Annotated in this window: 37 protein-coding genes and 2 pseudogenes; 4 read left to right on the top strand and 35 right to left on the bottom strand. The window is 72.7% G+C overall.

The window, feature by feature from the left end; genetic code table 11:
* Positions 1–232: pseudogene (locus ACIQTO_RS09695) on the top strand (ATP-binding protein); the annotation flags it as partial.
* A 67-nt stretch (positions 233–299) separates the two neighbouring features.
* Here the strand turns inward: ACIQTO_RS09695 and cimA are convergent.
* From cimA to ACIQTO_RS09675, 4 genes are all read right to left on the bottom strand, one after another.
* Positions 300–1,925 carry a citramalate synthase gene (cimA, locus tag ACIQTO_RS09690; RefSeq protein ID WP_402385206.1) on the bottom strand — a complete coding sequence of 542 codons (1,626 nt, stop codon included), beginning with the start codon at positions 1,923–1,925 and terminating at the stop codon, positions 300–302.
* A gap of 367 nt (positions 1,926–2,292) precedes the next feature.
* Entirely contained in the window at positions 2,293–3,405 is a 1,113-nt protein-coding gene (locus tag ACIQTO_RS09685) for a branched-chain amino acid aminotransferase (RefSeq protein WP_402385203.1), read from the bottom strand.
* A 247-nt stretch (positions 3,406–3,652) separates the two neighbouring features.
* Positions 3,653–4,690 carry a 3-isopropylmalate dehydrogenase gene (locus ACIQTO_RS09680; RefSeq protein ID WP_402385202.1) on the bottom strand — a complete coding sequence of 346 codons (1,038 nt, stop codon included), beginning with the start codon at positions 4,688–4,690 and terminating at the stop codon, positions 3,653–3,655.
* Between the two features lie 62 nt (positions 4,691–4,752).
* On the bottom strand, positions 4,753–5,331 hold the full coding sequence (locus ACIQTO_RS09675; protein ID WP_402385199.1) for a Uma2 family endonuclease: 579 nt from the start codon (positions 5,329–5,331) through the stop codon (positions 4,753–4,755).
* Between the two features lie 154 nt (positions 5,332–5,485).
* On the opposite strand from ACIQTO_RS09675, the gene ACIQTO_RS09670 reads away from it, so the two are divergent.
* A complete protein-coding gene (locus ACIQTO_RS09670) occupies positions 5,486–7,990 on the top strand; it encodes a YfhO family protein (RefSeq protein WP_402385197.1) in 2,505 nt (834 codons plus the stop codon).
* A 92-nt stretch (positions 7,991–8,082) separates the two neighbouring features.
* Here ACIQTO_RS09670 and ACIQTO_RS09665 read toward each other — a convergent pair whose 3' ends face one another.
* The 23 genes and pseudogenes from ACIQTO_RS09665 to ACIQTO_RS09555 form a co-directional block, all read right to left on the bottom strand.
* Entirely contained in the window at positions 8,083–11,466 is a 3,384-nt protein-coding gene (locus ACIQTO_RS09665) for a S8 family serine peptidase (RefSeq protein WP_402385195.1), read from the bottom strand.
* Between the two features lie 319 nt (positions 11,467–11,785).
* Positions 11,786–11,947: a hypothetical protein gene (locus tag ACIQTO_RS09660; RefSeq protein ID WP_402385192.1), complete on the bottom strand. Its 162-nt coding sequence runs from the start codon at positions 11,945–11,947 to the stop codon at positions 11,786–11,788.
* A gap of 351 nt (positions 11,948–12,298) precedes the next feature.
* Positions 12,299–13,885, bottom strand: a complete 1,587-nt coding sequence (gene serA, locus ACIQTO_RS09655) for a phosphoglycerate dehydrogenase (RefSeq protein ID WP_402385267.1) — start codon at positions 13,883–13,885, stop codon at positions 12,299–12,301.
* A 249-nt stretch (positions 13,886–14,134) separates the two neighbouring features.
* The gene (ilvC, locus tag ACIQTO_RS09650) at positions 14,135–15,133 is read right to left on the bottom strand and encodes a ketol-acid reductoisomerase (RefSeq protein ID WP_402385189.1); all 999 of its coding nucleotides are present in this window, start codon (positions 15,131–15,133) and stop codon (positions 14,135–14,137) included.
* Between the two features lie 102 nt (positions 15,134–15,235).
* Positions 15,236–15,760 (bottom strand): acetolactate synthase small subunit, encoded by a 525-nt coding sequence (gene ilvN, locus ACIQTO_RS09645; RefSeq protein WP_402385186.1) that lies wholly within the window; start codon positions 15,758–15,760, stop codon positions 15,236–15,238.
* A gap of 36 nt (positions 15,761–15,796) precedes the next feature.
* Complete coding sequence (locus ACIQTO_RS09640) at positions 15,797–17,650, bottom strand: acetolactate synthase large subunit (protein WP_402385183.1); 1,854 nt, start codon at positions 17,648–17,650, stop codon at positions 15,797–15,799.
* Between the two features lie 332 nt (positions 17,651–17,982).
* Positions 17,983–20,913 carry a putative bifunctional diguanylate cyclase/phosphodiesterase gene (locus ACIQTO_RS09635; RefSeq protein ID WP_402385264.1) on the bottom strand — a complete coding sequence of 977 codons (2,931 nt, stop codon included), beginning with the start codon at positions 20,911–20,913 and terminating at the stop codon, positions 17,983–17,985.
* 471 nt (positions 20,914–21,384) lie between these two features.
* The gene (locus tag ACIQTO_RS09630) at positions 21,385–24,423 is read right to left on the bottom strand and encodes an ATP-binding protein (protein ID WP_402385180.1); all 3,039 of its coding nucleotides are present in this window, start codon (positions 24,421–24,423) and stop codon (positions 21,385–21,387) included.
* A gap of 131 nt (positions 24,424–24,554) precedes the next feature.
* A complete protein-coding gene (locus ACIQTO_RS09625; protein ID WP_402385177.1) occupies positions 24,555–24,713 on the bottom strand; it encodes a hypothetical protein in 159 nt (52 codons plus the stop codon).
* A 256-nt stretch (positions 24,714–24,969) separates the two neighbouring features.
* On the bottom strand, positions 24,970–26,481 hold the full coding sequence (gene gatB, locus ACIQTO_RS09620; RefSeq protein ID WP_402385174.1) for an Asp-tRNA(Asn)/Glu-tRNA(Gln) amidotransferase subunit GatB: 1,512 nt from the start codon (positions 26,479–26,481) through the stop codon (positions 24,970–24,972).
* A gap of 79 nt (positions 26,482–26,560) precedes the next feature.
* Positions 26,561–26,818, bottom strand: coding sequence for a hypothetical protein (locus tag ACIQTO_RS09615; RefSeq protein WP_402385172.1), 258 nt, complete (start codon positions 26,816–26,818; stop codon positions 26,561–26,563).
* Positions 26,815–28,308, bottom strand: coding sequence for an Asp-tRNA(Asn)/Glu-tRNA(Gln) amidotransferase subunit GatA (gene gatA, locus ACIQTO_RS09610; RefSeq protein WP_402385169.1), 1,494 nt, complete (start codon positions 28,306–28,308; stop codon positions 26,815–26,817). Before gatA ends, ACIQTO_RS09615 begins: the two co-directional genes overlap by 4 nt.
* Positions 28,309–28,314: 6 nt before the next feature.
* Positions 28,315–28,611 carry an Asp-tRNA(Asn)/Glu-tRNA(Gln) amidotransferase subunit GatC gene (gene gatC / locus ACIQTO_RS09605; RefSeq protein WP_035797834.1) on the bottom strand — a complete coding sequence of 99 codons (297 nt, stop codon included), beginning with the start codon at positions 28,609–28,611 and terminating at the stop codon, positions 28,315–28,317.
* A gap of 116 nt (positions 28,612–28,727) precedes the next feature.
* Positions 28,728–30,516: pseudogene (locus ACIQTO_RS09600) on the bottom strand (putative bifunctional diguanylate cyclase/phosphodiesterase); the annotation flags it as partial.
* Between the two features lie 372 nt (positions 30,517–30,888).
* Positions 30,889–33,174: an NAD-dependent DNA ligase LigA gene (gene ligA, locus ACIQTO_RS09595; protein WP_402385261.1), complete on the bottom strand. Its 2,286-nt coding sequence runs from the start codon at positions 33,172–33,174 to the stop codon at positions 30,889–30,891.
* Positions 33,175–33,196: 22 nt separating this feature from the next.
* Complete coding sequence (locus tag ACIQTO_RS09590) at positions 33,197–34,225, bottom strand: methionine synthase (RefSeq protein ID WP_402385165.1); 1,029 nt, start codon at positions 34,223–34,225, stop codon at positions 33,197–33,199.
* Between the two features lie 61 nt (positions 34,226–34,286).
* Entirely contained in the window at positions 34,287–34,976 is a 690-nt protein-coding gene (locus ACIQTO_RS09585; RefSeq protein ID WP_402385162.1) for an SDR family oxidoreductase, read from the bottom strand.
* Between the two features lie 13 nt (positions 34,977–34,989).
* Complete coding sequence (locus tag ACIQTO_RS09580; RefSeq protein ID WP_402385159.1) at positions 34,990–35,514, bottom strand: TIGR00730 family Rossman fold protein; 525 nt, start codon at positions 35,512–35,514, stop codon at positions 34,990–34,992.
* Between the two features lie 70 nt (positions 35,515–35,584).
* Positions 35,585–36,172 (bottom strand): Uma2 family endonuclease, encoded by a 588-nt coding sequence (locus ACIQTO_RS09575; RefSeq protein WP_402385157.1) that lies wholly within the window; start codon positions 36,170–36,172, stop codon positions 35,585–35,587.
* A 54-nt stretch (positions 36,173–36,226) separates the two neighbouring features.
* Complete coding sequence (locus ACIQTO_RS09570; protein ID WP_402385258.1) at positions 36,227–36,727, bottom strand: NUDIX hydrolase; 501 nt, start codon at positions 36,725–36,727, stop codon at positions 36,227–36,229.
* Positions 36,642–37,667, bottom strand: coding sequence for a hypothetical protein (locus ACIQTO_RS09565; protein WP_402385269.1), 1,026 nt, complete (start codon positions 37,665–37,667; stop codon positions 36,642–36,644). The genes ACIQTO_RS09570 and ACIQTO_RS09565 overlap by 86 nt, the downstream gene beginning before the upstream one ends.
* A 245-nt stretch (positions 37,668–37,912) precedes the next feature.
* Positions 37,913–38,461: an NUDIX hydrolase gene (locus ACIQTO_RS09560; RefSeq protein ID WP_402385154.1), complete on the bottom strand. Its 549-nt coding sequence runs from the start codon at positions 38,459–38,461 to the stop codon at positions 37,913–37,915.
* A gap of 12 nt (positions 38,462–38,473) precedes the next feature.
* The gene (locus tag ACIQTO_RS09555) at positions 38,474–39,535 is read right to left on the bottom strand and encodes a hypothetical protein (protein ID WP_402385151.1); all 1,062 of its coding nucleotides are present in this window, start codon (positions 39,533–39,535) and stop codon (positions 38,474–38,476) included.
* On the opposite strand from ACIQTO_RS09555, the gene ACIQTO_RS09550 reads away from it, so the two are divergent.
* Positions 39,488–40,216: a hypothetical protein gene (locus ACIQTO_RS09550; protein ID WP_402385148.1), complete on the top strand. Its 729-nt coding sequence runs from the start codon at positions 39,488–39,490 to the stop codon at positions 40,214–40,216. The genes ACIQTO_RS09555 and ACIQTO_RS09550 overlap by 48 nt on opposite strands.
* A gap of 55 nt (positions 40,217–40,271) precedes the next feature.
* Here the strand turns inward: ACIQTO_RS09550 and mnmA are convergent, their stop codons facing one another.
* Both mnmA and ACIQTO_RS09540 read right to left on the bottom strand, forming a co-directional pair.
* Positions 40,272–41,408 (bottom strand): tRNA 2-thiouridine(34) synthase MnmA, encoded by a 1,137-nt coding sequence (gene mnmA, locus ACIQTO_RS09545; RefSeq protein WP_402385145.1) that lies wholly within the window; start codon positions 41,406–41,408, stop codon positions 40,272–40,274.
* 47 nt (positions 41,409–41,455) lie between these two features.
* The gene (locus ACIQTO_RS09540) at positions 41,456–42,640 is read right to left on the bottom strand and encodes a cysteine desulfurase family protein (RefSeq protein ID WP_402385142.1); all 1,185 of its coding nucleotides are present in this window, start codon (positions 42,638–42,640) and stop codon (positions 41,456–41,458) included.
* 273 nt (positions 42,641–42,913) lie between these two features.
* Between ACIQTO_RS09540 and ACIQTO_RS09535 the strand changes: the two genes are divergently transcribed.
* On the top strand, positions 42,914–43,669 hold the full coding sequence (locus ACIQTO_RS09535) for an IclR family transcriptional regulator (protein ID WP_402385139.1): 756 nt from the start codon (positions 42,914–42,916) through the stop codon (positions 43,667–43,669).
* On the opposite strand, the gene ACIQTO_RS09530 is transcribed toward ACIQTO_RS09535, so the two are convergent.
* The 6 genes from ACIQTO_RS09530 to ACIQTO_RS09505 all read right to left on the bottom strand — a co-directional run bounded on the left by ACIQTO_RS09530 (position 43,605) and on the right by ACIQTO_RS09505 (position 50,575).
* A complete protein-coding gene (locus ACIQTO_RS09530) occupies positions 43,605–44,264 on the bottom strand; it encodes a trimeric intracellular cation channel family protein (protein ID WP_402385136.1) in 660 nt (219 codons plus the stop codon). The two genes, ACIQTO_RS09535 and ACIQTO_RS09530, sit on opposite strands and share 65 nt — an antisense overlap.
* 215 nt (positions 44,265–44,479) lie before the next feature.
* Entirely contained in the window at positions 44,480–45,556 is a 1,077-nt protein-coding gene (locus ACIQTO_RS09525) for an ABC transporter ATP-binding protein (RefSeq protein ID WP_402385134.1), read from the bottom strand.
* A 34-nt stretch (positions 45,557–45,590) separates the two neighbouring features.
* The gene (locus tag ACIQTO_RS09520; RefSeq protein ID WP_402385131.1) at positions 45,591–46,658 is read right to left on the bottom strand and encodes an ABC transporter ATP-binding protein; all 1,068 of its coding nucleotides are present in this window, start codon (positions 46,656–46,658) and stop codon (positions 45,591–45,593) included.
* Positions 46,655–47,665 (bottom strand): ABC transporter permease, encoded by a 1,011-nt coding sequence (locus tag ACIQTO_RS09515; protein ID WP_380577286.1) that lies wholly within the window; start codon positions 47,663–47,665, stop codon positions 46,655–46,657. Before ACIQTO_RS09515 ends, ACIQTO_RS09520 begins: the two co-directional genes overlap by 4 nt.
* 98 nt (positions 47,666–47,763) lie before the next feature.
* On the bottom strand, positions 47,764–49,530 hold the full coding sequence (locus tag ACIQTO_RS09510; RefSeq protein WP_402385128.1) for an ABC transporter substrate-binding protein: 1,767 nt from the start codon (positions 49,528–49,530) through the stop codon (positions 47,764–47,766).
* 55 nt (positions 49,531–49,585) lie between these two features.
* Positions 49,586–50,575 (bottom strand): ABC transporter permease, encoded by a 990-nt coding sequence (locus ACIQTO_RS09505; protein WP_380577289.1) that lies wholly within the window; start codon positions 50,573–50,575, stop codon positions 49,586–49,588.
* Positions 50,576–50,830: the final 255 nt, after the last annotated feature.

Here is a 50,830-nt window from a genome sequence, read left to right as displayed (position 1 = left end):
CCTCGCCGACTGCTTCCCCGCCCTCGACTACTTCGAGAACAGCGGCCTGCCCTTCGTCGTCGCCCTCAACGGCTTCGACGGCCACCAGCCCCACACCGGCGACGAAGTCCGCGAAGCCCTCCAACTCGGCCCCGACACCCCCGTCATCACCCTCGACGCCCGACGACGCGACAGCGCCAAGAGCGCCCTCATCACCCTCGTCGAACACGCCCTCCTCGCCCGCCTGCGGTGAACGAGGCGGCCGCCGGAACGACGCGGCCCACGGACCCGGGGGTCCGTGGGCCGCGTCGTCGCGGGGCTCACCCGGCGGACGGCTCCAGGCCGGCCCGCAGCAGACCGTAGGTGTAGGCGTCGTCCAGGGCCACCCAGGACGCGGCGATCACGTTGTCGGCCACGCCGACCGTGAACCAGTTGGTGGTGCCGTCGGTGGACTCGATCAGCACCCGGGTCTTGGAGCCGGTGCCGTGCTGGCCCTCCAGGATGCGGACCTTGTAGTCGACCAGTTCCAGCTTGGCCAGCTGCGGGTAGCTCCGCTCCAGCGCGGTGCGCAGCGCCTTGTCCAGCGCGTCGACCGGACCGTTGCCCTCGCCGGTGGCGATCCGGCGCTCGCCCTCGGCCCAGAGCTTGACGGTCGCCTCGTTGCCGGCGAAGCCGTTGGGCCCCTGCTCGCTGATGGTCCGCCAGGACTCCAGCGTGAAGAAGCGCTCGCGGCTGCCGCGCACCTCGTCGCGGAGCAGCAGCTCGAAGGAGGCGTCGGCGGACTCGTAGGTGTAGCCGAGGTTCTCCTGCTCCTTGACCTTGGCGACCACCCGGCCGGCGAGGTCCCGGTCGCTGGAGAGGTCGTAGCCGAGTTCCTTGCCCTTGAGCTCGACCGAGGCGCGGCCGGCCATGTCGGAGACCAGCATCCGCATCGTGTTGCCGACCGTCTCCGGGTCGATGTGCTGGTACAGGTCCGGGTCGACCTTGATCGCGGAGGCGTGCAGGCCGGCCTTGTGGGCGAAGGCGGAGTGGCCGACGTACGGCTGGTGCGTGGAGGGGGTCAGGTTGACCACCTCGGCGACGGCGTGCGAGATCCGGGTCATCTCGGCCAGGCTGCCGGGCGGCAGCACCCGCCGGTCGTACTTGATCTCCAGCGCGCCGACCACCGGGAACAGGTTGGCGTTGCCGACCCGCTCGCCGTAGCCGTTGGCGGTGCACTGCACGTGGGTGGCGCCGGCGTCCACCGCGGCCAGCGTGTTGGCGACGGCGCAGCCGGTGTCGTCCTGGGCGTGGATGCCGATCCGGGCCTGCGGCTTGTAGGTCCGGCAGTCGGCCAGGACGTCGGCGACGATGTCGCGGACGCCGGCCGGCAGCATCCCGCCGTTGGTGTCGCAGAGCACCACCACGTCGGCGCCGGCCTCGTGCGCGGCGCGGACCACCGCCAGGGCGTAGGGCCGGTTGGCCCGGTAGCCGTCGAAGAAGTGCTCGCAGTCGATGAACACCCGGCGGTCCTGGGCGCGCAGGTACGCCACGCTGTCCCGGATCATCTCCAGGTTCTCGTCCAGCGTGGTGCGCAGCGCCAGTTCGACGTGCCGGTCGTGGGCCTTGGCGACCAGGGTGACCACCGGGGCGCCGGAGGTCACCAGGGCGGCCAGCTGCGGGTCCTCGGCGGCCTTCCCGCCGGCCCGCCGGGTGGCGCCGAACGCGACCAGCTGGGCGTGCCGGAGGTCCAGCTCGGCGGCCGCCCGGGCGAAGAACTCGGTGTCCCGCGGGTTGGCGCCGGGCCAACCGCCCTCGATGAAGCCGACCCCGAACTCGTCCAGGTACCGGGCAATGGTCAGCTTGTCGGCCACCGTGAGGTTGATGCCCTCGCGCTGCGCGCCGTCGCGCAGGGTGGTGTCGAAGACGTGGAAGCTGTCGTCGGTGCGGTTGCTGGCCTGGGTCATGGCCCTGGGTCTCCGTTCCGGGAGGTTGGTACTGCTCTGCCGGGTCTGATCCGGCTCCACTGTCCAGCATCCCGCGCGCGCCCGGTGTCCCTCGGCCCCTTGTGGGGGCTCCGGCCGGTCCGGGGGTGTGCCGTTCGGGCTGGGCCCGAAAAGCAAAAGACCTCTCGCGGGTGCGAGAGGTCTGCGCGCGGGTCTGGACGCTGGTGGTCACTCCGCTTCGGGTACTGCGGAGCGGTCACTGCGGACCGGCGCGCCTGCTGCTAATAATCAGCGAAAGCGAGGACACGCTCGCAGTGTGGCACACCCGCCGGGCTCCGGCCCGGCCGTCTCGCGATCCGAAACGGCGCAGGCCGGAGGCGGTGCCGAATCAGACGATCTTGTGCAGCCAGCCGTGGGTGTCGGGGCGCTGGCCGCCCTGGATGGCCAGCAGCGCCCGGCGCAGCTCCATGGTGGTCGGGCCCGGCTCGCCGGCGCCGACGGTCCAGTCCCCGCCGCGGGACTTGACCGAGCCGACCGGGGTGATGACGGCGGCGGTGCCGCACGCGAAGACCTCGGTGAGGGTGCCGTCCGCGTTGCCCCGCTTCCACTCGTCGGTGGAGATCTTCCGCTCCTCGACGGCGTAGCCGAGGTCGGTGGCGAGCTGGAGCAGCGAGTCGCGGGTGATGCCGGGCAGCAGCGCGCCGGAGAGCTCGGGGGTGACGATCTTCGCGTCCTCGCCCTCGCCGAAGACGAAGTACAGGTTCATCCCGCCCATCTCCTCGATCCACCGGTGCTCGGCGGCGTCGAGCCAGACCACCTGGTCGCAGCCCTTGGCCGCGGCCTCGGCCTGGGCGACCAGCGAGGCCGCGTAGTTGCCCGCGCACTTGGCGGCGCCGGTGCCGCCCGGCGCCGCGCGGACGTAGTCCTCGGACAGCCAGACCGAGACCGGCTTGACGCCGCCGGAGAAGTAGGCGCCGGCCGGCGAGGCGATGATCATGAAGAGGTAGGAGTTGGCCGGGCGCACGCCCAGGCCGACCTCGGTGGCGAACATGAAGGGCCGCAGGTAGAGGCTCTGCTCCGGCTGGTTCGGGACCCAGCCCTGCTCCTGCTGCACCAGGTGCTCGACGGCCTCGACGAAGGTCTCGACCGGCAGCTCCGGCATCGCCAGGCGGCGGGCGGAGGCCTGGAAGCGGGCGGCGTTGGCCTCCGGGCGGAAGGTCGCGATCGAGCCGTCGGCCTGGCGGTAGGCCTTGAGGCCCTCGAAGATCGACTGACCGTAGTGCAGCGTCATGTTCGCCGGGTCGATCTCCAGCGGCGCGTACGGCGCCAGCTGGGCGTCGTGCCAGCCCAGGCCCTCGGTCCAGCGGATGGTGACCATGTGGTCGGTGAAGATCCGCCCGAAGCCGGGGTTGGCCAGCCGGGCCTCTCGCTCCGCGTCGGACAGCGGGTGCGCGGAGGGCTTGAGGTCGAACGTGATGGGCGCCTGGGTGGGCGTGCTCATGGCTGTGTGTCCTTCACCGTGGGGTTGGTCCGGGCCGCCTCCGTCGGGTGAACGTTTCGGCGAACGAACGCACGACGGCACGGCCCACTGTCGATACTCGCATCCAGAGGGCCGTGCCGAACAGCCGCCGACCCATCGAGGAGTCGGCCACCGCGGTTGTGCGCTTGTGCGCCCCGGCCCCTTCGGCCGGAACACCGCTCGTCGGATCCGGCCTCCCGGCCGGATCCCGTGTGTCGGATCCGGCCCGTTACCCCGCTACTCGGGCGACGAGCGCGTCGCCGACCTGGGAGGTGGTCCGGGTGCCGGTGCGCTCGGTCAGGTCCGCGGCGACCGCGGCCTCGACCGCGGCGGCCTCGGCGGCGAAGCCGAGGTGGTCCAGCAGCATGGCGACCGACAGCACCGTGGCGGTCGGGTCGGCCTTGCCCTGGCCCGCGATGTCCGGGGCGGAGCCGTGCACGGGCTCGAACATCGACGGGAAGTCGCCGCTCGGGTTGATGTTGCCGCTGGCGGCCAGGCCGATCCCGCCGGTGACGGCGGCGGCCAGGTCGGTCAGGATGTCGCCGAAGAGGTTGTCGGTGACGATCACGTCGAAGCGCTCGGGCTGGGTGACGAAGAAGATGGTCGCCGCGTCGACGTGCAGGTAGTCGGTGGTGACCTCGGGGAACTCCCGGCCGACCTGCTCGAAGATCCGCGTCCACAGGTGGCCGGCGTGCACCAGCACGTTGTTCTTGTGGACGAGGGTGAGCTTCTTGCGCGGCCGCGCCTGGGCCCGGCGGTAGGCGTCCCGGACGACCCGCTCGATGCCGAAGGCGGTGTTCAGGCTGACCTCGGTGGCCACCTCGTGCGCGGTCCCGGTGCGCAGCGTGCCGCCGTTGCCGACGTACGGGCCCTCGGTGCCCTCGCGGACGACCACGAAGTCGATCTCGGGGTCACCGGCCAGCGGCGACTTCACACCGGGGAAGAGCCGGCCCGGCCGCAGGTTGATGTGGTGGTCGAAGGCGAACCGCAGCTTCAGCAGCAGCCCGCGCTCCAGCACGCCCGACGGGACGCTCGGGTCGCCGATGGCGCCGAGCAGGATCGCGTCGTGGGACTTCAGCTCCTCCAGCACGCCGTCCGGCAGCGTCTCGCCGGTGCGGTGGTAGCGCCGGGCGCCGAGGTCGTACTCGGTGGTCTCCAGCTTCACGTCGGCGGGCAGCGCCGCGCCAAGGACCTTGAGGCCTTCGGCCACCACTTCCTGGCCGATGCCGTCACCGGGAACTACTGCGAGACGAATGGTGCGAGACATGGTCGGACCCTACTCCGCCGTCCCAGGGGGTGACACCTCGCGTCCACTATCCGGACGCACGGTCAGGTGAGGTCGAGGTCGAGCGGGAACGGCCGTTCGAGCTTCAGCTGCTTGTGGTGGATCCCGGTCAACCCGTAGGACAGGGTGGCCGGATCGAGCTCGTAGGTGTGCACGACCGGACGGCCCTCACCGTCGTCCTCCACGCGCCAGAAGTGCGGGATGCCGGCGGCCGCGTACTTGCGCGGCTTGACCTGCCGGTCGCGCTCCCGGGACTCCTCGGAGACCACCTCGACGACGAGCAGGACGTCGCCGGCCTCGCAGGACGTGCGCCTGGAGTCGGTGTTGGCGCGTTCGTCCACCACGAGCAGGTCTGGCTCGGGCCGGTTCCGCGGGTTCAGCCTCACCGTCACCTCCCTCCACGCGAGCCACCCCGCCGGCACGGCGTCGTCGAGTGCCCGTTCCAACCGCTTGAGCGTCGCCATGTGGAACAGCGTCTGCGGACTCACGAAGATCAGGCTCCCGTCGAGCAGCTCGGTGTGCGGCGGGAGATCCGGCAGTCGGTCGAGGTCCTCGGCGGTGTACCCCTCCGCCGGAGGACGGAGCCAGTCCGGGTACGACTCGATGGTCATGATTCCTCCCATGCGGGCATCCTGACGGGCCTTCTCAGGCTACTCGGCCGGGTCCGCCCGCAGGTCCCTCCCACGAGGGAGCGCGTGAGACACCGCTCGCGCCGGGGGCGCGCCTATGCTCACGGGCATCCGATCGGACATTGATCGCAGAACGGGGCAGATCGCCATGGGTACGCGGTGGCCGGAGGTACGGGTCTGCGGGGTGGCCGGGGGCGCGACCGCGGCCGGGTACGCGCTCGCCGCCGGGCTGCGCGGCACCTGGCCGCCCGGATCGGAGCAGACGGCGGTCCCGTTCCACGCCCAGCTCTGGGACCTGGCGCACGGACAGGCCTCCGGGGACCTTCTGTTCAACTGGAACAGCGGGTACGGGGCGCCGTTCCTGGCGGACTTCTTCGCCTACCTGATGAACCCGTTCTCCTGGCCGACCGTCCTGCTGCCCCGCGACCGGGGACAGCTCGCGGTCTTCCTGGTCGCCCTGCTCAGCATCGGCCTGGGCACCGCCCTGATGGCCCACGTGCTGGGCCGGCTGCACACCGGGCCGCGGTGGCTGCGGGCGGTCGCCGCCGTCGGCTACGGGCTCTGTGCCTGGGTGCCGACCGTCGGCGGGGCGGCCCCGATGTGGCTCTGGGGGCTGGTCTCGCTGCCGCTGCTCGTGCTGGCCGGCGACTGGTGCCTGCACGAGCGGCGCTGGGTGGCCGGCACCCTGTGCGTCACCCTCGCCTGGGCGGGCAACCTCTACACCGCCGCGATGGCCACCATCACGGCCGGCCTGGTGCTGGCGGTACGGCTGGCGGCCGTCCGGCGGCCGTTCAAGACCGTGGTCCGGGTGACCGGGCGGGCGGTCACCGCGGCCGGCGCCGGGGTCCTGCTCGCCGCGCCGGTGCTGTTCGTCGCCGTCCGGGCCGCCCAGGACGCCCAGCCGGAGTCCCCCGTCCAGCCGCTCGGCCCGTCCGGGCTGGGCGGGCACCTCGCCCAGCTGCTGCCGGGCGCCCCGACCGGACACCCGCTGCCGGACGTCTCGATCGGCCTGCTGGGCCTGCTGCTGGTGGCCGGGCTGCCGTTCAACCGGCGGGTGCGGGCCCGGGAGCGGATCGTCTGGTGCGGGCTGCTGGCGCTGGTGGTGCTGAGCTTCGTCTGGACGCCCACCGTGCTGGTCTGGCACGGCCTGGCCATCCCGGCCGGCGGCCCGTACCGGGTGGCCTTCGTGCTCAGCGGGCTGCTGGTGCTGACCGGCTGGGTCTCGCTGGCGCACCGGCCGGACGGGCTCACGCTGCTCGGCGGCGGCGCGCTGGTCCTCCTGGTGGCCGGACTCGCGGCCGGGCAGCACTCGGTCCGGGTGTCCACCTGGCTGCTGCTCGCGCTGGGCGGCACGGTCCTGCTCGCCGCGCTGTGGACGCTGGAGCGCCGGCACACCGACCGGCGGGCGGGCGCCGCCGCCACCGCCGTCCTGGGCGGCGCGGTGCTCGGCGGGGCGGTCTGGTCGGCCTACGCCGCGCTGGGCGTCCCGGCCGCCGGGGCGCCCTCCGCCGCCGCCGTCCGGGCCGGTCACGCGGCGCTGCAGCGGGCCGCCGACTGGCCGCGGGCCCGGAGCGACCCGGGGCCGCACGCCTTCACCCCGAACGACCCGCTGCTGCTCGACGGCCAGGGCGGCGGCTACTCCAGCGGCTATCTGCCCACCGTCACCGCCCTGCTGCTGCACGACCTGGGCGCCGGCTGGTCGGCCGGCGGCCGGCTGACGCAGAGCGTCACCGACCCGGTCGGGAGGGCGCTGTTCGCCGTCCGGACCCACCTGGCCGACGGGCCGCCGCCGGACGGCTTCACGGTGGTCCGCTCCGCCGCTCCCCCGCTGGTCACCGTGCTCCCGGCGGGCGCCGCCCCGGACACCTCCTCGGTCTGGTCCCGACAGGAGTCGCTGCTCGGCGGCCCGGTCTACGACATCCCCGGGCCCGTCCCGGCCGGCGGCCCGGCACCGGCGGAGCACGGCAGCAGCGGCTGGTCGGTCCCCGCCACCCCGGACGGCACGGACGGCACCGCGTTCACCGCGGCCTGCACCCCGGGCGGCACCGCGTTCTTCCACGGGGTCTGGTTCAACGGCACCGTGAGCGGCCTCGGCACGACGTACCGCGCCGACGGCGAGCAGCCGACCACCGCCGTGCCGATCCACGAGCTCGGACCGGTGCCCGCCGACGGCGTGGTGCGGGTGGTGCTGCACGCGGACGCCGTCAGTCAGGTCCCGGCCCGGCCGATCGGCTGCCTGCGCCCCGGCGCGCTGGCCGCCGCCCTCGCCCGGCTCACCGCGACCGGCGCCGGCCCGGTCACGGCCGGCGGGCACACCCTGACGGCCGCCCTCCCGCCCGGCGGCACGGGGACGGCGCTGCTCTCCGTCCCGGCCGCCACCGGCTGGACCTGCGCGGCCGGCGCGGGCGGGTTCGCACCGCCGCGCGCCGTCCTGGGCATGATCGGCGTCCCGCTCGGCGCCGGCGCGGACCGGATCACCTGCTCGTTCCGCCCGCCGGGCCTGCGCGAGGGCCTCATTCTCGCGCTGGCCTCGGCCGCCGTCATCGCCCTGACCGCCGTCTTCGGCCGGCTGCGCCACCGGCCCACCCGCACACCGCGCCGCGTCCGCCGCGCCGCTGCCGGGGACGGGGGCGGGGACGGCGGGGACGGGTAGCGACGGCCCCGGAACACCGAAGGACCGCCGCACGGGCGGCGGTCCTTCGGTGTTCGACGGTCAGGCGGTCAGGCGGCCAGGCGGCCAGGCGGTCAGGGGAGGGTGAGGATCTGACCCCGCTGACCGTCCCGGTTGAAGTGATGGAGCAGGAGCAGCCGGGAGGTGTCCCCGTCGGCGCGGCGGACGTCGAGGACGGTGCCCGGCGGGAGCGCGGCGGCCACCGCGGTGGGCCCGCCGGGGCCGGTGCGGACGTCCACGGCGGGGTGCAGCACATCGACGGTGAGGGTGGGCCGGGTGCCGCGCAGACCGATCGCGGAGAGGGCCTCGGCCGGGTCGGGCTTCCCGGAGGTGGCGATGCCGGTCCAGACCCCGTAGCGGACCGTGCTGTGCCCGGGCCGCACTCCGGGCAGCGCGCTCAGCCGCACCGGCAGGACCACCACGTCGCTGTCCAGCAGCGCGGTGTCGGTGTCGCCCCAGCGGGCGTTCAGCGGCTGGACGTCCAGTTCGGCGCCGCTGCGGGCATCCACCGTCCGGGCGACCAGGACGTCGCTGCCGCGCTGCCGGTCGGCCTTGACGATGACGTCGGTGGCGCCGTCCCCGTCGGTGTCCAGCGAGGCCCGGACGGCGAGCAGGCCGACCGGGGTGGCGGCCGGGGCCCAGAGCTGCGCGCCGAGGTAGAGCACGCCCTGCCCGTCGGCGACGGCGGGCGCGTCGGAGGCCGCGCCGACCGCGCGCAGATTGGCCGCCCGGTCGCCGGGGCGCTCGACGCAGACGTCCTGCGGGGCCTGCGGTTCGGTGCTCTCCTCCGGGACGATGCCGGCCCCCGGTCCGACCGCCGCGCCGCTGTCGGGCGGGCAGTCGGGCCAGCGGGTGCCCTCGCCGCCCAGCGCGAAGGCGCTGAGCAGTCCGGGCTGCTCGGCCGGTGCCCGGGTGCCGCCGAGGACGACCAGGGCGCCGGCCCTCGTGGTCCGCACCGGCGCCGCCGCGCTCAGGTCCGAGGCCTGCCGGGGGGCGGCGAACAGCGGGACCCTCAGTTCGGGCAGCGCCGCGTCGGAGACGGGCGTGAGCAGCAGCCGGCCGGAGAGCTCGCCCCGGTAGCTGCGGGCCCGGCCGCCCTGGCTGGTGTCGACGGTCGGATCGGGCGCGCGCCCGAGCTGCCCCGGCACGGCGAGGGTGACCCGGACCCGGGCGGTGCCGCCGGCCGGCACCTCGACCCGGTCGGGCGCGATCTCGAAGCGGGCGCCGGGCAGTTCGGTGGCGGCCGCGTAGCCGGTGCGGTAGACCGCCGCGGTGCCGGAGAGGTTGCGGATCTCGACCTCGCGGACGGCGGTGAGCGGACCGGTGACGGCCACCGGGCCGAAGGAGACCCCGACGCTGCCCTCCACCGCGCCCTCGCCCGCCGCGTAGGCGACGGCGGGGGTCCGGACGGCGCGGTCGACCCGAACCCGCCCGGCGCCGGTGCGCTCGGGACCGTAGACCGGGCCGGTACCGCCGTCGCCGAGCCAGGTGTCCCCGGCGGTGTTCATCAGCGCGGCCTTGAGCTGCTCGACCGTCCAGTCCGGGTGGGCGGCGCGGACCAGTGCGGCCAGGCCCGCGACGTGCGGCGTGGCCATCGAGGTGCCGTCCTCGCGCTGGCCCCCGCCACCGCTGCCGGCCTTGGCGGACCAGATGGTCTCCCCCGGGGCAGCCAGGTCGGGCTTGACCACGCCGGGGACACCGATCCCGCGTGAGGTGAAGTCGGTGAGGGTGTCGGTGCGCTGCGGCTGGTCCTGGGCGACCACGCCGTGCAGCGGGTTGCCGGGAGTGGCCAGCCGGACCGCGACCGGGCCGGCCGCCGCGCCCGCGCGCAGCCGCTCCCCGTCGGCCCGGGCCAGCAGCACGAGCGGGACGCGGTCGTTGCCGGAGATCTCGGCGAGATGGTCGTCGTCGGCGGCGAGCAGGGCGCCGATCGCGCCCGCGTCGGCGGCGTGGTCGGCGCGCGGGCCTGAGCCGCAGGCCCGCTCGGACTCCCGGGTGCGCCAGGCCAGGACGGCGATCTTTCCGGCGAGCCGCTGCCGGTCGGCCTCGCCGAACGCCGTGCAGCCGTCCGACTGGTCGACGGGCAGGGCGAGTTCACCGCTCACCTCGGTGCTGGACCAGCCCCGGTAGCGGGCGCTCCAGTGGCCCGGGACGACCCCGGCGAGCGGTTCGGGCGCGAGCACGGTGAGGCCGTCGGCGTCACTGTGCGGGTCGACCGAGGCGGCGACGGCGACGGCCCGGGCGGCGGTGCCGGGGCTGCCGCCGATGCCGTAGACGTCGCCCTCGTTCCCGGCCGCCGCGACCACCGTGGTGCCCAGCTCGGAGAGGCGGTCGACCGCGATCGCGTCGGCGTCGTCGATGGAGCCGAAGCGGCTGCCGAGGGAGAGGTTGACGACGTCGAGCCGGTCGCCGAGGTCGCCGTCGCCGTCGGGGTCGGCGGCCACGTCGAGGGCCTGGGCGAGCTGGTCGGTGGAGCCGTCGCAGCCGAACACCCGGATCGCGTACAGCTGCGCGCCGGGCGCGGCGCCGGGGCCGACCGCGAAGCCGGCCGGGTCGAGTCCGGACCGGTAGGGGCCGGTGTAGGTGTGGCCGTCGGTGGTGACGCCGAAGCCGGCGGCGGTGCCGGCGACATGCGTGCCGTGGCCGTTGAGCGCGCAGTCGATCGGATTGTCGTCCGGGTGCGGGTCGGGCTGGTAGTTCGGGGAGGACGGGTCCGGGTTGTAGTCGTCGCCGACCAGGTCGCGGCCGCCGACCACCTTGGCGTTGGGGAAGAGTCCGGCAGGCGCCGGCTTGGCGCCGTCCACCGCCTTGAACGCCTCCTCGGTGCCGGGGCCGCCGAAGTCCGCGTGGGTGTAGTCGACCCCGCTGTCGACGATGCCGATCCGCACGCCCCGGCCGGTGTTGCCGGCTCCGGCGTCGCCGGCCGGGTCGGCCCAGACCTGCGGCGCACCGGTCAACGGCACGGAGTACGCGTTGTCCCGCCGCTTGCGCACGATCGGGTGGACGGCCCGGACACCCGGCAGCGCGCGCAGGGCGGGCAGCCGGTCGGCGGGCACGGTGACGGCGAGGCCGGCGAGCAGGGTGCGGGTGCGGTAGAGCTCCCGGGCGGTGGGGGCCGCGCCGCGGACGGCCCCGGCCAGCCGGTCGATCGCGCCGGACGCGCGGGCCCGCTGGCCGGCTCCGGCCCGCGCGGCCTCCTGGCGGACGGCCTCCGGGGAGCGCCTGGACCGCCGGGCGTCGGCGGCCGCCTGCCGCCAGGCGTGGCCGGCGGCCTCGGTGCCGAGCTCCAGCAGGACGGAGACCGGGCGGCCGGTGTCGGGCGGCGCGGCCGTCGGTGGACTGCCGACCGTCGGTGGGCTGCCGGCCGCCGGGGCGGCGGTGAGCAGGAACGGCCCGGCCAGCAGGGCCAGGGTGAGGCCGATCCGGGCGATCGGACGACGGACGGGTGACTGACGCACTGGGCCCTCTCCCCCCGGCAGGGGGACAGATCCGCACACCGTGCCGCTGACGCCCGCCCGCGCGGACGCCGATCACCCTTCCGGGGCCCCCAAATTAGGATGATCGCGCCGGACAGTGCGAGCAGCTTCCCTCCAACGGGCGCCAGGTGCACTCGGCGGAGTGACCCGGCGTCAGGCCGGCTGGCTCATTCGGCGGATGAACGCCACCACCCGTCTCAGGCCGGTCGGCCCAGCGACGCGAGGCCCGGCGGCGGAAGGCCCGCCGACGCGAGGCTCAGCGACGCGAGGCTCAGCGACGCGAGGCTCAGCGGCGGAAGGCTCAGAGGTGGCCGGTCACGCCGCCGTTGTCACGACGGTCCAGCGCGCGCTGCAGGGCGGCGGCGGCGAACGGAGGCCGCTCGGCCGCGCGACGACGGCGCGGCGCACGGGCGGTGGTGGCGGCGGGGGCGGGAGTGGCCTGGCGGTCGGCGATGGGGGGCATACCGGGCTCCTGGAAGCGAGTGCGCCGGGGAGGGGCGCAGAGGGTGGGAGAGGGGGGTGCCGCGCGAAGCGCGTCGCCAGAAGGGTCACGGCGGAGCGGGGAGCACACCGGGCGGGGATCGCCTGCCCACGGCGTACGGGCGCACACGGGCCGCACACCCTGGCTACAGGGGCGGCGCACCGTATGGCTCTTCCACGGTACGACCAGGGCCCGGCCCTGTCTGCACGAATACTTGGATTTCCTAGTATCTGAGACGGGCGTCACCCGGAGCGCCGCACCGGGCCCGGACACGACAGGGCCCGGACCACCGCCGCGCGGTGGTCCGGGCCCTGTCGGAACGGCTGCCGCGGCTCAGGCGCCCAGGTCGACCGAGCGGGCGAAGCGGGCGCCGATCTCGGCCGCGATCGCCGACAGCACCTCCTGCGGGATCTGGGTGTCCACGGTGAGGGAGGCGAGCGCGCCACTGCCGTCACGGGCCACCTGCATGCCGGCGATGTTGATGCCGGCGTCACCGAGGTGGCGGCCGAGGACGCCGACCACGCCCGGGCGGTCCTCGTACTTGAAGAACGCCATGTGGTCGGTGAGCGCCACGTCCACGTCGAAGGCGTCCACGCCGACGATCTTCTGGGTCTGCTTGGGACCGGCCAGGGTGCCGGAGATGGCGATCTCGCCGCCGTCCGCCAGGGTGCCGCGGACGGTGATCACGTTGCGGTGCTCGGCGCTCTCGCTGGAGGTGGTCAGGCGTACCTCGACACCGCGCTCCTGGGCGAACAGCGGGGCGTTGACGTAGGACACCGTCTCCGCCACCACGTCCTCGAACACGCCCTTCAGGGCGGACAGTTCGAGCACCTTCACGTCGTGCTGGGTGATCTCGCCGCGGACCTCGACATCGAGCCGGACGGCCACCTCGCCGGCCAGCGCGGTGAAGATCCGGCCGAGCCGCTCGGCCAGCGGCAGGCCCGGACGGACGTCCTCGGCGATCACGCCGCCCTGGACGTTGACGGCGTCCGGGACGAGCTCGCCGGCCAGCGCCAGCCGGACCGACTTGGCGACGGCGATGCCGGCCTTCTCCTGCGCCTCGTCGGTGGAGGCGCCCAGGTGCGGGGTGGCGACCACGTTGTCGAAGCCGAACAGCGGGGAGTCGGTGCACGGCTCCTTGGCGTAGACGTCCAGACCGGCGCCGGCCACCCGGCCGTCGCGCAGGGCGCTCGCCAGCGCGGCCTCGTCCACGATGCCACCGCGGGCGGCGTTGACGATGCGCACGGTCGGCTTGACCTTGTGCAGGGCCTCGTCGCCGATCAGGCCGATGGTCTCCGGGGTCTTCGGGAGGTGGACGGTGATGAAGTCGGAGATCTCCAGCAGCTCTTCCAGCGAGACGAGCTTGACGCCCATCTGCGCGGCGCGGGCGGCCTGGATGTAGGGGTCGTACGCGACGATCTGCATGCCGAACGCGGACATCCGCTGGGCGACCAGCACACCGATCCGGCCGAGGCCGACGACGCCGAGGACCTTCTCGCTCAGCTCGACACCGGTGTACTTGTTGCGCTTCCACTCGCCCTGCTTCAGGGCGGCGTTGGCCGGCGCGATGTTGCGGGCGACCGAGATCAGCAGGCCGCAGGCCAGCTCGGCGGCGGTGACGATGTTGGAGGTCGGCGCGTTGACGACCATCACGCCGGCCTTGGTGGCCGCGGACACGTCCACGTTGTCCAGGCCGACGCCGGCCCGGGCGACCACCTTCAGCTTGCGGGCGGCGGCCAGCGCCTCGGCGTCCACCTTGGTGGCGGAGCGGATCAGGATGGCGTCCACGTCGGCGATCGCGGTCAGCAGTTCGGTGCGGTCCGCGCCGTTGCAGTGGCGGATCTCGAAGTCGGGCCCGAGGGCGTCGACGGTCGCGGGGGACAGCTCTTCGGCGATCAGTACAACGGCGCTCTTGGTCACAGTGCTCACGACAGTGGTCCTTAACTGTCCGGTTCTCCCCGGCACGTAGGTGGCGTGGAAGGCGGGGGGAAGGTGGCATGCCGCGTAGGTAGACGCACGACGCTGTGGGCCTGACGCGCACTCGGAGTGTATCGACGGGCTGGGTACCAGGCTGCTCCCGTCCGGCGAAATCACCCGGACGGGAGCAGCCTAGTTGTACAAGGGCCCTTCAGAATTGGACAGCGCCAGAACGGGGCCCGGCCTGGAGGATCAGGCCTCTTCCTTGACCCAGCTCATCAGCTTGCGGAGCTTCTTGCCGGTGGACTCCAGCAGGTGGTCCTCGTCGGCCTTCTTGTACTCGTTGTACTTCGGCAGACCGGCCTTGTACTCGGCGATCCAGGTGTTGGCGAAGGTGCCGTCCTGGATCTCGGCGAGGACCTTCTTCATCTCGGCCTTGGTGGCGTCGGTGATGATGCGGGGGCCGGTGACGTAGTCGCCCCACTCGGCGGTCTCGGAGACCGACCAGCGCATCTTCTCCAGGCCGCCCTCGTACATCAGGTCGACGATGAGCTTCAGCTCGTGCAGGCACTCGAAGTAGGCGATCTCCGGCTGGTAGCCGGCCTCGACCAGGGTCTCGAACCCGGCCTTCACCAGGGCGGCGGTGCCACCGCAGAGGACGGCCTGCTCACCGAACAGGTCGGTCTCGGTCTCCTCGGTGAAGGTGGTCTTGATGACGCCGGCCTTGGTGGCGCCGATGCCCTTGGCGTAGGACAGCGCCAGGTCCAGCGCCTTGCCGGAGGCGTCCTGCTCGACGGCGACGATCGCGGGGACACCGCGACCCTCCTCGTACTGGCGGCGGACCAGGTGGCCCGGGCCCTTCGGGGCGACCATGCAGACGTCGACGTCGGCCGGCGGCTTGATGAAGCCGTAACGGATGTTCAGGCCGTGGCCGAAGAACAGGGCGTCGCCCGCCTTCAGGTGCGGCTCGATGGACTCGGCGTAGACGTCGGACTGGATGGGGTCCGGCACCAGGATCATGATGACGTCGGCCTCGGCCGCCGCCTCGGCCGGGGTGACGACGCGCAGGCCGGCCTCCTCCGCCTTGGCACGGGACTTCGAGTCCGCCTTCAGGCCGACCCGGACGTCGGCACCCGAGTCGCGCAGGGACAGCGCGTGGGCGTGGCCCTGGCTGCCGTAGCCGATGACCGCGACCTTGCGGCCCTGGATGATGGACAGGTCGGCGTCGTCTTCGTAGAACAGCTCGGCCACGGGGGCACATCTCCTTGCGTGATGGTCTTGCCGGGTACTTTCCTACGGTACGTGCACCCGGCAGGGGTGTGGGGCAGTGCTTCAGGGGGTGAGACGACCGCGCTACGCGCTGCGGTCGAGGGCGCGCAGCGAGCGGTCGGTGATGGAACGCGCGCCGCGCCCGATGGCGACCAGGCCGGACTGGACCAGTTCCTTGATGCCGTACGGCTCCAGCATCCGGAGCATGGCCTCCAGCTTGTCCGAGCTGCCGGTGGCCTCGACGGTCACCGCGTCGGGGGACACGTCGACCGTCTTGGCGCGGAACAACTGGACGATCTCGACGATCTGCGACCGTGTGTCGTTGTCGGCGCGGACCTTCACCAGGACCAGTTCCCGCTGGATCGCAGCGGTCTGGTCGAGCTCGACGATCTTTATCACGTTCACGAGCTTGTTGAGCTGCTTGGTGACCTGTTCCAGCGGGAGGTCCTCGACGTTGACCACGATGGTCATCCGGGAGATGTCCGGGTGTTCCGTCGGGCCGACGGCGAGGGAGTCGATGTTGAAGCCCCGACGGGAGAACAGCGAGGCGATGCGGGCGAGCACGCCGGGCTTGTTCTCGACCAGGACGGAGAGGGTGTGCTTGGACATGGGGTCTCTGTTCCCTTGGTCGTTCTGGAGGGGGCGTCAGTCGAGGTCGTCGCCGAAGTCGGGCCGGACGCCCTTGGCGAACTGGATCTCGTCGTTGCTGGTGCCGGCCGCGACCATCGGCCAGACCATCGCGTCCTGGTGGACGATGAAGTCGATGACGACCGGGCGGTCGTTGATCTCCATCGCCTGCTTGATCACCGCGTCCAGGTCCTCCGGGCGCTCGCAGCGCAGGCCGACGCAGCCCATCGCCTCGGAGAGCAGCACGAAGTCGGGGATCCGGGTGCCCTGGGCCGGCGGCTCGATGCCGTCGTGGCCCGGGCCGGAGTGCAGCACGGTGTTGGAGTAGCGCTGGTTGTAGAAGAGGGTCTGCCACTGGCGGACCATGCCCAGCGAACCGTTGTTGATGACCGCGACCTTGATCGGGATGTCGTTCAGCGCGCAGGTGACCAGTTCCTGATTGGTCATCTGGAAGCAGCCGTCACCGTCGATCGCCCAGACCGAGGCCTCCGGGCGGCCCGCCTTGGCCCCCATCGCGGCCGGCACGGCGTAGCCCATGGTCCCCGCGCCGCCCGAGTTGAGCCAGGTGGCCGGCTTCTCGAACTGGATGAACTGCGAGCTCCACATCTGGTGCTGGCCGACGCCCGCGGCGTAGATCGCCTCCGGGCCGACCAGCCGGCCGATCCGCTCGATGACCTGCTGCGGGGAGAGCTGCCCGGCCGGGGCCGGCTCATAGCCCAGCGGGTAGGTCTTCTTCCACTCGTTGAGCTTGACCCACCAGTCCGCGTAGTCGCTGCGGTGGCCGGCGTCGAACTCGGCCTGGACGGCGACGATCAGGTCGGCCAGCACCTCGCGGGCGTCGCCGACGATCGGCACGTCGGCCGGGCGGTTCTTGCCGATCTCGGCCGGGTCGATGTCGGCGTGGACGACCTTGGCGTAGGGGGCGAAGCTGTCCAGCTTGCCGGTGACGCGGTCGTCGAAGCGGGCGCCCAGGGTGAACAGCAGGTCCGACTTCTGCAGCGCGGTGACCGCCGGGACGGTGCCGTGCATGCCGGGCATGCCCAGGTGCTGCGGGTGGCTGTCGGGGAAGGCGCCGAGCGCCATCAGCGTGGTGACCACGGGGGCGCCGGTCAGCTCGGCGAGGATCCGCAGTTCGGCCGTGGCGTGCGCCTTGAGCACCCCGCCGCCGACGTACAGCACCGGGCGCTTGGCGCTCACCAGCAGCTTGGCGGCCTCGCGGATCTGCTTGGCGTGCGGCTTGGTGACCGGACGGTAGCCGGGCAGCGAGGTCTCGGCCGGCCAGCGGAAGGTGGTGGTGGCCTGCAGCGCGTCCTTGGCGATGTCGACCAGGACCGGGCCGGGGCGGCCGGTGGCGGCGATGTGGAACGCCTCGGAGATCACCCGGGGGATCTCGGACGGGTCGGTGACCAGGAAGTTGTGCTTGGTGATCGGCATCGTGATGCCGCAGATGTCCGCCTCCTGGAAGGCGTCGGTGCCGATCGCCTTGGAGGCGACCTGCCCGGTGATCGCCACCATCGGGACCGAGTCCATGTAGGCGTCGGCGATCGGGGTCACCAGGTTGGTCGCGCCCGGCCCCGAGGTGGCCATGCAGACCCCGACCTTGCCGGTGGCCTGGGCGTAACCGGTGGCGGCGTGGCCGGCGCCCTGCTCGTGACGGACCAGGATGTGGCGCACCTTGGTCGAGTCCATCAGCGGGTCGTACGCGGGAAGGATGGCCCCGCCCGGGATACCGAAGACGGTGTCCGCGCCCACGGCCTCCAGCGAGCGGATGAGCGACTGGGCGCCGGTCATGGTCTCGACGACGTGCTGGGGAGCGGGAGCGTGGGCGGCCGGGGTGTCCCCGCGGCGGGGGGATGCGGCGTGCTCGGTCATCTGCCTGTCTCTTCTCGGGTTTTGCCGACCCGGGTGGTTGCGGGCCCGGTGCCAGAGGGTGGTGGGGTCCCGCGTGTCGGGCCGATCGCCGGCTCTGCCCCAATCGTCCCTCTTCTCCCTCCGGAATCGGGGGGAATCGGGCGGCCGGGGCCAGTGGTCTTGCGGAGTGGAACAGCGTCAGTGCAACAAAAAACCCCTCGTGCCAAGGGCATGCGAGGGGTGGCGCGTCGGTCTGTCACAAGCGGGGCATGGCCCGCTCAGCCGACGCGCCCGCCAAGTACGAGAATTCGGGTGCGCATGGCAACGACCTTCCTCCCGTGCGGGGTCGACTGTCAAGCAGGTGGGATGACAGTCTCGCCATGCGGACCGTGTCCCGGACCGGCCACGGCCCGGTGTTCGGGCAGGTCGGAGGGGCTGTGGTGAGGTGCGACACGCCCTCCCCCGGACTCTCCGCGGCCACCCGTCCGGGTGTCGGCGGCCAGATACGCGCGCCGCGCGGAGAGCGAGCCGAGCGGCCTCGGCAGCGGGTACGCCCGGCGGGCCAGCGCCCGCCGCAGCCGGGTCTCGTCCAGCGGCGGGGCGAAGGCCGACCCCTGGCCCTGCCGGCAGCCCAACTCCTGCAGGACGGCGACCTGGCGCGGCAGGTCCACCCCCTCGGCGGCGGTGGCCAGACCGAGGTCCCGGCCGAGCCGCAGCGCGTGCCCGGCCAGCGTCCGGCCCAGCGCCGACTCACCGAGGTCCTGGACCAGCGTGCGGTCCAGTTTGAGGCTGTCGAACGGCAACCGGGCCAGCGCGCCCAGCGAGCCGTTGCCGGCGCCGTAGCCGGCCAGCGCGGTCGAGACACCGAGCCGGCGCAGCGCGGCGAGCCGCCGGCCCAGCTCGTCGGCCAGCGTGTCCGGGCCCATCCGGGCCACCTCGACCACCAGGTGGCCGGCCGGCAGCCCGGTGTCGCGCAGTGCCGCGACCACCGCCTCGTACATCCCGGGCGAACAGAGGCGCTGGACCGAGAGCCGCACCGACACCGGCACCGGGGCCGGCGCCGAGCGGGTCCTGGCCGGCGGCAGCCCGCGCCGCCGGGCGGCGGCCGTCACCGCCTCGTGGATCAGCCAGCGGGTGAAGCGGGTGGCCGCGTCGCCGTGCTCGGCCGAGCGCAGGAACTCGGCGGGGGTGAGCAGCAGCCCCTGTGCCGAACGCCAGCGGGCCTGGGCCTCGACGCCGGTGACGGCGCCGGTGGCGAGGTCCACCACCGGCTGGTGCAGCAGCGTGAAGCCGCCCTCGCGGACGGCCACCCGCAGCCGCTCCTCCAGTTCGGTCCGGCGCTCCAGATCGGCCCGCATGGCCGGGGTGTAGAGCACCACCCGGCCCTTGCCCTCGGACTTGGCCCGGTACATCGCGAGGTCGGCGTTGCGCATCAACTCGTCGGTGGCGGCCCGGGGGTCGGCGGCCGGTCCGCGTTCGGGGGTGCCGAAGGCGATGCCGATACTGGCCGCGACGCTGAGTTCGGCGCCGCCGATCCAGTACGGTTCGGAGAGGGCGATCCGCAGCCGCTCGGCGAGCTCCTGGACCTGCAGCCGGCCGAGCGGGCCGCAGACCAGCGCCGCGAACTCGTCCCCGCCGAACCGGGCGACGGTGTCCCCGCAGCGCACCGCGCCCTGCAGCCGGCGGGCGGCCTGCACCAGCAACTCGTCGCCGACCTGGTGGCCGGCGCTGTCGTTGACGGCCTTGAAGCCGTCCAGGTCGAGGAAGAGCACGGCGACCCCGGCGCCCGCCCCGCCCTGCTGGCCGCGGGCGGCGAGGGCGGTTCTCAGCCGCTGCGCGAACAGCGCCCGGTTGGGCAGGTCGGTGAGTGGGTCGTGGAACGCGTTGTGCTGCAACTGCGCCTGCAGTATCACGCGTTCGGTGACGTCGCGGCTGTTCAGGATCAGCCCGTCGCGGTACCGGTTGACGGTCGACTCGACGTGCAGCCACTCGCCGGCGCCGGAGCTGATCCGGCACTCCACCCGGGCCGCGGACGGCTCGGCCGCGGCGGGCGAGCGGTGCGCGGCGAGCCGGCCCCGGGCGAGGAAGCGGCGAACCTCCGCCAGCACCCGGTCCACGTCCTCGGGGTGGACGAGGTCCAGCAGGTTGCCGCCGACCAGTTCCTCCGGATCCCGCCCGTAGACGCCGAGCGCGGCCGGGGAGACGTAGGAGAGCACGCCGTTGGCACCGGCGATCATGATGACGTCGCTGGAACCCTGCACCAGGGAGCGGAAGTGCGCCTCCTTGTGGGCCAGCTCCTGCGCCAGCGAGAGGTTGTCCAGCAGCATCACCCCCTGCCGCAGGATCAGCGCCAGGCCGACGGTACAGGCCGCCGACGCCACCACCCGGTCCAGCGCCCGCCCGCCGAGGGCGTTGTAGAGGATCCCGGCGGTACAGACCGCGGCCGCCGCGTACGGGGTGAGCGCGCTGAAGGTGGTGGCCACCCGGCGGCGCGGCAGGCCGCCGACCGAGGGGTGCTCGCGCAGCGGCCGGCGCCAGCGCGGCGACCACGGCGCCCAGGCCAGCAGCAGGCTGCCGGCGAACCAGCCGGCGTCCAGCAGCTCCCCCGAGTGGTAGCTGCTGCGCAGGTCCGGGGAGGTGAAGAGGGCGTCGCAGAGCACCGTGACGGCGAGGCCGATCATCGCGGTGTGCACCGCGGCCCGGTTGCCGTCGCGGCCGCCGAAGCGCAGTCCGACCACCAGGCTGACCAGCAGGATGTCCAGCACCGGGTAGGCCAGGTTGAGGGCCAGCCGCAGCGGGGAGCCGTCCTCGCCGGCGGCGATCCGGCCGAGCGCCAGGCTCCAGCTGAGGGTGAACAGCGAACCGGCCACCAGCCAGCCGTCCAGCAGCAGGCAGAGCCAGCCGGCGGCGCTGCGCGGGCGCTGGGCGAGCACCAGCACACCGGTGATGGCCAGCGGGGCGAACAGCAGGAAGGCGTACTCGGCGAGCGTGTCCTGCGGCAGCGGGGTGCGCTCGACCAGCTCGTACCAGCCCCAGGTGCCGTTGCCGAACGAGACCATGAACGAGGAGAGGCCGAACAGCAGCCAGGCCGGGCGGGCGTGACCGCCGACCGTACAGCCGTACGCGAGGCAGGACAGCGCGGCGGCGAGGGCGGCCGCCGCCAGACCGAAGTCCCCCATGAAGACAGCGAGTTGGCGCGAACCCCAGCCGAGAGAGGCACCCAGCGCGTAGGCCAGGCAGAGGGCGCCGAGGACGGTGCCGGGCAGGCTTCGGCTGTACAGCAGGCGGCGGACCGGGCCGCGCCGGGCGGCCGCGGACAGGTCGGCGTCCGGCACGCCCGTCCGTCCGGCTCCGGGCAGCACCGCATCGGTGGAGCTCACTCGGCCTCTCCCCCTCCGGCCCGGGGCCTGGCGCCCCGGCCACGGGCCACCGGCCGCGCACCTGGTGGCCGTACGCGGTGACCTGGCGCCCCGTCAGGGCGCCGGCCCAGGGGGTGGGCGGCCTGCCGGCCGACGCACCGCACCGATGTTCCCACTCGGGACCCTACACCACTTCGGTCACTCAATGACACGCACACTCAACTTAGAGTAATGGTGCGGGGGTAGGGAAATGCACCCGATTCCGCCGGATCAGGCCGGTTGGCGGGGGCGCGCACAGGGGGGCTCACGCAGCGCGCACAGGAGCACGCGGTGGCGTCCGGCGACCACCGGCCGGTCCGGGCCGGTCCGGGCGGTGGTCGCGGGCGGCGGCGCGGGTCAGCGGCCGGTCGGCACCAGCTCGTCCGGGAAGAGCCGCAGGCGGTGCGCCAGCGCACCGGCCTCGCCCCGGCCGGTCACCGCCAGCTTGCCGAGGATGTTGGAGACGTGCACGCTCGCGGTCTTCGGCGAGATGTACAGCTCCTCCGCGATCTGCCGGTTGGTCCGGCCCCGGGCGAGCAACCGGAGCACGTCCCGCTCACGGGGGGTGAGCCCGAAGGAGTCGCCGACCGGGGCCCGGCCGGCGGGCGCGGCCGCGCGGGCGGTCAGCACCAGGCCGGCCCGCTCGGCCAGGCCGGTGACCTCGGCCAGCAGCGCGGTGTCCGCCCGCGCCCGGGCCAGCACCCGGGCCTCGCGGAGCAGGGCGGCCCCCGCCTCGCGGTCACCGGCCAGCACCTCGGCCTCGCCGGCCCGCAGCAGCGCCGCCGCCAGCGGGCCGGGCAGCCCGGTCGGCCGCAGCGCCTCGACGGCGGCGGCCCACCGCGCCGGGGTGTCCAGGCCCTCGGCCCGGGCCAGTTCGGCCTCCAGCAGACGGGCCCAGCCGTGGTGCAGCGGCGCCTTGGGGGTCAGCAGGGCGGCCACCTCGGCGATCCGGGCCAACACCTCGGCCCGGCCTGCGGCGGCTTCCGGCAGGCCCCGGCTGTCGGCCTCGGCGGCGGCCCCGTCCACCAGCAGCGGGTAGAGCGCGGCCTCGTTCCCCGCGGGGAGCGGGCCCTCGATCACGGCGAGCAGTTCGGCCCGGGCGTCCAGCGGGCGGCCGCCGCGGGCGGCGATCATCACCGCGAGCCGGGAGATCGGCACCGAGTGCTGGAACTGGCAGACCCGGTCCGAGGCCCGCGCCTGGGCCAGCATGCCGGCCGCCGAGGCGAGGTCCCCGCGCAGCAGGGCCAGCTCGCCCCGCAGCCGGTCGAGGAACTCGGCGTGGCTGCCCGGGTGCTGGGTGCGCTCGGCGCCGGCCAGCAGCTCGGCCGCCTCCTCGGTCCGGCCGAGGTCGAGCAGGGCCTCGGCGAGGTTGCCGAGCAGCAGGGTGCCGATGTTGCGCAGCAGGCCGGTGCCGTCCGCCGCCTCCAGCCCCTCGCGGGCGAGCGCCACCGCCTCCTCCGCCCGGCCGAGCGACTGCAGCAGGCTGGCCAGGTTGTTGAGGCCGCGGAGCATGAGGTCCGGGACGCCGAGTTCACGGGTGGCGGCGAGCGCCGCGGTCAGCTCGGTGATGGCGGCCTCGGGGTCGTTCCCCAGGTCGTTGCGCAGGGTGCCGAGCGTCATCCGGGCGTGCTGCTCGACGGCGTGCGCCCCGACCTCACGGGCGATCGCCGCGGCCCGCTCGGCGAGTTCGACGCTCTCGCCGGTGGGGCTGTTCAGCATGGCGATGCCGGCGCTCAGCGCGAACACCTCGGCCTGGACCGCGGATGGCGGCAGGTGCTCGACCAGCCGCCTGGCGTAGGCCGCCTCGTCCTGGTCCTTGGAGCGGTTGAGGTGGCCGAACATCCGGGCCCGGTTCATCCGGAACCAGGCGGCGCGGGCCGGGTCCCTGGCCTCGTCGACCAGCTTCAGCGCCCGCCGGGAGAGGCTCAGCCCGCGCTCGCGGTCCCCGCTGCGCCGGGCCGCGACCACCGCCTCGGCGAGGACGTCGACCAGTTGCAGCCGCTCGCAGTCGGTGTCGTGCGTCGCCACGTCGCAGGAGCAGGGCGGGTAGGTCTCGGCCCAGTCGTAGGGGCGCAGGGTGTGCGCCAGGACGTCCTCGGAGACCTCGTCCCACAGCTCCAGGGCGCGCTCCAGCATCCGCAGCTGCTCGGCGAAGGCGTTGCGACGGCGGGCGGCCCGGGCGGCCTCCAGCGCGCTCGGCAGGGCCCGCGCCGGATCGTGCGCGTGGTACCAGTAGTTGGCCAGCCGGGCCGGCCGGACGTCGCAGCCGACCAGGTGCGGCTGCTGCTCCAGGGCGGTGGCGAAGCGCCGGTTGATCCGGTGGCGCTCGCCGGGCAGCAGGTCGTCCGAGACCGCCTCCCGGACCAGGGCGTGCCGGAACCGGTAGCCGTCCCCGTCGGTGTCCGGGCGCAGGATGTTGGCGCCGACGGCCGCCCGCAGCGACTCGATCAGCTCCTCCTCGTCGTCCAGCACCGCGGCCAGCAGCGCGTGTTCGACGTAGGAGCCGCCCTCGGCCGCGATCCGCAGCACCCGCTGGGTCTCCTCGTCCAGCGCCTCGACCCGGACCAGCAGGATGTCCCGCAGCGAGTCGGTGAGCCCGGCCGAGCAGCCGGACTGGAAGGCGGTGGCGAGTTCCTCGACGAAGAACGGGTTGCCCTCGGAGCGGCGGTGGATCCGGTCGACCAACTGCCGGTCGGGGTCGGCGGTGCCGAGGATGCCGGCCAGCTGCGCGGCCACCTCGCCCGGACCGAACCGCTCCAGCTCCATCCGCTGGACGGTGCGCAGCCGCTCCAGCTCGGCGAGGAAGGGCCGCAACGGGTGCCGGCGGTGCAGGTCGTCGGTGCGGTAGGTGGCGACCAGCAGGACCCGGGCCCGGTGCAGGGTGCGGACCAGGTAGGTGAAGAGCTCCCGGGTGGAGCGGTCGGACCAGTGCAGGTCCTCGACGGCGAGCACGAGGGTACGCTCCGTGCCGAGTCGCTCGAACAGCCTCGCGGTGTGCTCGAACAGCCGGGCCCGGCCGTACTCGTCGTTGGGTTCGCCGTCGGCCTCGCCGAAGTCGGGCAGCAGTCGGGCGAGGTGGCCCTCGCTGCCGGCGGCGGCGGCCTCCAGCTCGGCACCCAGGCTCCGGTGCAGCCGGCGCAGCGCGGTGGCCAGCGGCGCGTACGGCAGCCCTTCGGCGCCGACCTCCAGACAGCCGCCGACGGTGGTGACCACGCCCGCGTCCGCGCAGGACCGGCCGAGGAACTCCTCCAGCAGCCTGGTCTTGCCGACGCCCGCCTCGCCGCCGACCAGGACGGCCTGCGGCTTCCCCTCCCCGGCCCGGCGCAGCGCCGCCGTCAGTTCGGTGATCTCGTTGCCGCGGCCGACGAAGACGGGACTCACCGATATCTGCTGCATGGAGGCGAGCATGCCATAACCGGCCGGGCCGGGCCGATCGGTTATCCCAGCCCCTGGACGCCCGGAAGGGGAGGTGCTGGATCGCACCTCCCCTTCCATCTCCGCCCCGGCCCCGGCCGGGTGTCGGACCGTCAGCACTCGTTCAGGCGCGCGGCGCGGCGCTCGAAGCGGAGGACGGGCAGCCGGCGCTGGCCGCGGCGGCCGGCCTTGGCCTCACGGACCAGGCGCTGGTGGTCGGCCTGGGCGTGGAGTTCCCGCACCTGCTGCTGGATGAGCTCGTACTCGAACACGGTGTTTCCCCTCGTGGTGGTCTCTCGTTCTGAGGTAAAGACTCCTCTCCCAGGGGGGTCCGCCACATCGGCACCTTGCCCCATGTTCCGGGCGGCCGGAGCCTTAGGGACGGGTGCCGGACACGGCAAAGGCCCGGATCCACCCCACTTAGGGGGTGAATCCGGGCCTTGACCGCACTAAGGCACCTTAGAGAGCCTTAGATGCCTTGGAAACCCTGGCCGAATCAAGCCGGCCCCGAGCTTCTCCAGGCAGTGCCTACTGCCCTTCCACGCCGAGCTTCGCCAGGATGAGGTCCTTCACCCGGGCCGCGTCGGCCTGGCCGCGGGTGGCCTTCATGACCGCGCCGACCAGCGCGCCCACCGCGGCGACCTTGCCGTCGCGGATCTTGGCGGCGATCGCCTCGTTGCCGGCGATGGCCTCGTCGACGGCGGCACCGAGCGCGGAGTCGTCCGAGACGACGGCCAGGCCGCGCTTCTCGACGACCTCGTCCGGCTCGCCCTCGCCGGCCAGCACGGCCTCGATGACCTGACGGGCCAGCTTGTCGTTCAGCTTGCCCTCGGCGACCAGCGCGGTGACCCGGGCGACCTGCGCCGGGGTGATCGGCTGCTCGCTCAGCTCGGTGCCGGTCTCGTTGGCCCGGCGGGCCAGCTCGCCCATCCACCACTTGCGCGCCTGGTCGGCCGGGGCGCCGGCGGCGATGGTCTCCAGGATCGGCTCGACCGCGCCGGCGTTCAGCACCGACTGCATGTCCTTGTCGGTCAGGCCCCACTCGGCCTGCAGCCGGGCCCGGCGCACCCGCGGCAGCTCGGGCAGCCCGGCGCGCAGCTCCTCCACCCAGGCGCGGGCCGGCGCGATCGGCACCAGGTCCGGCTCGGGGAAGTAGCGGTAGTCCTCGGCGTTGTCCTTGATCCGGCCGGCGGTGGTGCTGCCGTCCTCCTCGTGGAAGTGCCGGGTCTCCTGGACGATCGTGCCGCCGTCGCCCAGCACCGTGGCGTGCCGCTGGACCTCGAACCGGGCGGCCCGCTCGACGCTGCGCAGCGAGTTGACGTTCTTGGTCTCGGAGCGGGTGCCGAAGGTCTTGGTGCCGTTGGGGCGCAGCGACAGGTTGACGTCGCAGCGCATCTGGCCCTTGTCCATCCGGGCCTCGGAGACGCCCAGCGCCTTGATCAGCTCGCGCAGCTCGGCGACGTACGCCTTGGCGACCTCGGGGGCGCGCTCACCGGCGCCCTCGATCGGCTTGGTGACGATCTCGATCAGCGGGATGCCGGCCCGGTTGTAGTCGAGCAGCGAGTGCGTGGCACCGTGGATCCGGCCGGTCGCGCCGCCGACGTGGCTGGACTTGCCGGTGTCCTCCTCCATGTGGGCGCGCTCGATCTCCACCCGGAAGGTCGAGCCGTCCTCCAGCTGCACGTCGAGGTAGCCGTTGAAGGCGATCGGCTCGTCGTACTGCGAGGTCTGGAAGTTCTTCGGCATGTCCGGGTAGAAGTAGTTCTTCCGGGCGAACCGGCACCACTCGGCGATCTCGCAGTTCAGCGCCAGGCCGATCTTGATCGCCGACTCCACGCCGATGGCGTTGACCACCGGCAGCGAGCCCGGCAGGCCGAGACAGGTCGGGCAGACCTGGCTGTTCGGCTCGGCGCCCAGCTCGGTCGAGCAACCGCAGAACATCTTGGTCTTGGTGCCGAGCTCGACGTGGACCTCAAGGCCCATCACCGGGTCGTACGACGCGAGAGCGTCCTCGTAGGAGACCAGGTTCATGACGCTCACAGCGTCCCCTTCGCTAAAAGTCTGTGGAGGTACGGGCCCGGCCGCGCACGGCGGGTGCGCGGCCGGGCCGGGGGCTTTCTCAGCCCAGCAGCACGTCGTCGTCGCCCAGCCGGCGCAGCTCGCGCACCAGCAGGGCGGTGCCGGTGACCAGGGCCGCGGCACCGACCAGGGCGTTGATGAGCTTGAGCGTGTCGTTGTCGCCGCGGGCCTTCTTCACGTCCTTGACGATCGAGACCGCGCCGAACGCGCTGGTGCCGATGGACAGCCACAGGCCGGGCTTGCTGTGCTTCCAGCCCTTGACGGACGTCGGGGCCTTGGCCTTCTCGATCTTGCTCACAGTGCCGGTGCCTCCTCCAGCAGGGGGTGCCCCCACTTGTCGTTGAGTGCGGCCTCGACGGCGCCGCCCACGCGGTACAGGCGGTCGTCCGCCATCGCGGGTGCGATGATCTGCAGGCCGACCGGGAGATTGTCCTCCGGCGCCAGCCCGCAGGGCAGCGACATGGCCGCGTTGCCCGCGAGGTTCGACGGAATCGTGCAGAGGTCGGCCAGGTACATCGCCATCGGGTCGTCGGCGCGCTCGCCGATCGGGAAGGCGGTGGTCGGGGTGGTCGGGGAGACCAGCACGTCCACACCGGCGAAGGCGGCGTCGAAGTCCCGCGAGATGAGCGTGCGGACCTTCTGGGCCGAGCCGTAGTAGGCGTCGTAGTAGCCCGAGGAGAGGGCGTAGGTGCCGAGGATGATCCGGCGCTTCACCTCGGGGCCGAAGCCGGCCTCGCGGGTGAGGGCGGTGACGTCCTCGGCCGAGCGGGTGCCGTCGTCGCCGACCCGCAGGCCGTAGCGCATCGCGTCGAAGCGGGCCAGGTTGGACGAGGCCTCGCTGGGCGCGATCAGGTAGTACGCGGGCAGCGCCAGGGTGAACGACGGGCAGGAGACCTCGACGACCTCCGCGCCCAGCTCGCGCAGCAGCTCGACGGACTCGTTGAACCGCTGCATCACGCCGGCCTGGTAGCCCTCGCCGGCGAACTCCTTGACCACGCCGATCCGCATGCCGCGCACGTCGCGCCGCTTGGCGGCCTCGACCACGGCCGGGACGGGCGCGTCGATCGAGGTGGAGTCCAGCGGGTCGTGGCCGGCGATCGCCTCGTGCAGCAGCGCCGCGTCGAGCACGGTGCGGGCGCACGGGCCGCCCTGGTCGAGCGAGGAGGAGAACGCGACCAGGCCGTAGCGGGAGACCGACCCGTAGGTGGGCTTCACGCCGACGGTGCCGGTGACGGCGCCGGGCTGGCGGATCGAGCCGCCGGTGTCGGTGCCGATCGCCAGCGGGGCCTCGAAGGCGGCCAGCGCGGCGGCCGAGCCGCCGCCGGAGCCGCCGGGGATGCGGCTGAGGTCCCACGGGTTGCCGGTGGCGCCGTAGGCGGAGTTCTCGGTGGAGGAGCCCATCGCGAACTCGTCCATGTTGGTCTTGCCGAGGATCACCACGCCGGCGTCCTTGAGACGCGTGGTCAGGGTGGCGTCGTACGGCGGGATCCAGCCTTCGAGGATCTTGGACCCGCAGGTGGTCGGCACGCCCTTGGTGGTGAAGACGTCCTTCAGCGCGAGCGGGACGCCGGCCAGCGGGCCCAGCTCCTCGCCCTTGGCGCGCTTGTCGTCCACGGCCCTGGCGGCGCTCAGCGCGCCCTCGGTGTCGACGTGCAGGAAGGCGTTGACCTTCTTGTCGACGGCACCGATGCGGTCCAGGTGCGCCTGGGCGACCTCGACGGCGGAGACCTCGCCCTTGGCGATGGCGCTCGCGGTCTCGGCCGCGGTGTACTTGATCAGCTCGGTCATCTTCGGTCAGTCCTCCCCGAGGATCTGCGGCACACGGAAACGCTGCTCCTCGGCGGCGGGGGCGCCCGACAGCGCCTGCTCCGGGGTGAGCGACGGTCGCACCTCGTCCGCCCGCATGACGTTGGTCAGCGGGAGCGGGTGGGAGGTCGGCGGGACGTCCTGTCCGGCGACCTCGGAAACGCGGGCGACCGCGCCGATGATCACGTCGAGCTGCTCGGCGAAGTGGTCCAGCTCTTCGGCCTGCAACTCAAGACGCGACAGCCGAGCGAGGTGGGCGACCTCCTCGCGCGTGATGCCAGGCATGCAGCGATCCTCAAGGGTGAGTTCTGGTGAGACCCGGCGCCGCGGTCAGGCGGTGCCGGGCCCGGGCAGGAGCAGCCGGCTCGGCGCTCCCGTCCTCTTGGTCTGTGGGCCCCATCCTATGGGGCCCGGCCCGGCCACCGGCCAACGAGTGACCCCGGGGGCCGGTCACGACGGCCCGCTCCCGCGACCGGACGGGGCCCGGCACGGCCCCGGCGCCCTACCCGCGTCTCGTCACTGCGGCCGGGTCGGGACCCACCTCGGCGTGCTCGGCGCCTGGATCTCCAGCTGGGCGGCCTGCGCCGCCTGGACCACCGGGGGCAGCACCGGCGGGATGACGGGCGGCAGCGCCGGCTGGATCACCGGCGGCAGTTGCGCGGCCGCGGTGAGCCGCTCGACCGGCGGGGCGCCGGTGCGGTGCACCCGGAGCCAGGCGGTGGCCTGCTCGGCCGGCAGGGCCGCCGACACCAGCCAGCCCTGGACGGCGTCCACGCCCATCCGGTGCAGCCGCTCCCAGGTCTCGTCGTCCTCCACGCCCTCGGCCACCACCGTCAGGCCGAGCGAGTGGGCCAGCTCCACCGAGCAGCGGACCACGGCCGCGTCGTGGTCGTCGGCGACCATCCGGGAGACGAAGGAACGGTCGATCTTCAGCTCGCCGACCGGCAGGCTGCGCAGCCGCACCAGCGAGGAGTGGCCGGTCCCGAAGTCGTCCAGGGACATGCCGACGCCGTACCCGCGCAGCTCGGCCAGGGTGTCGGCGGCCCGCCGGGAGTCGTCCAGCAGCAGCCGCTCGGTGATCTCCAGCTGGAGTGCGTGGGCCGGCACCTGGTGGCGGACCAGGTGCCCGGCGACCCGCTGCGCGAAGCCGGGGTTCAGCACGTCGCGCGGCGAGACGTTCACCGCGACCTGCACCTGGAGGCCCTGTTCGCGCCAGGAGGCGAGCTGGCCGACGGCCGCCTCCAGCACGTAGTCGGTGAGCCGGGGCATCAGACCGCTGGACTCGGCGAGCCCGACGAACTCGTCCGGCGAGACCTTGCCCTGGCCGGGCCGCTCCCAGCGCAGCAGCGCCTCCAGCCCGACCACCCGGCCGTCGAAGGCCACCTTGGGCTGGTAGTGCAGCTGCACCTCGCCGGTCTCCAGCGCCCGCCGCAGATCGCCGAGCAGCCCGATCCGGTACGGCGTGTCGGCGTCCTGCGCCTCGTCGTACTGCTCGACGGAGGTGCAGCCGCGCTGGGCGTGGCCCATCGCCACGTCGGCGCGGCGCAGCAGCGACTCGGCGTCCTGGGCGTGCTGCGGGTAGACGCAGACGCCGGCGCTGGCCTCCAGGACGAGCAGCAGCCCGTCGAGGCGGATCGGCGCGGCCAGCTCGGCGATCAGCGCCTTGGCGATCCGCTCCAGGGTGTTGGGGCACCCGACGCCGGGCAGCAGGACGGCGAACTCGTCGCCGCCCATCCGGGCCACCATCGGGCGGCCGCGCCGGTAGTCCCGGGGCATCCCGGCGAAGACGTCGTCGATCGTCTCCCGGCCGGCGCCGCCGGACGCGCCGGAACGCAGGGCCCGGTGCAGCCGGCGGGCGATGTGCACCAGCAGCCGGTCACCGGCGGTGTGGCCGAGCGTGTCGTTGAGCGACCGGAACCGGTCGAGGTCGAGCAGGATGAGGCCGACGCTGTACCCCTGCTCGTGCTCCGCGATGGCCTCCTGGGCGGCCAGTAACAGGGCCTGACGGTTGGGCAGGTCCGTCAGCGGGTCGGTGAGCTGGTCGCGGGCCCGGTCCCGGGCGATCCGCCAGGCCGCGACCAGGACGGCCAACGGCACCGCGAACAGCGGCAGCAGCTCGGGCTCGTAGCGGTAGACCAGGACGGCCAGCGGGATGAGCGGTGCGGCGCCGGCCAGCAGGACACCGAGCAGCAGGACCGCACCCGCCACCCCCTGCGGCGGGCGTGTGGGCGCACCGCCGGTCGTACGATCCATAAGCCCTGTCCTCCGTCGGGCCCGCCCCGTCAGGCCGCCTTACGGTGAGGCACCGTACTGGTGCCGGCAGCTGCCGGGCATGAGCGACCCCGCGGAGACCGGCTCAGCCGGTGCCCCCACCCCTGCTGACATTCTGTTGCGCTCCAGGGTATTCCGGGGCCCGCCCGGCGGGCAGACTTTCGGACAACCGGGAGCGCGCCAGCGCCTTCGGGTGCCGCACAGTGACACAATGCCCGCTTTCACCGCGCGGCACCCGGTGACGTTGCATCAGGACGATAACAAGACGGACTCAATGGCTCCGCGTTCGGGTCACCCCTCGGTCGGCGCCTGCTCGACGGCCTCCGCGGCGGCCTCCGGTTCGGGCAGGCCCAGGTGCCTGCGCGCCGCCTCCGGCCCCTGCTCCAGCAGCACCGTGAACCCCGCGTCGTCCAGGACCGGCAACCCGAGCTGAACGGCCTTGTCGTATTTGGAGCCAGGATTGTCACCGGCGACCACGAAATCGGTCTTCTTCGACACCGATCCGGTCACCTTCGCTCCGCGCGAGGTCAGCGCCTCCTTGGCGCCGTCCCGGGTGTGCCCGGCCAACGTGCCGGTGACCACGACCGTCAGCCCCTCCAGCGGACGCTCGCCGTCCTCCTCGGCGGCCTCCTCGGTGAAGCGGACGCCGGCCGCGCGCCACTTCTCCAGGATCTCCCGGTGCCAGTCCACCTGGAACCACTCGATGATCGAACGCGCCGTGCCCTGCCCGACCCCCTCGGTGGCGGCCAGCCGCTCCTCGCTCGCCGCGAAGATCGCGTCCAGGTCGCGGAACTCCCGGGCCAGGTCCTGGGCGGCCACCGGGCCGACGTGCCGGATCGAGAGGCCGTTGAGGAACCGCCAGAGCGGGCGGTCCTTGGCCTTCTCGATGTTCTCCAGCATCAATCCGGTGTTCTTCTTCGGCGCGCCGGTGGTGGTCGCGAAGAAGGACACCTCCTTCTCCTCGCCGGTCTCGTCGTCGAGCTTCGGCATCCCCGTCTTCTGGTCGCGCACCAGCACCCTGATCGGGAGCAGGGCGTCCACCGTCAGGCCGAAGATGTCGCCCTCGTTGCGCACCGGCGCCTCGGCCGGCTCCAGCGGCTGGGTCAGCGCGGTGGCCGCGACGTAGCCGAGGCCCTCGATGTCCAGCGAGGAGCGGCCGCCGAGGAAGGCGATCCGCTCGCGGATCTGGGCCGGGCAGAACTGCGCGTTCGGACAGCGCAGGTCGATGTCCCCCTCCGCCATCGGACGCAGCTCGGCTCCGCACTCGTGGCAGTGCGACGGCATCACGAACTCCCGCTCGGTGCCGTCCCGCAGGTCGTAGACCGGGCCGAGGATCTCCGGGATGACGTCACCGGCCTTGCGCAGCACGATGGTGTCGCCGAGCAGCACGTCCTTGGCCTTGACCACCTGCTGGTTGTGCAGCGTCGCGTACTGGACCATCGACCCGGCCACCTTCACCGGCTCCGCCAGCACCGCGTACGGGGTGGCCCGGCCGGTGCGGCCGATGCCGACCTTGATCGCGGCCAGCTTGCCGGTGACCTCCTCCGGCGGGTACTTCCAGGCGATCGCCCAGCGCGGGGACTTCGAGGTCGCGCCGAGCCGCCCCTGGAGGGCGATCTCGTCCACCTTGACCACCACGCCGTCGATCTCGTGCTCGACCGAGTGCCGCTGCTCGCCGAAGTGCTCGATGAAGGCGCGGACCTCCGCCAGCGTGCCGACCACCTTGTTGTGCCGGGCGGTCGGCAGGCCCCAGTCGTGCAGCAGCTGGTAGGCGTGCGACTGGTTGTCGATGTCGAAGCCGACCCGGGCGCCGATGCCGTGCACCACCATGTGCAGCGGGCGGGAGGCGGTGACCAGCGCGTCCTTCTGGCGCAGCGAGCCGGCGGCGGCGTTGCGCGGGTTCATGAACAGCCGGATCATCGCGCGGGGCCGCTTGCCCTCCTTGGCGCGCTCCTCGTTCTCCTGCCGGCGGCGCTCGTTCTCCTCGGCGAACGAGGCGTTCAGCGCCTCGAAGGCGTCGGTCGGGAAGTACACTTCGCCGCGGATCTCCACCAGCGCGGGGACGTCCTCGCCCTTGAGCCGGTGCGGGATCTCCTTGATGGTGCGGACGTTGGCGGTGATGTCCTCGCCGACCCGGCCGTCCCCGCGGGTCGCGGCCTGCACCAACTGGCCGTTCTCGTAGGTGAGGTTGACGGCCAGGCCGTCCACCTTGAGCTCGCAGAGGTAGTGGTAGTCGATGCCCTGCAGCTCGGTGGCGACCCGCTCGGCCCAGGCGGCCAGCTCGTCGTCGTCCATCGCGTTGTCGAGGCTGAGCAGCCGCTCCCGGTGCTCGACCGGGGCGAACAGCCCGGTGGGGGCGCCGCCGACGTTCTGGCTGGGCGAGTCGGCGGTGCGCAGGGCGGGGTGCTCGGCCTCCAGCGCCTCCAAGGTCCGCATCAGCGCGTCGAACTCGGCGTCGCTGACGACCGGCGCGTCCTGCTCGTAGTACCGGGCGCGGTGGTCCTCGATCTCGGCCGCCAGCTCGGCGTGCCGCCCGCGCACCTCCGCCGGGACGTCCTCCCAGCCCTCGACAGCCACCACCGCAAGCCCTCCTACGTTCTCATTCCGGGTTGTCCACCAGGCTCTGGGCCGCCCTCACGCTGAGTGACAGCGCCTTGCGCGCGTGGTCCGGGGAGGCCCCGGCCAGCCCGCAGGTGGGCGTCACCAGCACACGGCGGCCCAGCAGCTCCGGGGCGAACCCGAGCCTGCGCCACAACGTCCTGACACCCTGGACACTACCGGCCGGGTCGGACAGTGCCGTTGATTGAGCGGAGGACCGGTCGGTGGACGGGACGACACCGGCGAGGATCACGGTGCCCGCCTCGATCGCCTCCCCGAGCTCCTCGTCCTCACGCTCCGTCAACAGCGAGAAGTCCAGGGAGACTCCGGTCACCCCGGCCCGGCGCAGCAGCGGGAGCGGCACGTCCGGCGCGCAGCAGTGCACCACCACCGGCACGTCCACGCCGCGGATCACCTCGCGCAATGTCTCCTCGGCGACCTGGCGGTCGACCGAGCGCAACCGCTGGAAGCCGCTGGCGGTCTTCACCCCGCCGGTCAGCACGGCGGGCAGCGAGGGTTCGTCGAGCTGGAGCACGACCTCCGCGCCGGGAATCCGGCGGCGGACCTCGTCGAGGTGGCGGCGCAGCCCCTCGGTGAGCGAGCCGGCGATGTCGCGGCAGGCGCCGCGGTCGGCGAGCGCCTTCTCGCCGTACTTCAGCTCGATCGTGGCGGCCAGCGTCCACGGCCCGACGGCCTGCACCTTGAGCGCGCCCCGGTAGCCCTGGGTGAACTCCTCCAGGGCGTCCAGGTCCTCGCCGAGCCAGGCGCGGGCCCGCCGGGTGTCGCGGCCGGGGCGGTCGGTGAAGCGCCAGCCGCTGGGTTCGGTCTGCGCGAACAGCTCGACCAGCAGGCCGGCGCTGCGCCCGATCATGTCGGCGCCCGGCCCGCGGGCGGGGAGTTCGGGCAGGAACGGCAGCTGCTCCAACGCCCCGGTGGAGGTCCTGGCGGCCTCCCGCGCGTCGGTGCCGGGCAGCGATCCGACACCGGTGGCAGCGCCACGCAGGTCGGGGAAAGAGTGTCCGTTGCTCACCCGCCCGAGCCTAGTGCGCGCGGCACGGGAAGTCGGACCGGCCGACTTCCCGTGCCCGGCCTCACACCCCCGGGCGGACGGTGATGTCGGTGATCTCCGCGTCCCGGGAGGCGTCGAGCGCGGCCAGGACCGCCTTCGCCACCGACTCGGGCGTGATGAACCGGTCGGCGGCGTACTCCTTGCCCTCCTGCTGGTGCACCTTGACCTGCATCGCGGTGGCGGTGCGGCCCGGGTAGACCGAGGTGACCCGGACGCCGTGCCCGTGCTCCTCCAGGCGCAGCGAGTCCGCGAGCGCCTTCAGCCCGTGCTTGCTCGCCGCGTACGCCGACCACTCGGCACTGGCCCGCAGCCCGGCGCCGGAGTTCACGAAGACGACGTGGCCCTTGACCAGCCGCAGCGAGGGCAGCAGCAGGCGGGTCAGCTCGGCGGGCGCGACCAGGTTGACGTTCAGGGTCTCCTGCCAGGCCTTGACCGGCAGCTCGCCGACCTGGCCGAGCTCGACGACGCCCGCGACGTGCAGCAGCGAGTCGAGTTCGATCGGCAGCGCCTGGTGGCCGAAGGCCCAGGAGAGCTTGGCCGGGTCCTTGAGGTCGCCCACCAGGGTGTTCGCCCCGGGGAAGCGTTCGCGCAGTTCGGCGGCGCGGCGGGCGTCGCGGGCCAGCAGCCAGAGGTCGTCCCCGCGTTCGGCGAGGCGCTCGGCGAGGACGGCGCCGATGCCGGAGCCCGCGCCGGTGATCAGATGTGCAGCCATGACCGTGATCCTCTCAGGCCTTGAGCTGTGCGAAGACCTGGGCCGGGGTGTCGGCGAAGGTGATCAGCTCGGCCAGCGGGCGCGGCAGGAAGCCCTCGGCGTCCATCCGCTCCAGCTGGGTGCGCAGGCCCGCGTAGAAGCCCTCGGTGTCCAGGACGATCACCGGCTTGTCGTGCAGCGCGTGCTTCTTGAGCTCCAGCACCTCGGTGACCTCGTCCAGCGTGCCGAGGCCGCCGACCAGCACGACGACCGCGTCCGCGCGCATCAGCAACTGCGCCTTGCGCTCGGCGAGGTCGGCGGTGGTGATCAGCTCGTCGGCGCCCTCGTACGCCTTGTGCCGGAGCAGCTCGACGGAGACCCCGACCAGCCGGCCCCCGGCCGCCTTCACCCCGTCGGCGAGCAGCCCCATCAGCCCGGCGTGGGAGCCGCCCCACACCAGGGTGTGCCCACCCTCCCCGAGCAGTCGGGCGAAGTCGGCGGCGGGGGCGGTGTAGCGGTCGTCGAGCGAGTACGCGGAGCAGAAAACGGTGATGTTCATAGTGCTCCCCGGTCTATCACGCCCCGGCGATCGTTCTCACCGGCATTACCCGGTCGAACGCCTCAGCGGATCAGTCCCGGTAGGGGACGAGCTCCGACAGGCCCAGCGAGAAGCCGAAGGGCTCCGGGATGCCGATCGCGTCGCCGAACTTCCGGTCGCTGCGGGTGTGGTACCGGTCGTGATCCGGCTCGGAGAACAGCGTCACCGTCTGCCGGCGCGGGTCCACGATCAGGTACAGCGGGACGCGCATCACGGCGTAGTCGTGCAGCTTGTCCATCCAGTCGTTGCCCGGATTGGACGGCGAGACGATCTCCACCGCGATCAGAGCTTCCTCGGCAGGGGCCTTGTTGCCCGGCTCGGAGAGAACGGTCAGCGGCAGGTAGGTCAGATCGGGCTCGCGCCCCTTGGATACGTCCGGGCTGACGATCTCACTGCGCTCGCTGGGCAGATAGCCGTCGGGAGCGTGCTGCTCGAACTGCCTGCGCACCTGGGCGACATTGAGCTGATGGATGTTCGACGGCGACGCCTGCATGATCAGTGTGTCGCCGGACCACTCGATCCGGACGCCTTCCGGGGCGATCCGCTCCAGTTCCTCGACGAAGTCGCGGTGCTGCTCGTAGAAGGTCATGCCGTCCTCTCCGGAGGGTGCCTCGGGCATTCTCGGCCGCTCCACTTCCCCAGCACGTCGCGCGGCTCGGGACAGCTCAGTCCACTATGCCTGATCGTGCTGACGGTCCTCACCCAGCCGGCCGAGAAGACGGCTCCCGTCGTGGGCACGGACCGCCGGCGCGACACCGCCCTCGCGGAGCGCGTCCAGCACACGCACGGCGAACACCTCGGCCATCCGCTCGGACACCTCCCCCGGCGTGAGCCACGCGACGGCCGTGGACTCCTCCGAGAGCCGCTCCGCGCCGCTCTCGGGGTGGCACCGGAAGACCAGGGCGACGATGCCCCGGGGCACGTTCTTGTAGACGCCGGTCAGCCGCTCCACGCCGACCTTGATCCCGGTCTCCTCGAAGACCTCGCGCCGCACCCCGTCCTCGACGGACTCGGACAGCTCCAGCACGCCGCCGGGCGGCTCCCAGGTGCCGTTGTCCGCCCGGCGGATCGCCAGCACCCGGCCGTCCTCACGGACGACCGCTCCCGCGACGGACACCGAGTGGAGCGGCGTCGACCGGGGCTTCCCGGAGCGGTGGCTCATGCACAGGAGGATACGAGCCCCGGCCCACCCGGGCGTGCCGGTCCGAGAGGACCCCCAGGACGGCGACCAGGCCTGCGGCGAGACGGTCCGCGGGGGCGGCGTCGGGGGCGCTCGCCGGCCGGTGGGACGCCAGTCGGGCGGCAAGCCAACCCGGGGAGGCCCAGCCCGTCTCGATGGCCATGGCGGTGACCCGGCGCAGCAGGTCGTCCCCCGGGACGGCGCGGGCGGGCCCGCGGAGGTCGAGCGGCAGGTGCTCGGTCATCCGCTCCCAGTGCGTGGCGTCGGGCAGGGCGGGCTGTTCGCTCGCGCGCGGAGTGGTACCTGTCACCACAACAGCAACCATCTCCTCTACCTGGTAAGGGACTTCCTGGTTCAGTCCGCACGTGCGGACGGTCGAGCCCGTACGTGCGGACTGGTCCGACTCCGCACGTACGGACTTCCGTTCGCCGCAGCGCGGCTGCGGCAACACCGCACGTGCGGACCTCACCGGCTCCGCACGTGCGGGCTTGTCGGCGGCGCAGCGGAGCAACTCCTGCTTGACGCGCCGGGCGTCGGCGCGCAGGACGGCGAGGGCGGCGTCCCAGTCGGGGACGCCGCCCAGGGGCAGGGTGACGGCGTAGCCGCGCACCCGGACGCCGGAGGGGCCGTGGACCAGGGCCATGACCCCGGCCGCCTCGGCGGCGCGGTAGAAGCCGGGGACGGAGTCCTTGGAGACCCGGCAGGCGCGGGAGAACCAGAGGTTGGACGGCGGGCAGTGGAGGTTGGTCCCGTCCGCGTCGGCCTTCTGCGCGGCGTGCAGGAGGAAGAGGACGAAGGACGGCCCGAGGGACTTCCAGGGTCCGCCGGTCGGGACGCTCTGCATCCACTGCCCGACCCGGATCCGGAACTCGTTCGCGGGCGGGGTGCCCGTGGGACGGGCGAGGGCAAGAGCCTCGGTGGTGACGACGTGCACGTTCGACCTTTCGTGGCCGATATGCGAGCCGGAAGACAGCACGGCTGGCATACTGGCCGAGGTGTTGTGTGCGTGCGCCGGAACCGCCAAGTTACAGACGCACGCGCGGAAATGGCCACCGCCCAAGGGGCGGTGGCCATTTCATTTTATGCCAAGCGAGCAGCAGATTTGACGGACAGTCATAGATTCGCTGCGGTGAGTATTCGCGCATCCAGGCTGCTACGCGAGGTGGGTTCTCCGCGCCCTCAGGCTTTTCCGTGAGCGATCCGGTACGGCCCGAGGTAGAAGGAGAGAGCCGCGTGCGACGGGCCGTCCGGGATACCCCCGCTGGTCAGAAGTCTCACGACCTCGGCCTCTGGCAGCCACTCGACCCGAGTCGCTTCGGACACGTCGACCGGCTCGCCGAGCCTCGTGCAGCCGGTGACGTGGAAAGCGGTGAAGTGCATCGTCGAGATGCCGGCGAGCGCGTCGTACTCGGTGAGCGGCTCCACGCGCCCCGGCCGCCAACCGGTCTCTTCCTCGACCTCGCGCGCGATCGCCTCGGCGAGCTCCTCGCCGGCGTCCACCCACCCGGCCGGTACCTCCCAGCCCCATCGACCCGTGATGAACCGATGCCGGTAGATCAGTAGGAACTCGCCGGCTTCGTTGGTGACGACCGAGGTCACCGACGGCTTGGGCATGCGAATGACGTGGTGATCGATCCGACCCACGCCCGGGATGTCCACGTCATCCAGCCACACCTCGACCCACGGAGAGTCGTAGACCCGCCGCCGACCGTACGACGCCCACTCCATTCCGGGCCCTCCTCACGCGCGTGCGAGCTGGTACTCCGACTCTCTCACGCGCGCCGCGAGCTCCCGTGCCTGGCCTGCGGACCGCCACGGGCCGAGAGCGGTCTGGAACGTGCGGGCGCGCAGGATGAGCGGTTGGACGACGGTCCCCCCGGCGAGATCGAACGCGGCATGCGCCAACGCGCACGCCGCGTCAAGGTCGCCCTGACCCAGACGGCACTCGGCGAGGTCGACGGTGAGCACAGAGCGACCCTTGACGTCGACCTCGGCGCGGCGCCCGATGGCTGCTTCCAGCAGGCCGGCAGCAGCTTCGAGCTCGCCGAGGTGCGCATACGTCTCCCCAGCGAGGCCATCCAGTCTCGGGCCGGTGAAGAAGTCGAGGCCTCCGATGGGATCGTCGTCGGCGGTGTCGATCAGGTGGGCGGCTTGGTCAAGGGCCACAAGAGCCTCCTCCCGGTCGCCCCTCGCGGCCAGCGCCCGCGCGTAGTTCGCTGTGACCCACGCACGGCGCCGAGGGCTGGCGACCTCGGCCAGGGCTGCCGCCTGCCGTAGAAGCTCAGCAGCGTGCACCTGGCGGCCGGCCGTGTACTCGACGATGGACTGCATGGTCAGCAGCCACGCCGTCAGCTCGTCGCCCTCCCCCTCGCCCGCAGCGACGCGGCCGAGGTGAAAGTGGGCGTCCGAACGCCCCCGGTCGCCGAGGTCATGGTTGGCGAGCCCGAGCAGACCTGAGACGACGGCCAGTATCTGTACACACCGACGCCGGGCGGCAATCGACTGCGGGCGCCCGAGCAGCTCGTGCACGCCAACAAGCTGCCGCTGGAGGACAGGAACCGACTCTGCTGGCGGCGTCACCGGGTAACGGTAAGCAACATCAGCGACCGCAGCCTCAAGGTGCGCAAGTGCAGCGTCGGACGCCGTCGAGCGGCTGAGCACGTCGAGTACTTCCCAGGTCTCTGGCACCGCGGCGACTCGGTAGACCTCCGGCCCGGACGGTGCCTCCCACGGTCGGTCCGCGAGGCCCAGCATGTGCCCGGGGATCCGGAGGCCATCGGCGATGCGTTCAATGACATCCATGCTGGACACCGTGCGACCACCGGCCGCGAGGCGGGTTGGGCCGAGGGCGCTCCGTACGACCGGGTCATCGCCACGTGCTCCCTGCTGGAGATCCCTCCGGTGTGGCTGGAGCAGACGGCCCCCGGCGGGATCGCCGTCGTCCCGTTCGGCACCGAGTACGGCGGCGAGCAGATCGTCCGGCTGACCGTGAACGACGACGGGACCGGCGCGAGCGGCAGGTTCACCCGGAGTTCGGCGTTCATGCGGCTGCGCCAGCAGCGCACGGACCGGCCGCCCTTCGAGGACTACCTGCACGGGCAGGAGTGGCCGGCCGACGGGGTGAGGAACACGACCGCCCTCGCCCCGCCGGACACGGGCGGGTGGTTCGAGCAGTTCGTCATCGGGGCGGGCGTACCCGGCGCGTTCTGGCGCGCGGAGCGCTACGAGGACGGCGCGTACACGCTGTGGCTCTACAGCCGGGACACCCTGTCGTGGGCCTCTGCCGACTACGAGCGGGGCCGCACGGAATACGAGGTGTACCAGTCCGGCCCCCGCAAACTGTGGGACGAGGTGGCCACCACCTACCGGTGGTGGGCCGACCAGGGCCGCCCCGGGTACGAGCGGTTCGGCCTGACCGTCACCACGGACGGGCAGCGCATCTGGTTGGACTCCCCGGACCATCCCGTTCCGCAGCACGCGTGACACGCACGGGGGCCCGGCCGTCCGGTGCGGACGGCCGGGCCCCGAAGACCGGAGACTACGCGGTGACCGCCCGGCGCTCCGTGGTCGCGATGGTGGCGGAGCCGATGACGCGGGTGCCGTCGTAGAGCACCACGGCCTGGCCGGGGGCGATGCCGCGCGCCGCGGCGTCCAGGCGCACGTGCAGCTCGCCGTCGACGACCGAGGCGCTGACCGGGACCTCCTCGCCGTGGGCGCGGAGCTGGGCGGTGTAGCGGCCGTCGGCGAGCGCCTCGGTGCCGCACCAGCGCGGGCGGATCGCGGTCAGGGCCGTCACGTCCAGGCCCTCGACCGGACCGACGGTGACGGTGTTGTTCACCGGGGAGATGTCGAGGACGTAGCGCGGCTTGCCGTCGGCGGCCGGGCGGCCGATCCGCAGGCCCTTGCGCTGGCCGATGGTGAAGCCGTACGCACCGTCGTGCTCGCCGAGCTTGGTGCCGTCCGCGTCGACGATGTCGCCGGTGGCGGTGCCGAGGTGCTTGGCCAGGAAGCCCTGGGTGTCGCCGTCCGCGATGAAGCAGATGTCGTGGCTGTCGGGCTTCTTGGCGACGGCCAGGCCGCGGCGCTCGGCCTCCTCGCGGATGACGTCCTTGGTGGTGTCGCCGAGCGGGAAGAGCGAGTGGGCGAGCTGGTCGGCGTCGAGCACGCCGAGCACGTAGGACTGGTCCTTGGCGCCGTCCACCGCGCGGTGCAGCTGGCGCTCACCGGAGGGCAGGTCGACGATCCGGGCGTAGTGGCCGGTGCAGACGGCGTCGAAGCCGAGCGCGATCGCCTTGTCCAGCAGCGCGGCGAACTTGATCTTCTCGTTGCAGCGCAGGCAGGGGTTCGGGGTCCGGCCGGCCGCGTACTCGGCGACGAAGTCGTCGATGACGTCCTCGCGGAACCGCTCGGCGAGGTCCCAGACGTAGAACGGGATGCCGATCACGTCGGCCGCCCGGCGGGCGTCGCGGGAGTCCTCGATGGTGCAGCAGCCGCGGGCGCCGGTGCGGAAGGACTGCGGGTTCGCCGACAGTGCCAGGTGCACGCCCGTCACCTCGTGCCCGGCTTCGGCGGCGCGGGCCGCGGCGACGGCGGAGTCCACCCCGCCGGACATCGCCGCGAGCACACGGAGGCGGCCAGTGGACGGGGCGGTCGGGGCACCGGGGAAGTCAGTCATGATGCCAACAAGAGTACGTGGTCACGGCGGACCCACGACCGGGATGTTCAGCGCCTCGCGGCCGCCGCCAGCCCCGCGTTGCGGGCGCGCTGGACCACCGGCGCGATGGCCCCGGCGAGCGCGGTGACGTCCTCCCGGGTGGAGGTGTGGCCGAGCGAGAACCGCAGCGAGGCGCGGGCCAGCAGCGGGTCGACGCCCATCGCCAGCAGGACGTGGCTGGGCTGCGGCACCCCCGCCGAGCAGGCCGAGCCGGTCGAGCACTCGATGCCCTGGGCGTCGAGCAGCATCAGCAGCGCGTCGCCCTCGCAGCCGGGGAAGGAGAAGTGCGCGTTGGCGGGCAGCCGGCCCTGCGCCGCCGGGTCGCCGTTGAGCACCGCGTCCGGGACGCCGGCCAGCACCGAGGCGATCAGTTCGTCCCGCAGCGCGCCGAGCACGGCCGCGTGCTCGTCCCGCCGTTCGACCGCGAGCGCCGCGGCGGTGGCGAAGCCCGCGGTGGCCGGCGCGTCGAGCGTGCCGGAGCGGACGTCGCGCTCCTGGCCGCCGCCGTGCAGCAGCGGGACGGGGGTGGCCCCGCGCGACAGCAGCAGCGCGCCGATGCCGTAGGGGCCGCCGACCTTGTGGCCGGTGACGGTGAGTGCGGTGAGCCCGGACTCCGCGAAGGAGACCGGCACCTGACCGAGCGCCTGGACCGCGTCGGCGTGCATCGGGATGCCGAACTCGGCTGCCACCGCGGCGAGTTCGGCGACCGGTTGAATGGTGCCGACCTCGTTGTTGGCCCACATCACGGTGACCAGCGCGACCGAGGCGGGGTCGCGTTCGATCGCCTCGCGCAGCGCCGCCGGGTGGACCCGGCCGTAGCCGTCCACCGGCAGGTAGTCGACCCGGGCGCCCTCGTGCTCGGAGAGCCAGTGCACCGCGTCCAGGACGGCGTGGTGCTCGACGGGGCTGCACAGCACCCGGGTCCGGGCCGGGTCGACCCCCCGCCGGGCCCAGTACAGGCCCTTGACGGCCAGGTTGTCGGACTCGGTGCCGCCGCCGGTGAGCACGATCTCGCTCGGGCGGGCGCCCAGCGACTCCGCCAGCGACTCGCGGGACTCCTCGACCACGCGGCGGGCCCGGCGGCCGGCGGCGTGCAGGGAGGAGGCGTTGCCGACGATCCCCAGGTGCGCGCTCATCGCGGCGATCGCCTCGGGCAGCATCGGCGTGGTCGCCGCATGGTCCAGGTATGGCATAACCATCCGATTGTAGAGGGCAGCCGCACGGCACTCGGGCCACCGGAGGGATCCGGGCGCCGCGCACCGCGCGCAAACGCCCCGATCCGGCCAACCGTCCGCCATCCGCCTGCCACCGGACGGCCGCTCCCCCGCCACCCGGCGGCCGCCGGACGACCCGGGTGCCCGGTGGCCAAGCCCGGACGTCCGGGGGCTCGTTGGTCTGCCGCCGGGGCGAACGGTTAGCCTGTCGGCCACTGCAATCGGCCGCACCGGACCAGGACTGGGGGCGCAATGTCGCAGTCGGTCGACCGCGCCCTCACCCTCCTCGGGTCCCTCGGCGACGGCCCGGTCACCCTCGACCAGGCCGCGACCAGCATCGGCGTGCACAAGTCCACCGCGCTGCGGCTGCTGCGCACCCTGGAGGAGCACGGCTTCGTCCACCGTCAGTCCGACCGGCGCTACCGGCTCGGCGGCCGCGTCCTCTCGCTCGCCCACCGGGCGCTGGAGGAGATCGACGTCCGCCAGATCGCGGCGCCCTACCTGGCCGCCCTCAACCGGCGCTGCGGCCTGACCGTCCAGCTCGCCGTCCTCCAGGACGGCGAGGTCCTCTACCTGGACGAGCTGGCCGGGCGCGGACCGGGCCACGACACCGCCCGGCCGACCCGGATCGGGCGGCGCGCCCCGGCGGCCGGCACCGCGATCGGCCGGGTCCTGCTGGCCGGTCTGCCCGGCGACGAGGACGACGACGACCTGCCCGTCGAGCTGGCCGCCGTCCGCCGCCAGGGCTGGGCGGCCGAGTCGGCGGAGCACCGGGAGGCGGTGGCCTGTGTGGCCGCCCCGGTGGCCGGCAGTGCCGGGCGGCCGGTCGCGGCCTGTGCGATCAGCGCCCCGACCGACCGGGTGCCGCCGGTCGAGCTGGTCCGGCTGCTGCCCGAACTGCTCTGCACCGCCGAGGCGATCTCGCTGGCGTACGGGGGCTCGCCTACTCCTCGCTGGTGCGAGAACCGTTGCGGTGCCAAGCCCGCGGTGCGCGCCAGCCGTACTTGAGGGCGAGCATCCGCAGCACGAAGGCGGTCAGCGCGGCCGCCGTGCCGGTGAGCGCGGTCAGCCGGTCGAGGCCGATCAGCAGCACCACCAGCGCCGAGCCGACCAGGGCCGGGACGGCGTAGATCTCCCGGTCCCAGCGGAGCAGCGAGGGGATCTCGCCGGCGAGCATGTCGCGCATCACACCGCCGCCGGCCGCCGTCACCATGCCGAGGGCCATCGCGGCCACCGCGCCGAGGCCGTAGTCGTGCGCCTTGGCCGTCCCGGTGACGCAGAACAGCCCGAGGCCGAGCGCGTCCAGGGTCTGCACCGCGCGGTTGATCCGCTCGACCTCGGGGTGCAGGAAGAAGACCACCAGACCGGCCACCAGCGGCGTGCTGAAGTAGCCCAGGTTGGAGAAGGCCGCCACCGGGGTGGCCCCGATGACGAGGTCCCGCATGACCCCGCCACCCAGCGCGGTCACCTCCGCCAGCACACAGATCCCGAAGATGTCCATGTTCTTGCGCACGGCCAGCAGCCCGCCGGAGAGGGCGAAGACGAAGATGCCGACCAGGTCCAGGCTCTGCTGCACGTGGGAGGGGAAGATCTGCGATGTCACCGGACAACTATGGACCCACCGGACACCGCGGTCCGCCGAACGTCACGCGCACGCCGTCCGCCGTCACATTCGGCGACCTCGGCCATCCGGCCGCCACCTGCCGAAGCACCCCCGAAGCACCCCCGAAGCATTCCCGGCGCACCCCCCGCCACGTGCGGGGGCGCGGCCGCCGCCCGGAGGCAGCGGCCGCGCCCGCGCGGCACCGGGGGTGTCCGTCACGCCGTGGCGGGCACCTCGCCGTGCTCCGGGAAGTGGCAGGCCACCTGGTGGCCGGCCTTCGCCGCGACGAGCGGCGGCTCCTGGGCCGCGCAGATGTCCTGGGCCTTCCAGCAGCGGGTGCGGAACCGGCAGCCGGACGGCGGGTTGATCGGGGAGGGCACGTCGCCCTTGAGCAGGATCCGCTCGCGCCCGCCCTGTTGCCGGCGGCGCGGGTCGGGCACCGGCACCGCGGACATCAGCGCGGTGGTGTACGGGTGCATCGGGGCCGCGTAGAGCGAGTCCCGGTCGGCGATCTCGACGACCTTGCCGAGGTACATCACCGCGACCCGGTCCGAGACGTGCCGGACCACCGACAGGTCGTGCGCGATGATCAGGTAGGTCAGGCCCAGCTCGCGCTGGAGGTCGTCCAGCAGGTTGACCACCTGCGCCTGGATGGAGACGTCGAGCGCCGAGACCGGCTCGTCCGCGACGACCATCTTGGGCCGCAGGGCGAGCGCCCGGGCGATGCCGATGCGCTGGCGCTGGCCGCCGGAGAACTCGTGCGGGTAGCGGTTGTAGTGCTCGGGGCTGAGCCCGCACAGCTCCAGCAGTTCCTGGACGGCCTTCTTGACCCCGCCCTCGGTCTGCACCTTCTGCAGCCGGAACGGCGCGCCGACGATGGTGCCGACGGTGTGCCGGGGGTTCAGCGAGGAGTACGGGTCCTGGAAGATCATCTGGATGTCGCGGCGGAGCGGCCGCATCGCACCCGCCCCCAGGTGGGTGATGTCCCGGCCCTCGAACTCGATCTTCCCGGCGGTGGGTTCGTCGAGGCGGGTGACCAGCCGGCCCATCGTCGACTTGCCGCAGCCGGACTCGCCGACGACGCCCAGGGTCTCCCCCGCGTTGACCGTGAAGTCGATGCCGTCGACGGCCCGCACCGCACCGGTGTTGCGGCGCAGCAGGCCCCCCTTGATCGGGAAGTGCCGGGTCAGACCGGTCACCCGGAGCAGCGGCTCGCGGTCGGTGGCGGGTGCGGGCGCGGGCGCGGGCACCTTCTTCGTGGGCTCGGGGGCCGCCGCCTGAGTGTCCGTCATCGGTTCTCTCCAGAATGGTGGTACGAAACCGGGCTCACAGCCGGGGCGCGATCTCTTCGGTGAAGATGCGGTTCCGGTCGGCGGCGGCGAGGTGGCAGGCCGCGTGGTGCCCGGGTGCCGCCTCGGTCAGGACGGGGATCTCGCCGGCCGAGCGCCCACCGGTCAGGTCGGCGTACGGGCAGCGCGGGTGGAAGGCACAGCCGGACGGCACGTTGATCAGACTGGGCGGGGTGCCCTTCACCGGGACGAGCCGCTCCTGGAGCTCACGGTCGAGACGCGGCATCGATCCCAGCAGGCCCCAGGTGTAGGGGTGTTGGGGCGCGTCGAAGAGGCTGTCGGCGGGGCCGCGCTCGATGCACTTGCCGCCGTACATGACCAGGATGTCGTCGGCGAGCTCGGCGACCACCCCGAGGTCGTGGGTGATGACGATGACGGCCGAGCCGAACTCCTGCTGCAGGTCGCGGATGAGGTCCAGGATCTGCGCCTGGACGGTGACGTCCAGCGCGGTGGTGGGCTCGTCGGCGATCAGCAGCGAGGGGTCGTTGACCAGGGCCATCGCGATCATCGCGCGCTGGCGCATGCCCCCCGAGAACTGGTGCGGGTAGTCGTCCACCCGGCGGTCGGGCTGCGGGATGCCGACCCGGTCGAGCATCTCGACCGCGCGGGCCCGGGCCTGCTTCTTGGTGGCCTGCGGGTGGTGCACCCGGTAGGCCTCGACGATCTGCGCCCCGACGGAGTAGTAGGGGTGCATCGCGGTGAGCGGGTCCTGGAAGATCATCGCCATCTGGTGGCCGCGCAGTTGGCGGACCCGCTCGGGGCCGGCCGCGACCAGCTCCTCGCCGTCCAGGTGGATCTCGCCGCTGATCCGGGCCCGCTTGGAGCGGTGCAGGCCCATGATGCCGAGCGAGGTGACGGACTTGCCGGAGCCGGACTCGCCGACGATCCCGAGGGTCTTCCCCTTGTGCAGGTCGAAGCTGACCCCGTCGACCGAGCGGACCAGGCCGTCGTCGGTGTCGAAGTGGATCCGCAGGTCCCGCACCGACAGGAACGGGTCCCCGGTCGGGGAGGTCACCGGCGCCGGGGTCTTCTGGAGCTCGGTCACGACAGCCTCACTCGGGGGTCGACAGCGGCGTACAGGAGGTCAACCACGAGGTTGCAGAGGACGATGAAGAAGGCGGCGAGCAGCGTGACGCCGAGGATCTTCGGCAGGTCGTTGTCGGCGATCGCCGAGACCGCGAAGGCACCGACGCCCTGGAGCGAGAACACCTGCTCGGTGATCAGCGCACCGCCGAGCAGCAGGCCGAGGTCCATGCCGAAGATGGTGACGACCGGGGTGAGCGCGGAGCGCAGCCCGTGCTTGACGACCACCTTGCGCTCGACCAGGCCCTTGGCCCGGGCGGTGCGGATGTAGTCCTCGCTCATCGTCTCCAGCATCCCGGCGCGGGTGAGCCGGGCGTAGAGCGCGGAGTAGAGGAAGGCCAGCGAGATCCACGGGAGGATCAGGTTGCGGGCCCACATCAGCGGGTCGTCGGTGAAGTTGACGTACTGGAGGTTGTCCAGGATCGGCCACTCGTAGCTGAAGAGCGTGAGCAGCAGGGCGCCGGTGAAGAAGACCGGCAGCGAGACGCCGGCCAGGGCGATGCCCATCGACAGCCGGTCGAAGATCGACTTCGGCTTGAGCGCGGAGATCACGCCGGTGGTCACGCCGGAGACCAGCCAGAGCACGGCCGCGCCGATGGCCAGCGAGAGGGTGACCGGGATGCGCTTGGTCAGCTCGGGCCAGACCTCAAGGTGGTTCTTGAAGGAGTAGCCGAAGCAGGGCACGTGGCAGGTGGCGGCGTCCGGGCCGAACTTGTACTCGGCCCCGGAGACCAGCGCCTTCAGGAAGCGCCCGTACTGGACGTAGACGGGCTGGTCGAACCCGAGGTTCTTCTTGATCGCCGCGACCGCTTCGGGGGACGGGTTCTTCCCGATGTACTGGGTGGCCAGCTGGTCGGTCGTCTCGCCGGCCAGGCGCGGCAGCAGGAAGAAGATCGCGAAGGTGACAGCGCTGACCACCAGCAGCAGCACCACGGCCGCGAGCGTCCTGCGGAGGATGTAGGCAAACACAGTTGGGCGGCTCCGGCGGCCCGCCGCCGTCCGGGATCTTCCGGACGGCGGCGGGCGCCGCTGCCTTCACCTGCCTTCAGGGATGCGGAGCCAGGCTCTTACTTGGTCGTACCGATGTTCAGGTAGTCGTACTCACCCGAGAAGGCCGAGGTGGAGACGACGTTGGTGGCGGTGTCCGAGCGGTACAGGAACACCTTGAAGTAGGTCAGCGGGACGTAGACCGCCTGCTCCATGACCTTCTTGTCGATGTCCGCGTAGATCTTCTCGCGGGCCGCCTTGTCGGTGTTGACCGCGGCGTCGTCGATCAGCTTGTTGATCGCCGGGTCGTTCAACGAGGCCAGGTTGCTGTTACCGGCCTCCTTGATGGCGCGGCCGTCGACGATCTGCTGCAGGAAGCCGTAGCCGGTCGGCCAGTCGGCGCCCCACTGCATCATCATCAGGCCGATGTTCTTCTCCTTGTTCTTCGCCGGCACGCCGACGTTGTCGGAGAGGTACTTGCCCTGCGGGAACTGCTGGATCTCGGCGTTGATGCCGACCTTCTTCAGCGCGGCCTGGATCGAGGTCGCGGCGGCGATCTCGGTGGCGCGCTCGGTGCGGGCGCTCAGGACGGTCGAGAAGCCGCCCTCCTTGCCGCAGGCCTTGAGGGCTTCCTTGGCCTTGGCCTCGTCGCCCTTGTTGTCCTTGGTCTCGTACAGGTTGATGTCCTGGTGGCCCGGGATGTCCGCCGGGAGCACCGAGTTGGCGATCTGGCCGCGGATCGGGCCGCCGACCGCGGTCTGCACCGAGACCTTGTCGATCGCGTACTGGACGGCCTTGCGGCACTCGATGTTGTCGAACGGCGCGACCTGGCTGTCGATCGCGGTGTAGACCAGGCGGCCGCCGTACGCGTTGTCCGTCTTGGCCTTGAGCTTCGGGTTCTGCAGGATCTGGGCCTGGGTCTGCGGGTCGACGCCGCCGCCGACGAGGTCCACCTGGGCGTTGCCGGCCAGCAGGTCCTTGTCGATGGTGGACTGCTCGATGTTCATCTTGAGCTGGATCTTGTCCGCGAGCTGCTTGCGGATCGGGTCGGTCGCCTTGTCCCAGTTGGTGTTCGGCACCAGCGTGAGCTGCTTGCCGTCCTCGTAGGACTCGAACTTGTACGAGCCCGAGGCCATCGGGTGCTTGACGTAGTCGGCGCCCTTGTCCTTGTCCTTCGGGACCGGCACGGTCTGCGGGGCCGAGACCAGGTAGTCGAAGTCCGCGAAGGCGTGCTTCAGGTGGAAGACGACGGTGAGGTCGTCCGGCGTCTCGATCGACTTCAGGTCACCGGAGGTGTCCTTGTAGGGACCGGCGTACGGGGTCGGGTTGTCGACCAGGAGGTCCTTGAAGTACGTCGGGCCGTTGGAGAACACGTCCTGCGCGAAGTTGGAGCGCTCCACCGCGTACTTCACGTCCTTGGACGTGATCGCGGTGCCGTCCTCGTACTTGAGGCCCGCGCGCAGCTTGTACGTCCAGGTCAGGCCGTCGGCGCTGGGCTGGCCCAGGGACTCGGCGAGGTCCGGGACCAGCTTGTTGCCCTCGTCGCCGGGGCCCGGCGCGAAGGTGGTCAGCGGACGCCCGTACAGGCGCGAGAAGTTGTAGATGTACGCGTAGTACGTGTTGCCCGGGTCCAGCGAGTCCGGGGTGCCCTTCATCTCGTAGGTGACCGTCCCGCCCTTCTTGTCCGAGGCGTTGACGATGCCCTTGGTGGCCGCGTCGGCGCCGCCGCCGGGCGCGGCGGAGGACGAGCCGTCCCCGCTCTTGGAGGAACCGGAGGAACACCCGGTGACGACCAGGACCGCGGCAGCGGCCGCGGCGGTCAGCGCGACGGTACGGGACCTACGCATGGTGGGATCAACCCCTTGAGGAAGTGGTGGCGGATCGGAGGGTCCTGACGGATTGTCAGTTGCTCTTGGGATCGAGGGCGTCACGCAGCCCGTCGCCGAGCAGGTTGAAGGCGAGCACCGTGAGGAAGATCGCCATACCGGGGACCACCATGTACTGGGGGTCCACCTGGTAGTACTTGATCGCGTCGTTGAGCATCCCGCCCCAGGAGGCCTGCGGGGCCTGGATGCCGACGCCGAGGAAGCTGAGGCCCGCCTCGAAGAGGATGTTGGTCGGGATCAGCAGGGTCGAGTAGACCAGGATCGGACCGACCAGGTTGGGCAGCAGTTCCTTGAACAGGATGAACGGCCCCCGGGCGCCCAGACTGCGGGCGGCGTAGACGAACTCGCGCTCGCGCAGCGAGAGGGTCTGTCCACGCACGATCCGGCCCATGTAGGGCCAGTTGAAGAAGCCGATCACGAAGATCAGGACCCCGATGTGCAACGGGAGGCCGTGCAGGCCGAACGCGCCGCCCTGGAGCGAGGCGGAGATCGCGATGGCGAAGAGCAGCAGCGGGAACGCCAGGAAGACGTCCATCACCCGGCTGATCAGGGCGTCCACCCAGCCGCCGTAGTAGCCGGCCATGACGCCGAGCACGGTGCCGAGGGTGTTGGAGAGCAGGGTCGCCCCGAAGGCGACGAGCAGCGAGACCCAGGAGCCCTCGATGACCCGGGCGAGCAGGTCACGGCCCTGCAGCGGGTCCACGCCGAGCGGGTGGTCGGCGCTCATGCCACCCCAGTCCCCGAACGGCAGGCCGCCGAGGTTGGCGTCCAGGAGGTCCTGGTTGAGCGCGTCGGGATCCAGGCCGAACGCCGACTCGATCGGCTTGGCCAGCACGGCGAGCAGGATGAGCAGGATCACCACGACGCCGCCGGCGACGGCGGCCTTGTCCCGCTTGAAGCGGGTCCAGGCGATCTGGCCGAGCGAGCGGCCCTCGATCTTCTTGGCCGGGCTCGCGGTGGCGGCTGCCTCCGGCGTGCTCCCGGCGGTCTTGATGGGTGCGGTCATGGTCAGTTCGGTCCCCTCGCCGACGGTGGCCGGCCCACGGGTGCCGGTCGCCGGTTCGGCGGTACGGCTGGTGCGGACGTGCGGAGGTACAGGTGCGAGTGTTCAGCGGTGCGACGTGCTCGGGTACTGCGGCCGCGCGGGATGGGCATCGCGAGGCTCAAGCGGTCCGCGTGCGCGTTCACCTTCGTGGGGCTCCAAGTACGCGCGGTGCGTTGCGCAGAACTCTCTGCCATCCGAACTGGCTTACGCCAGCCC

The organism is Kitasatospora sp. NPDC091207, from assembly GCF_044768625.1.
In the GTDB taxonomy this organism is placed as follows: Bacteria; Actinomycetota; Actinomycetes; order Streptomycetales; family Streptomycetaceae; genus Kitasatospora.
Note: the sequence above shows the minus strand (reverse complement) of the source record. Positions and strands in the feature narration are given on the sequence as shown.

Bases quoted from the DNA above. Each gene is read 5' to 3' on its own strand.
- cimA (WP_402385206.1), bottom strand. From the start codon at position 1,925: ATGACCCAGGCCAGCAACCGCACCGACGACAGCTTCCACGTCTTCGAC.
- ACIQTO_RS09685 (WP_402385203.1), bottom strand. From the start codon at position 3,405: ATGAGCACGCCCACCCAGGCGCCCATCACGTTCGACCTCAAGCCCTCC.
- ACIQTO_RS09680 (WP_402385202.1), bottom strand. From the start codon at position 4,690: ATGTCTCGCACCATTCGTCTCGCAGTAGTTCCCGGTGACGGCATCGGC.
- ACIQTO_RS09675 (WP_402385199.1), bottom strand. From the start codon at position 5,331: ATGGGAGGAATCATGACCATCGAGTCGTACCCGGACTGGCTCCGTCCT.
- ACIQTO_RS09670 (WP_402385197.1), top strand. From the start codon at position 5,486: ATGGGTACGCGGTGGCCGGAGGTACGGGTCTGCGGGGTGGCCGGGGGC.
- ACIQTO_RS09660 (WP_402385192.1), bottom strand. From the start codon at position 11,947: ATGCCCCCCATCGCCGACCGCCAGGCCACTCCCGCCCCCGCCGCCACC.
- ilvN (WP_402385186.1), bottom strand. From the start codon at position 15,760: ATGTCCAAGCACACCCTCTCCGTCCTGGTCGAGAACAAGCCCGGCGTG.
- ACIQTO_RS09640 (WP_402385183.1), bottom strand. From the start codon at position 17,650: ATGACCGAGCACGCCGCATCCCCCCGCCGCGGGGACACCCCGGCCGCC.
- ACIQTO_RS09630 (WP_402385180.1), bottom strand. From the start codon at position 24,423: ATGCAGCAGATATCGGTGAGTCCCGTCTTCGTCGGCCGCGGCAACGAG.
- gatA (WP_402385169.1), bottom strand. From the start codon at position 28,308: ATGACCGAGCTGATCAAGTACACCGCGGCCGAGACCGCGAGCGCCATC.
- gatC (WP_035797834.1), bottom strand. From the start codon at position 28,611: ATGCCTGGCATCACGCGCGAGGAGGTCGCCCACCTCGCTCGGCTGTCG.
- ACIQTO_RS09585 (WP_402385162.1), bottom strand. From the start codon at position 34,976: ATGGCTGCACATCTGATCACCGGCGCGGGCTCCGGCATCGGCGCCGTC.
- ACIQTO_RS09580 (WP_402385159.1), bottom strand. From the start codon at position 35,514: ATGAACATCACCGTTTTCTGCTCCGCGTACTCGCTCGACGACCGCTAC.
- ACIQTO_RS09575 (WP_402385157.1), bottom strand. From the start codon at position 36,172: ATGCCCGAGGCACCCTCCGGAGAGGACGGCATGACCTTCTACGAGCAG.
- ACIQTO_RS09560 (WP_402385154.1), bottom strand. From the start codon at position 38,461: ATGGAGTGGGCGTCGTACGGTCGGCGGCGGGTCTACGACTCTCCGTGG.
- ACIQTO_RS09555 (WP_402385151.1), bottom strand. From the start codon at position 39,535: ATGGATGTCATTGAACGCATCGCCGATGGCCTCCGGATCCCCGGGCAC.
- mnmA (WP_402385145.1), bottom strand. From the start codon at position 41,408: ATGACTGACTTCCCCGGTGCCCCGACCGCCCCGTCCACTGGCCGCCTC.
- ACIQTO_RS09540 (WP_402385142.1), bottom strand. From the start codon at position 42,640: ATGCCATACCTGGACCATGCGGCGACCACGCCGATGCTGCCCGAGGCG.
- ACIQTO_RS09535 (WP_402385139.1), top strand. From the start codon at position 42,914: ATGTCGCAGTCGGTCGACCGCGCCCTCACCCTCCTCGGGTCCCTCGGC.
- ACIQTO_RS09525 (WP_402385134.1), bottom strand. From the start codon at position 45,556: ATGACGGACACTCAGGCGGCGGCCCCCGAGCCCACGAAGAAGGTGCCC.
- ACIQTO_RS09510 (WP_402385128.1), bottom strand. From the start codon at position 49,530: ATGCGTAGGTCCCGTACCGTCGCGCTGACCGCCGCGGCCGCTGCCGCG.
- ACIQTO_RS09505 (WP_380577289.1), bottom strand. From the start codon at position 50,575: ATGACCGCACCCATCAAGACCGCCGGGAGCACGCCGGAGGCAGCCGCC.